Source organism: Sphingomonas sp. PL20 (genome assembly GCF_017875905.1).
GTDB lineage: Bacteria > Pseudomonadota > Alphaproteobacteria > Sphingomonadales > Sphingomonadaceae > Sphingomonas > Sphingomonas echinoides.
Map to the genome: position 1 here is coordinate 1,090,480 of NZ_JAGINH010000002.1, position 54,845 is coordinate 1,145,324.

General features: G+C 64.8%; 61 protein-coding genes (2 of these 61 only partly in view). 19 read left to right on the forward strand and 42 right to left on the reverse strand.

Annotated features, from left to right (window positions below; translation table 11 throughout):
• Both H4W01_RS05160 and H4W01_RS05165 read left to right on the forward strand, forming a co-directional pair.
• A protein-coding gene (locus tag H4W01_RS05160) for an exo-beta-N-acetylmuramidase NamZ family protein (protein ID WP_209610160.1) crosses the window boundary here: on the forward strand, positions 1–756 show its 3' portion. 441 nt of this gene lie to the left of the window's left edge; the window shows 756 of its 1,197 coding nt (coding positions 442–1,197); its start codon lies beyond the left edge, outside the window; the stop codon is at positions 754–756.
• Positions 720–1,070, forward strand: a complete 351-nt coding sequence (locus H4W01_RS05165) for a hypothetical protein (protein WP_209610161.1) — start codon at positions 720–722, stop codon at positions 1,068–1,070. The genes H4W01_RS05160 and H4W01_RS05165 overlap by 37 nt, the downstream gene beginning before the upstream one ends.
• 9 nt (positions 1,071–1,079) lie before the next feature.
• On the opposite strand, the gene H4W01_RS05170 is transcribed toward H4W01_RS05165, so the two are convergent.
• Complete coding sequence (locus H4W01_RS05170) at positions 1,080–2,258, reverse strand: vWA domain-containing protein (RefSeq protein ID WP_209610162.1); 1,179 nt, start codon at positions 2,256–2,258, stop codon at positions 1,080–1,082.
• Positions 2,259–2,368: 110 nt separating this feature from the next.
• Positions 2,369–2,923 carry a CHAP domain-containing protein gene (locus H4W01_RS05175; RefSeq protein WP_209610163.1) on the reverse strand — a complete coding sequence of 185 codons (555 nt, stop codon included), beginning with the start codon at positions 2,921–2,923 and terminating at the stop codon, positions 2,369–2,371.
• A gap of 255 nt (positions 2,924–3,178) precedes the next feature.
• Between H4W01_RS05175 and H4W01_RS05180 the strand changes: the two genes are divergently transcribed.
• Complete coding sequence (locus tag H4W01_RS05180) at positions 3,179–5,239, forward strand: sulfatase-like hydrolase/transferase (RefSeq protein WP_209610164.1); 2,061 nt, start codon at positions 3,179–3,181, stop codon at positions 5,237–5,239.
• Positions 5,240–5,284: 45 nt separating this feature from the next.
• Here the strand turns inward: H4W01_RS05180 and H4W01_RS05185 are convergent, their stop codons facing one another.
• The 7 genes from H4W01_RS05185 to H4W01_RS05215 all read right to left on the reverse strand — a co-directional run bounded on the left by H4W01_RS05185 (position 5,285) and on the right by H4W01_RS05215 (position 12,541).
• Complete coding sequence (locus tag H4W01_RS05185) at positions 5,285–6,139, reverse strand: AAA family ATPase (protein ID WP_209610165.1); 855 nt, start codon at positions 6,137–6,139, stop codon at positions 5,285–5,287.
• Between the two features lie 72 nt (positions 6,140–6,211).
• The gene (locus H4W01_RS05190; RefSeq protein ID WP_209610166.1) at positions 6,212–6,871 is read right to left on the reverse strand and encodes a DUF6975 family protein; all 660 of its coding nucleotides are present in this window, start codon (positions 6,869–6,871) and stop codon (positions 6,212–6,214) included.
• A 175-nt stretch (positions 6,872–7,046) separates the two neighbouring features.
• Complete coding sequence (locus tag H4W01_RS05195; protein ID WP_209610167.1) at positions 7,047–7,577, reverse strand: PAS domain-containing protein; 531 nt, start codon at positions 7,575–7,577, stop codon at positions 7,047–7,049.
• Positions 7,578–7,694: 117 nt separating this feature from the next.
• A complete protein-coding gene (rpoD, locus tag H4W01_RS05200) occupies positions 7,695–9,722 on the reverse strand; it encodes an RNA polymerase sigma factor RpoD (protein WP_209610168.1) in 2,028 nt (675 codons plus the stop codon).
• Complete coding sequence (gene dnaG / locus H4W01_RS05205; protein ID WP_209610169.1) at positions 9,722–11,611, reverse strand: DNA primase; 1,890 nt, start codon at positions 11,609–11,611, stop codon at positions 9,722–9,724. Before dnaG ends, rpoD begins: the two co-directional genes overlap by 1 nt.
• Positions 11,608–12,021 carry an endonuclease domain-containing protein gene (locus tag H4W01_RS05210; RefSeq protein WP_209610170.1) on the reverse strand — a complete coding sequence of 138 codons (414 nt, stop codon included), beginning with the start codon at positions 12,019–12,021 and terminating at the stop codon, positions 11,608–11,610. The genes dnaG and H4W01_RS05210 overlap by 4 nt, the downstream gene beginning before the upstream one ends.
• Before the next feature lie 67 nt (positions 12,022–12,088).
• On the reverse strand, positions 12,089–12,541 hold the full coding sequence (locus H4W01_RS05215; RefSeq protein ID WP_209610171.1) for a GatB/YqeY domain-containing protein: 453 nt from the start codon (positions 12,539–12,541) through the stop codon (positions 12,089–12,091).
• 122 nt (positions 12,542–12,663) lie between these two features.
• Between H4W01_RS05215 and carA the strand changes: the two genes are divergently transcribed.
• Both carA and H4W01_RS05225 read left to right on the forward strand, forming a co-directional pair.
• Positions 12,664–13,941, forward strand: coding sequence for a glutamine-hydrolyzing carbamoyl-phosphate synthase small subunit (gene carA / locus H4W01_RS05220; protein ID WP_209610172.1), 1,278 nt, complete (start codon positions 12,664–12,666; stop codon positions 13,939–13,941).
• 301 nt (positions 13,942–14,242) lie between these two features.
• Positions 14,243–14,602 (forward strand): ribonuclease E inhibitor RraB, encoded by a 360-nt coding sequence (locus H4W01_RS05225; RefSeq protein WP_010408179.1) that lies wholly within the window; start codon positions 14,243–14,245, stop codon positions 14,600–14,602.
• Positions 14,603–14,608: 6 nt separating this feature from the next.
• Here H4W01_RS05225 and H4W01_RS05230 read toward each other — a convergent pair whose 3' ends face one another.
• A complete protein-coding gene (locus H4W01_RS05230; RefSeq protein WP_209610173.1) occupies positions 14,609–15,022 on the reverse strand; it encodes a type II toxin-antitoxin system VapC family toxin in 414 nt (137 codons plus the stop codon).
• Positions 15,019–15,414, reverse strand: a complete 396-nt coding sequence (locus H4W01_RS05235; protein WP_209610174.1) for a FitA-like ribbon-helix-helix domain-containing protein — start codon at positions 15,412–15,414, stop codon at positions 15,019–15,021. The genes H4W01_RS05230 and H4W01_RS05235 overlap by 4 nt, the downstream gene beginning before the upstream one ends.
• A gap of 49 nt (positions 15,415–15,463) precedes the next feature.
• On the opposite strand from H4W01_RS05235, the gene carB reads away from it, so the two are divergent.
• Together carB and greA are read left to right on the forward strand one after the other, a co-directional pair.
• Positions 15,464–18,799, forward strand: coding sequence for a carbamoyl-phosphate synthase large subunit (gene carB / locus H4W01_RS05240; protein WP_209610175.1), 3,336 nt, complete (start codon positions 15,464–15,466; stop codon positions 18,797–18,799).
• An 81-nt stretch (positions 18,800–18,880) separates the two neighbouring features.
• Positions 18,881–19,357: a transcription elongation factor GreA gene (gene greA / locus H4W01_RS05245; protein WP_010408190.1), complete on the forward strand. Its 477-nt coding sequence runs from the start codon at positions 18,881–18,883 to the stop codon at positions 19,355–19,357.
• Between the two features lie 48 nt (positions 19,358–19,405).
• Here greA and H4W01_RS05250 read toward each other — a convergent pair whose 3' ends face one another.
• The 5 genes from H4W01_RS05250 to H4W01_RS05270 form a co-directional block, all read right to left on the reverse strand.
• Positions 19,406–19,633: a DUF4170 domain-containing protein gene (locus H4W01_RS05250; protein ID WP_010408192.1), complete on the reverse strand. Its 228-nt coding sequence runs from the start codon at positions 19,631–19,633 to the stop codon at positions 19,406–19,408.
• Positions 19,634–19,713: 80 nt separating this feature from the next.
• Positions 19,714–20,211 (reverse strand): hypothetical protein, encoded by a 498-nt coding sequence (locus tag H4W01_RS05255; RefSeq protein ID WP_209610176.1) that lies wholly within the window; start codon positions 20,209–20,211, stop codon positions 19,714–19,716.
• Positions 20,204–20,527 carry a DUF3618 domain-containing protein gene (locus tag H4W01_RS05260; protein WP_209610177.1) on the reverse strand — a complete coding sequence of 108 codons (324 nt, stop codon included), beginning with the start codon at positions 20,525–20,527 and terminating at the stop codon, positions 20,204–20,206. Before H4W01_RS05260 ends, H4W01_RS05255 begins: the two co-directional genes overlap by 8 nt.
• A complete protein-coding gene (locus H4W01_RS05265) occupies positions 20,524–20,880 on the reverse strand; it encodes a phage holin family protein (protein ID WP_209610178.1) in 357 nt (118 codons plus the stop codon). The genes H4W01_RS05260 and H4W01_RS05265 overlap by 4 nt, the downstream gene beginning before the upstream one ends.
• A 23-nt stretch (positions 20,881–20,903) precedes the next feature.
• Positions 20,904–21,377 (reverse strand): hypothetical protein, encoded by a 474-nt coding sequence (locus tag H4W01_RS05270; RefSeq protein WP_209610179.1) that lies wholly within the window; start codon positions 21,375–21,377, stop codon positions 20,904–20,906.
• Between the two features lie 169 nt (positions 21,378–21,546).
• Between H4W01_RS05270 and eno the strand changes: the two genes are divergently transcribed.
• The 4 genes from eno (at position 21,547) to H4W01_RS05285 (ending at position 25,424) form a co-directional block, all read left to right on the forward strand.
• Positions 21,547–22,824 carry a phosphopyruvate hydratase gene (gene eno / locus H4W01_RS05275; protein ID WP_010408204.1) on the forward strand — a complete coding sequence of 426 codons (1,278 nt, stop codon included), beginning with the start codon at positions 21,547–21,549 and terminating at the stop codon, positions 22,822–22,824.
• Positions 22,825–22,909: 85 nt separating this feature from the next.
• On the forward strand, positions 22,910–23,197 hold the full coding sequence (locus H4W01_RS05280; protein ID WP_010408205.1) for an FtsB family cell division protein: 288 nt from the start codon (positions 22,910–22,912) through the stop codon (positions 23,195–23,197).
• A 173-nt stretch (positions 23,198–23,370) separates the two neighbouring features.
• On the forward strand, positions 23,371–23,499 hold the full coding sequence (locus H4W01_RS22800) for a hypothetical protein (protein WP_281047999.1): 129 nt from the start codon (positions 23,371–23,373) through the stop codon (positions 23,497–23,499).
• A gap of 176 nt (positions 23,500–23,675) precedes the next feature.
• Positions 23,676–25,424, forward strand: a complete 1,749-nt coding sequence (locus tag H4W01_RS05285; protein ID WP_209610180.1) for a DUF885 domain-containing protein — start codon at positions 23,676–23,678, stop codon at positions 25,422–25,424.
• 15 nt (positions 25,425–25,439) lie between these two features.
• Here H4W01_RS05285 and H4W01_RS05290 read toward each other — a convergent pair whose 3' ends face one another.
• Genes H4W01_RS05290 through H4W01_RS05300 form a run of 3 tightly spaced genes read right to left on the reverse strand, consistent with a single transcriptional unit; the run spans position 25,440 to position 27,832 of the window.
• On the reverse strand, positions 25,440–26,834 hold the full coding sequence (locus tag H4W01_RS05290; RefSeq protein ID WP_209610181.1) for an MFS transporter: 1,395 nt from the start codon (positions 26,832–26,834) through the stop codon (positions 25,440–25,442).
• Between the two features lie 54 nt (positions 26,835–26,888).
• A complete protein-coding gene (locus tag H4W01_RS05295; protein WP_209610182.1) occupies positions 26,889–27,395 on the reverse strand; it encodes a pyridoxamine 5'-phosphate oxidase family protein in 507 nt (168 codons plus the stop codon).
• Positions 27,396–27,445: 50 nt separating this feature from the next.
• Entirely contained in the window at positions 27,446–27,832 is a 387-nt protein-coding gene (locus H4W01_RS05300) for a cupin domain-containing protein (protein WP_209610183.1), read from the reverse strand.
• Positions 27,833–27,996: 164 nt separating this feature from the next.
• Here H4W01_RS05300 and H4W01_RS05305 point away from each other — a divergent pair, with 164 nt between their 5' ends.
• On the forward strand, positions 27,997–28,320 hold the full coding sequence (locus tag H4W01_RS05305; RefSeq protein WP_086010574.1) for a hypothetical protein: 324 nt from the start codon (positions 27,997–27,999) through the stop codon (positions 28,318–28,320).
• Here H4W01_RS05305 and H4W01_RS05310 read toward each other — a convergent pair.
• The 4 genes from H4W01_RS05310 to H4W01_RS05325 form a co-directional block, all read right to left on the reverse strand.
• The gene (locus H4W01_RS05310) at positions 28,317–29,288 is read right to left on the reverse strand and encodes a phosphatase PAP2 family protein (protein WP_209610184.1); all 972 of its coding nucleotides are present in this window, start codon (positions 29,286–29,288) and stop codon (positions 28,317–28,319) included. The genes H4W01_RS05305 and H4W01_RS05310 overlap by 4 nt on opposite strands.
• A 151-nt stretch (positions 29,289–29,439) precedes the next feature.
• Positions 29,440–29,676 carry a hypothetical protein gene (locus H4W01_RS05315; protein WP_209610185.1) on the reverse strand — a complete coding sequence of 79 codons (237 nt, stop codon included), beginning with the start codon at positions 29,674–29,676 and terminating at the stop codon, positions 29,440–29,442.
• Positions 29,677–29,779: 103 nt separating this feature from the next.
• A complete protein-coding gene (locus tag H4W01_RS05320; protein WP_209610186.1) occupies positions 29,780–30,130 on the reverse strand; it encodes a DUF3147 family protein in 351 nt (116 codons plus the stop codon).
• Positions 30,131–30,268: 138 nt separating this feature from the next.
• Positions 30,269–30,790, reverse strand: a complete 522-nt coding sequence (locus tag H4W01_RS05325) for a hypothetical protein (protein ID WP_209610187.1) — start codon at positions 30,788–30,790, stop codon at positions 30,269–30,271.
• Between the two features lie 95 nt (positions 30,791–30,885).
• Here H4W01_RS05325 and H4W01_RS05330 point away from each other — a divergent pair, with 95 nt between their 5' ends.
• The 3 genes from H4W01_RS05330 (at position 30,886) to H4W01_RS05340 (ending at position 32,895) form a co-directional block, all read left to right on the forward strand.
• Positions 30,886–31,395 (forward strand): DUF2867 domain-containing protein, encoded by a 510-nt coding sequence (locus H4W01_RS05330; RefSeq protein WP_209610188.1) that lies wholly within the window; start codon positions 30,886–30,888, stop codon positions 31,393–31,395.
• Between the two features lie 18 nt (positions 31,396–31,413).
• Complete coding sequence (locus H4W01_RS05335) at positions 31,414–31,710, forward strand: HigA family addiction module antitoxin (RefSeq protein ID WP_209610189.1); 297 nt, start codon at positions 31,414–31,416, stop codon at positions 31,708–31,710.
• Positions 31,711–31,812: 102 nt separating this feature from the next.
• On the forward strand, positions 31,813–32,895 hold the full coding sequence (locus H4W01_RS05340) for a type I restriction endonuclease (RefSeq protein WP_209610190.1): 1,083 nt from the start codon (positions 31,813–31,815) through the stop codon (positions 32,893–32,895).
• Here H4W01_RS05340 and H4W01_RS05345 read toward each other — a convergent pair.
• The 4 genes from H4W01_RS05345 to H4W01_RS05360 all read right to left on the reverse strand — a co-directional run bounded on the left by H4W01_RS05345 (position 32,892) and on the right by H4W01_RS05360 (position 37,345).
• Positions 32,892–33,278, reverse strand: coding sequence for a type II toxin-antitoxin system VapC family toxin (locus H4W01_RS05345; protein WP_209610191.1), 387 nt, complete (start codon positions 33,276–33,278; stop codon positions 32,892–32,894). The genes H4W01_RS05340 and H4W01_RS05345 overlap by 4 nt on opposite strands.
• Positions 33,275–33,547, reverse strand: coding sequence for a type II toxin-antitoxin system Phd/YefM family antitoxin (locus H4W01_RS05350; protein ID WP_102690386.1), 273 nt, complete (start codon positions 33,545–33,547; stop codon positions 33,275–33,277). Before H4W01_RS05350 ends, H4W01_RS05345 begins: the two co-directional genes overlap by 4 nt.
• Positions 33,548–33,721: 174 nt before the next feature.
• Positions 33,722–36,031: an ATP-dependent helicase gene (locus H4W01_RS05355; RefSeq protein WP_209610192.1), complete on the reverse strand. Its 2,310-nt coding sequence runs from the start codon at positions 36,029–36,031 to the stop codon at positions 33,722–33,724.
• Between the two features lie 54 nt (positions 36,032–36,085).
• Positions 36,086–37,345, reverse strand: coding sequence for a glycosyltransferase (locus H4W01_RS05360; protein ID WP_209610193.1), 1,260 nt, complete (start codon positions 37,343–37,345; stop codon positions 36,086–36,088).
• A 255-nt stretch (positions 37,346–37,600) separates the two neighbouring features.
• Here H4W01_RS05360 and H4W01_RS05365 point away from each other — a divergent pair, with 255 nt between their 5' ends.
• A complete protein-coding gene (locus tag H4W01_RS05365; protein WP_209610194.1) occupies positions 37,601–39,238 on the forward strand; it encodes an inorganic phosphate transporter in 1,638 nt (545 codons plus the stop codon).
• Positions 39,239–39,388: 150 nt separating this feature from the next.
• On the opposite strand, the gene rsmD is transcribed toward H4W01_RS05365, so the two are convergent.
• Both rsmD and H4W01_RS05375 read right to left on the reverse strand, forming a co-directional pair.
• Positions 39,389–39,937: a 16S rRNA (guanine(966)-N(2))-methyltransferase RsmD gene (gene rsmD / locus H4W01_RS05370; protein ID WP_137902616.1), complete on the reverse strand. Its 549-nt coding sequence runs from the start codon at positions 39,935–39,937 to the stop codon at positions 39,389–39,391.
• Positions 39,937–41,190, reverse strand: coding sequence for a pseudouridine synthase (locus tag H4W01_RS05375; protein WP_209610195.1), 1,254 nt, complete (start codon positions 41,188–41,190; stop codon positions 39,937–39,939). The genes rsmD and H4W01_RS05375 overlap by 1 nt, the downstream gene beginning before the upstream one ends.
• Before the next feature lie 145 nt (positions 41,191–41,335).
• Between H4W01_RS05375 and H4W01_RS05380 the strand changes: the two genes are divergently transcribed.
• The 3 genes from H4W01_RS05380 to H4W01_RS05390 all read left to right on the forward strand — a co-directional run bounded on the left by H4W01_RS05380 (position 41,336) and on the right by H4W01_RS05390 (position 44,436).
• Positions 41,336–41,773: a response regulator gene (locus tag H4W01_RS05380; protein WP_029623083.1), complete on the forward strand. Its 438-nt coding sequence runs from the start codon at positions 41,336–41,338 to the stop codon at positions 41,771–41,773.
• A 154-nt stretch (positions 41,774–41,927) separates the two neighbouring features.
• A complete protein-coding gene (locus H4W01_RS05385; protein ID WP_334685161.1) occupies positions 41,928–43,628 on the forward strand; it encodes an AmpG family muropeptide MFS transporter in 1,701 nt (566 codons plus the stop codon).
• 58 nt (positions 43,629–43,686) lie between these two features.
• The gene (locus H4W01_RS05390) at positions 43,687–44,436 is read left to right on the forward strand and encodes a tetratricopeptide repeat protein (RefSeq protein ID WP_209610196.1); all 750 of its coding nucleotides are present in this window, start codon (positions 43,687–43,689) and stop codon (positions 44,434–44,436) included.
• Here H4W01_RS05390 and H4W01_RS05395 read toward each other — a convergent pair.
• The 13 genes from H4W01_RS05395 to H4W01_RS05455 all read right to left on the reverse strand — a co-directional run.
• Complete coding sequence (locus tag H4W01_RS05395; RefSeq protein WP_010408250.1) at positions 44,426–44,884, reverse strand: DUF6628 family protein; 459 nt, start codon at positions 44,882–44,884, stop codon at positions 44,426–44,428. The two genes, H4W01_RS05390 and H4W01_RS05395, sit on opposite strands and share 11 nt — an antisense overlap.
• Before the next feature lie 69 nt (positions 44,885–44,953).
• Positions 44,954–46,288: a bifunctional folylpolyglutamate synthase/dihydrofolate synthase gene (locus H4W01_RS05400; RefSeq protein WP_209610197.1), complete on the reverse strand. Its 1,335-nt coding sequence runs from the start codon at positions 46,286–46,288 to the stop codon at positions 44,954–44,956.
• Entirely contained in the window at positions 46,288–46,674 is a 387-nt protein-coding gene (locus tag H4W01_RS05405; RefSeq protein WP_209610198.1) for an endonuclease domain-containing protein, read from the reverse strand. Before H4W01_RS05405 ends, H4W01_RS05400 begins: the two co-directional genes overlap by 1 nt.
• Positions 46,675–46,789: 115 nt before the next feature.
• Complete coding sequence (accD, locus tag H4W01_RS05410; protein ID WP_209610199.1) at positions 46,790–47,650, reverse strand: acetyl-CoA carboxylase, carboxyltransferase subunit beta; 861 nt, start codon at positions 47,648–47,650, stop codon at positions 46,790–46,792.
• Positions 47,647–48,447, reverse strand: a complete 801-nt coding sequence (gene trpA / locus H4W01_RS05415; protein WP_209610200.1) for a tryptophan synthase subunit alpha — start codon at positions 48,445–48,447, stop codon at positions 47,647–47,649. The genes accD and trpA overlap by 4 nt, the downstream gene beginning before the upstream one ends.
• Positions 48,444–48,755 (reverse strand): cupin domain-containing protein, encoded by a 312-nt coding sequence (locus H4W01_RS05420; protein ID WP_209610201.1) that lies wholly within the window; start codon positions 48,753–48,755, stop codon positions 48,444–48,446. Before H4W01_RS05420 ends, trpA begins: the two co-directional genes overlap by 4 nt.
• Positions 48,752–49,198, reverse strand: coding sequence for an endonuclease domain-containing protein (locus H4W01_RS05425; RefSeq protein ID WP_334685162.1), 447 nt, complete (start codon positions 49,196–49,198; stop codon positions 48,752–48,754). The genes H4W01_RS05420 and H4W01_RS05425 overlap by 4 nt, the downstream gene beginning before the upstream one ends.
• Positions 49,199–49,250: 52 nt before the next feature.
• A complete protein-coding gene (trpB, locus tag H4W01_RS05430) occupies positions 49,251–50,480 on the reverse strand; it encodes a tryptophan synthase subunit beta (RefSeq protein ID WP_209610202.1) in 1,230 nt (409 codons plus the stop codon).
• A gap of 127 nt (positions 50,481–50,607) precedes the next feature.
• Positions 50,608–51,243 (reverse strand): phosphoribosylanthranilate isomerase, encoded by a 636-nt coding sequence (locus tag H4W01_RS05435; RefSeq protein WP_209610203.1) that lies wholly within the window; start codon positions 51,241–51,243, stop codon positions 50,608–50,610.
• Between the two features lie 43 nt (positions 51,244–51,286).
• Positions 51,287–51,961: an orotidine-5'-phosphate decarboxylase gene (gene pyrF / locus H4W01_RS05440; RefSeq protein WP_010408275.1), complete on the reverse strand. Its 675-nt coding sequence runs from the start codon at positions 51,959–51,961 to the stop codon at positions 51,287–51,289.
• Positions 51,958–52,281: a hypothetical protein gene (locus H4W01_RS05445; protein ID WP_209610204.1), complete on the reverse strand. Its 324-nt coding sequence runs from the start codon at positions 52,279–52,281 to the stop codon at positions 51,958–51,960. The genes pyrF and H4W01_RS05445 overlap by 4 nt, the downstream gene beginning before the upstream one ends.
• Before the next feature lie 232 nt (positions 52,282–52,513).
• On the reverse strand, positions 52,514–54,808 hold the full coding sequence (locus H4W01_RS05450; protein WP_209610205.1) for a patatin-like protein: 2,295 nt from the start codon (positions 54,806–54,808) through the stop codon (positions 52,514–52,516).
• A protein-coding gene (locus H4W01_RS05455) for an endonuclease/exonuclease/phosphatase family protein (protein WP_209610206.1) crosses the window boundary here: on the reverse strand, positions 54,808–54,845 show its 3' end. It continues 655 nt past the right edge of the window; the window shows 38 of its 693 coding nt (coding positions 656–693); its start codon lies off the right edge, out of view; it ends in the stop codon at positions 54,808–54,810. Before H4W01_RS05455 ends, H4W01_RS05450 begins: the two co-directional genes overlap by 1 nt.

The window sequence follows — 54,845 nt, forward strand, 5'->3', positions numbered from 1 at the left end:
CCGGTCGAGGGCCTCACGCTGCTGCCGGGCTGGGAGAGTTTCGTCGGGGCGGGACCGATGCCGATGCGTCACGGGCTGACCATGGGCGAACTCGGCCATTGGTTCATCGATCTGCTGAAACTCGATGTCGAGTATCGCGTAATCGAAATGGAAGGCTGGCAGCCCGACGCTGCCCCCGGCTTCGGCTGGCCGACCGACCGCGTGTGGATCAACCCCAGTCCCAATGCCCCCAATGTCATGATGGCGCGCGCCTATCCCGGCACCGTCATGCTGGAGGGCACCACTTTGTCCGAAGGGCGCGGCACCACGCGCCCGCTCGAACTGTTCGGCGCGCCCGATATCGGTGCGCGCGCGGTGGTGGCGGACATGCGCCGCCTCGCGCCCGACTGGCTGACCGGCTGCACGCTACGGGACATCTGGTTCGAGCCGACCTTCCACAAGCATGTGAAGACGTTGTGCAACGGCGTGCAGATCCACGCCGAAAGCGCCTTCTACAACCATGCCGCCTTCCGCCCGTGGCGGGTGCAGGCGCTCGCCTTCAAGGCGATCCGCTGTTTGTACCCCGACTATGATCTGTGGCGCGATTTCCCGTACGAATATGCCTTCGGCAAATTGCCGATCGACGTCATCAATGGCGGGCCGGGATTGCGGTTGTGGGTGGACGATACGGCGGCGACTCCGGCGGACCTCGATTCGCTGACGGTGCCCGATGAAGCTGCGTGGACGCACCTTCGGCAACCTCATTTGCTTTACTGACACTTAGCTCGCTTGGCCGCACTCGGTTCGTCGCGCTTGCGCAACGACTCAGGGATTCGGCCGTCATCGAGTCATGGTGCGGTGCGGAAACCATCGTCATGACGTTTTTATACGATTCGCGGCAGGCGGGGGCCTTGTCGGATCGCTTATATCCGGAAGGATGGGACGTCGTGGAATCCGATCGCCACTTCTATATGCGTCGCGTTACGGCGGAGCGGCTTGCGGCCGCCCGCGCGGTTACCGAGGAAGCGCGCAAACGTCGCCTCGTTCTGATCGAAACTTATCTGCAGAAGCTGCAGGCGATGCCGGCCTAAAACCCCGGCCTACCGCTTCCGCGTCAATTCCCGCATCGCCTCGTCAAGGCCCGCCAGCGTCAGCGGGTACATGCGCTCGTTCATCAATTCGCGGAGGATGCGCAGGCTCTGCGAATAGCCCCATTGCTGTTCCGGGATCGGGTTGAGCCACACCGCCGCCGGATAGGTGTTGGTCAGCCGCTGCATCCACACCGCGCCCGATTCCTCGTTGAAATGCTCGACTGATCCGCCCGGATGGGTGATCTCATACGGGCTCATCGACGCATCGCCGACAAACACCAATTTGTAATCATGGCCGAATTTGTGAAGCACGTCCCACATCGGGGTGCGTTCGGAAAAGCGGCGCTTATTGTCCTTCCACACGCCCTCATACGGGCAATTGTGGAAGTAGAAGAATTCGAGATTTTTGAACTCGCTCGTCGCCGCCGAGAACAATTCCTCGCACAGCTTCACCCACGGATCCATCGATCCGCCCACATCCAGGAACAGCAGCAGCTTCACCGCATTGCGGCGTTCGGCGCGCATCACCACGTCGAGCCAGCCCTGCCGCGCCGTTCCAGCGATAGTGGCATCGATGTCGAGTTCGTCGGCGGCCCCCTCGCGCGCGAATTTGCGCAGGCGGCGCAGCGCGATCTTGATGTTGCGCGTGCCCAGTTCGCGCGTGTTGTCGAGATTCTTGAAGTCGCGCTGATCCCACACTTTCAGTGCGCGCTTGTGCGTCGATTCCCCGCCGATGCGGACGCCTTCGGGGTTGTAGCCCGAATTGCCATAAGGCGAGGTGCCGCCAGTGCCGATCCACTTACTGCCGCCCTGGTGGCGCTCGTGCTGCTCGTCGAGCCGCTTTTTCAGCGTCTCCATGATCTCCTCCCACGATCCGAGCGACTCGATCTTGGCCATTTCCTCGGGCGTGAGATACTTCTCGGCGACCGCTTTCAGCCAGTCAGCCGGGATTTCCGCCGGGCTTTGGCCGAAGGTGGAGGCAACGCCCCGGAACACCTTGGCAAAAACCTGGTCGAAGCGGTCGAGCAGGCCTTCATCCTTCACGTACACCGCGCGCGACAGGTAATAGAAATCCTCGGGCGTGCGATCGATCACGTCGGCGTCAAGCGCCTCCAGCAGCAGCAAATGCTCCTTGAGGCTGGCCGGGATGCCGGCGGCGCGCAGGGCGTCGAGGAAATCGAGAAACATGGCACATCTCTTCCCCCTCCCGCGTCCGGGGAGAGGCCAGGGCAGGGGGGCAGATGCCCCGTTATTCGCAACATGCCCGGTGCGGTGCGCTCCTGCAAGCAGGCGCGGCGTTACCGATAGGCGTCGATCAGCGCGCCGACATAATCCGGGCTGCGCCCGGTCAATTCCGCCGCCGTCCGCGCGCGCGGGCCGTGCGCTTCCGGCGTCCCGTAAATAAAGCCGTAGGTCGGGTAGATCGTGCTGCCGAGCCCGTCGCGGTCGCGATACCAGACCTTCACCGCGCTCCAGTCATTGTAAGGCGAGGCGTCGGTCAGCGTCACATCCTGCTCGGCATGGCCGCGTTCGCCATTTTGGCGTGACCAATTGGCGTGGGTAATCATGACGACGCGGTGGTCAACGACTTGGCTGATCACCGCTACATGGCCAAGCGGCAGCCGTGCGCTGCGCGCGAAAACAAGGACCGCGCCGGGGCGGGGCGTATCGCCGCGCCGATAGCGTCCTGCGGCCTGATCCCACCAGGTCCAGGCGTCGCCATAAATCTGGATGCCGGAAGCGACACGCGCAAACGGAACGCATTCCCCGACATAGTCCAGCAGCGACGGTGCCGCCGCCGCCATTCCCGGCATGGCCAGCGCCGCCGCGAAAGCAAGAAAAACGCTACGCATACTTGGCACCCTGAAACGGCTGCCCCCACCATGCCGTTGATTTACAAGGTTTAGAACGCAATTACCATGTTGAATGCGGCGGTCCGTCGCGCCGCTATCGCGGCATGTGGAGATGCGGTCGTGCTGGCGATCCAGTCCGCGGTGGCAGCGCTCTTTGTTTAACAAGAATGACTCGCTGGCCTTTTTATACTCAAAGTGTCATGCTGCCATCGTAATGATATAGACTTCATAAGCGAAGCGGTGAGGAGCAGTGTGATGAAAAGCACAGACGGGACTTCAACGACGCGCCCCAATATTTTGCTGATTACCTGTGATCAGTACCGCTTCCCGCGATTTTGCTATGGTCCTGATGGCGGGTTCGTCGAGCCGCTCAAACAAATCCTCGGTTTCCAGGGTGAAATCGACGACACCAACCCCTATGCCAAGTTCTTTCCGGGCCTGTTGCGGTTGCGGCGCAACGCGGTGGTGCTGCGCAACCACACGATCGCGGCGAGTGCGTGCACGCCGAGTCGCACGGTCCTCTATACCGGGCAATATGGCACCAAGACCGGCGTCACCCAAACCGATGGCCTGTTCAAAAATGGCGATTCGCCCAATTTCCCGTGGCTGGAGGTGGGCGGCATTCCGACGCTCGGCACCTGGATGCGCGAGGCCGGCTATTCGACGCATTATTTCGGCAAATGGCACATCTCCAACCCGCCCGATCATTCGCTCGATCGTTATGGCTTTGACGATTGGGAGGAATCCTATCCGGAGCCGCACGGCGCGCAGCCCAACAATCTTGGCGTGTATCGCGATGTCGGCTTTACCGACAGCGCCTGCACCTTCCTTCGCCGCAAGGGGCTGGGTGCCAATTACAATTACGCCTACGCCCAGATGGAAGCAGTCGACCCGAGCACCACCGGCCCCGACACCAGCAAGATCCCGCCCTGGTTCGCGGTCGCCTCTTTTGCCAATCCGCATGATATCGCCACCTATCCCGGCGTGATCGCCCAGGCACTGCCCAATGACGATCCCAACGCGAAGGGCGCGACGCAATCGATCTTCGGCCCGCTGACTGTGCCCAAAGCGGGCGATCTCAGCCTGCCGCCGACACCGGGGACGATGACCATCCCGCTCAACCCGGAGGACTTCGCGCAGCTTTGCGCGCACGCATCGCCGACGCAGGACGAGTCGCTGCTCGACAAGCCGACCTGCCAGCATGAAATGGCGTATAAGGTCGGGCTGGCGCTGGCTGCCAAGGGCGGGTTCAACCTCGTCAACGGGCTGGTGAGCGCCGCCGCCAGTGCGGGGCTCTCGGGCGACAACGACCTCGCCGACCCGGAACAGGAGCTCGATCGCCGCATGACCGCCGCAGTCGCCGCCTCGCTCAAAAGCTGCATTCCGTTCCAATTGTCGGATGATCCCGCGCGCAACAGCGTGCAGTTCCTGCAACTCTATGCATGGCTGCACGCCGTGGTCGATGTCCATGTCAACGCGGTGCTCGATGCGCTGGAACAATCGGGCCAGGCCGAGAATACGATCGTGGTGTTCCTGTCCGACCATGGCGAATATGGCGCGGCGCACGGCATGATGATCGAGAAATGGCACGCCGCCTATCAGGAGGCGGTGCACGTACCGGTGGTGGTCCGCTTCCCCGAGGCGTCGGCAAGCGGCAATACCCCGGCAGCGCCCGACCCGGCGCAGATCGACGCGCTGACCAGCCATATCGACATTCTGCCGACCATATTGGGCCTGGCGGGTGTCACCGCCGAAGAGCGCCGCACGATCGCGCAGCGCCTGGCGCTCAACCGCCCCGTGCCGCCACTTCCCGGTGTCGACCTGTCGACGATGATCCAGGAGGCGGCCGACGGCAAGACCGAGTTCGCGCCGATCACCGACCCAGACGGCCTGCCGCGCGAAGGCGTGCTGTTCATCACCGATGACGAGATTACTGAGCCTCTGCCGCCCGCGCGCACCGCGACCGAGCGACATTCCTATGAAGAATTCGCCGTGTTCAAGAAGGTGGTCGACGCGGTCACCAATCCCCCTGGCGGCAAGCCCGGCGTGCTGCTGCTGCCGGGCGCGATCAAGCAACCCAACCATGTCCGCTGCGTTCGCACCCCGGATTATAAATTGGCGCGCTATTTCGATCCGTCGGGCGTCGTCCCGCAGGAATGGGAAATGTACGATCTGGCGAACGACCCGATCGAGGCGATCAACCTCGTCGAAGTCGGCACGAGCCCGCCGCGCGCGCGGAGTGGCTCATCCGAGGTGCAGCGCGTGGTCGATCACCTGGCGGCGCTGCTGGCGCGGCTGGAAAAACGCGACCTTTAACCCTCCGCGCGGATACCCCTCCGCGCCAGGCGGGGCGAAGCGGCTTCAGCTCTTATTCTGTTGCCGCTTCGCCATGAAGGCCAGACGCTCGAACAGCATCACGTCCTGCTCATTCTTGAGCAGCGCGCCGTGCAGCGGCGGGATCGCCTTGGTCGGGTCGCGATTCTGCAGCACGTCGAGCGGCATGTCCTCGTGCAGCAGCAATTTCAGCCAGTCGAGCAATTCGCTGGTGCTCGGCTTCTTCTTGAGGCCGGGCACGTCGCGCACGTCGTAGAAAATGTCCATCGCGCGGTTGACCAGGATCTTCTGGATGCCCGGGAAATGCACGTCGATGATCGCCTGCATCGTCTCGCGATCGGGAAATTTGATGTAGTGAAAGAAGCAACGGCGCAGGAAGGCGTCGGGCAGTTCCTTCTCGTTATTGCTGGTGATGATGACGATCGGGCGCTCGACTGCGCGGATGGTTTCCCGCGTTTCGTAAACATGGAATTCCATGCGATCGAGTTCCTGCAACAGATCGTTGGGGAATTCGATGTCGGCTTTGTCGATCTCGTCGATCAGCAGCACCGGCGGCTTGGGGCGCGTGAACGCCTCCCACAATTTGCCGCGACGGATGTAATTGGCGATGTCGTGGACGCGCTCGTCGCCCAATTGCCCGTCGCGCAGGCGCGCCACCGCGTCATATTCGTACAGGCCCTGCTGCGCCTTGGTGGTGGACTTGATGTTCCACTCGATCAATTCGGCATCAAGCGCCTTGGCGATTTCATAAGCGAGCACGGTCTTGCCGGTGCCGGGCTCGCCCTTGACCAGCAAGGGGCGGCGCAGCGTAACGGCGGCGTTGACCGCGACTTTCAGGTCATCGGTGGCGACATAGCCTTGCGTACCGTTGAAGCGCTTCATCGCCTGCATCCCGTTTCATTTGAATACCGGGTACGGCGATAGAGGGAAACGCCCCCCGCGCGCAAGCGGTGGCTATAGCTTGTCGCGCGCGATCGCGCGTGCCTCGATCACATCGCACAGCCCGCGATGCTGCGCGAAGCTTTGCTGCGCGCCGAAGGCGATTGCGCGGCGGACGGGAGCCGGCAGAGCATCGGTTGCGAGCGTGGTGATGTCGGAAAGACTGGGCAGGGCCGAGGGCACGGTGTTGAGGCCGGCGCGGAGCGCCGCTGCGTTCAGAATTCTGCGAAAGGCATGCCAATCGATCACCAGCGCCATCGCCGCCCCGACCGCGCAACCCGTGCGATCGGAACGGGCCAGCATATCGAAGGCGTGGCGTTGCGCGGCAAAGGCGGCATCGCTTTCCGCCTGGCCCGGCGTGGAGGGCAGCGGGCCGACGGCGGCGGTGAGTCGCGCAAGATTGGCGCGCTCCACGCCAAAGGCTTCGGTCGCTTCTGCAAGCCAGCGATTGTCGAGATCGGGAACCGGGCGGCGACTCGCCTCCTCGAACAGGTTGGTCGGGCGTCCGTGAATGGCGCACAGGGTGTGCACAGCATCGGCAAGATCGCGGCCCGCGACGACGGCGTGGGTCAGACGTCGGACGATCGCATGGTCAGCACAGCCGTCGCTCGCGGCCAGAGCCGCGATGCTGCCGGCAACCCCGCCTGTCTTAACCTGTATCGATGCGATCACCATGATCTTCGAGTCGTCCCTATATCTCCCGGCCACGCCGCCGGATTGCGCCCGTTGGGCAAGCAGTGCGGCAAGGGTTATACCGAAGGGCGTAAAGACCTGGTGTAGTTGCGATTAAGGGTGTCTCAACCACGTCTTTGGAGCACGGGCACGATGCGGCCCGACTGCGCCAACGATGCTAGGGTGTGACATCCTCTGCGAAGATGCCCGTGCCATCGCCAATGGGTTCGATCCTGAGCGCCAGCATGCGGCCGATGCGGGCCGCCGAAGCGACCGTCAGGCATTCGCCAACGCCCGAACTGCCCACGCGCTGCATCGCGCGGCCGAGAAGCGCGCGGGATGGCGGTGGCGTGATGGTGTCGACCGGTGTGCCCGGCGTCGAAATGTCTCCGAAATGCGCGCGCGCACTTCGGCTGGACGCCAAAATCGTCGCCTCGCGGTCTGCCAGCAAGACGATGTCACGGATATTGTCGAGCAACTGCGTTGCCGTAATCGCCTCGGCGGGCAGAGGTTTACGGCGCGCCCCATTTGCAGGGTTCGCGCACAGCGCGTTCATGGTTTCCACGGAAACCAGCACGAGCCGCGGCCGACCGCGATGCAGAATATAGACCGGAGCGCGGGCCGCGCGGTCTTGCCATACCCCGAAATGCCGCACCAAATCAGATGCCGTAACCATCTGTTCGGCAGCGGGGGCGGAGGGGGACGACATACCCGCACTGTACGCAACGCCGGTCGCGAAACCACACACCGCCTCCAAAATGGAGCAATTTCGCGCGGGTGAAATAACAGGCCCGGCGACGCTGCAGGCGTTGCCGGGCCAGGTCGCTTATTGGTCGAGGAACGACCGCATTTTGCGGCTGCGGCTCGGGTGCTTCAGCTTGCGGAGCGCCTTGGCCTCGATCTGGCGGATACGCTCGCGCGTCACCGAGAATTGCTGGCCGACTTCTTCCAGCGTGTGATCGGTGTTCATGCCGATGCCGAAGCGCATGCGCAGCACGCGCTCTTCGCGCGGGGTGAGGCTGGCGAGGACGCGGGTGACCGTTTCCTTGAGGTTCGCCTGGATCGCCGCGTCGACCGGAATGATCGCGTTCTTGTCCTCGATGAAGTCGCCCAGATGGCTGTCTTCCTCGTCGCCGATTGGCGTTTCGAGGGAGATCGGCTCCTTGGCGATCTTCATCACCTTGCGCACCTTCTCCAAGGGCATGGAGAGTCGTTCTGCCATTTCCTCGGGCGTAGGCTCGCGGCCCTGCTCGTGGAGGAACTGGCGGCTGGTGCGCACCAGTTTGTTGATCGTCTCGATCATGTGCACCGGGATGCGGATGGTGCGCGCCTGATCGGCGATCGAGCGCGTGATCGCCTGGCGAATCCACCAGGTCGCATAGGTGCTGAACTTATAGCCGCGGCGATATTCGAACTTATCCACCGCCTTCATCAGGCCGATATTGCCCTCCTGGATGAGATCCAGGAACTGCAGGCCGCGATTGGTGTACTTCTTGGCGATCGAGATCACGAGGCGGAGATTGGCCTCGACCATCTCCTTCTTCGCGATACGTGCCTCGCGCTCGCCCTTCTGCACCATGTTGACGATGCGGCGGAACTCGGTCAGCGCCATGCCGGTTGCCTGGCTGATGTCCGAAATTTCCATGCGGATGCGGTCGGCGGCTTCGCTTTCGTTGGTGACGAAGGCGGTCCATTTCTTGTCGAGCTTGGCGACCGAGGGCAGGAACTGTTCGTCCAGCTCATGGCCGATATAGCGATCGAGAAAGTCCTTGCGCGACACCTTGTGGCGTTCGGCGAGGCGCAGCATTTGCCCGCCCAGCGCGGTCAGCCGCCGGTTGAAGGCATACAGCTGGTCGACCAGATATTCGATCTTGGCATTGTGGAACTGGACGCTCTCGACCTCGGCGGTCAGCTCTTCGCGCAGCTTGTGATATTTCTTCTCGTCGCTGCTCGACAATTCGCCGCCGCCCGCCATCGCGTCGAGCCGCGCTTGCTGGATCTTGGAGAATTTCTTGTAGAGCGCGGTGATGTTGGCGAAGCGTTCGAGCGCAATGGGTTTCAGCTGCTCTTCCATCTGCGCCAGGCTGAGGGTGTTGTCCTCTTCCTCATCGTCGGAGGCGCGCGGCGTGCGGCGCTCGCCATCCTCATCCTCGTCGACCGACGGCTCTTCGGGCTCGGCCTCTTCCTTGAACGAGGGGCCGGCATTCTTTTCGGAAATCTCGCCATCGCCCTCTTCGGCTTCGGCCAGCGCTTCCGGGGCGGGGTCCTTGGACAGCATCGCGTCGAGATCCATGATCTCGCGCAGCTGCATCGTGCCTTCGTTCAGCGCGGTCGACCAGGCGATGATCGCGTTGAAGGTGATCGGCGATTCGCACAGGCCCAGGATCATCGTGTCGCGACCGGCCTCGATCCGCTTGGCGATGGCGATTTCGCCCTCGCGGCTCAGCAGCTCGACCGCGCCCATCTCGCGCAGGTACATGCGCACCGGATCATCGGTGCGATCGATGACTTCCTTTTTCTTGACGTCGAGCGCAGGCCCAAGGTCTTCGGACGCGTCGACGGGCTCGGCGTCGTCATCGTCCTCGGCCTTGGTGGCGTCGTCGCCTTCCTCGCCCTGCTCGTCATTCTCGACGATGTTGATGCCCATTTCGCTGAGCGCGGCGCTGATGTCTTCGATCTGGTCGGACGACATCTCGCCCTGGGGCAGGGCTTCGTTGAGCTGTTCGTAGGTGATGTAGCCGCGCTTTTTCGCGCGGGCGATCACCTTCTTGATCGACGCGTCGTTCAAATCGATCAGCGGTGCGTCGCTACCCTCGGTGGTTTCGCCCACGTCCGCCATATCCGTCTTCGCCATCAATTGCCCTCAGTACTAAAAGCTCTGGCGTCTTCGTTCGACTGCACCAGATTGGCAAGTCGCGCGTTCAAAGCCTGTTGTTCATTCACAAGCGACACTTGCCGCTCATATGCGTCATCCGAATAATTCGCCTGCATCGTCGCCGTCGCCTCGGCCAAAGCCGCATCTACCTCCGGCCGAGTCACCAGTATCGCGATCGCCTCGTCGAGGTCCTCGCGTGCCCTGGCGGGGTCGGCGTCCTTTTGCGTAAACGAACACGAGAGTTGGTCGGCCCGCAGCAAATCTTGCGCGATTATATCAAATCCAGATGCCGCCAATATGGTAAGAAGGTGCTCACTATCAAGCGCCGGATGTTCAACGGCCGAATCAATCATCGCATCGAGTAGATGGGCGAGGGCGGGATCGGTCAAATGCAGTCGACCCAACTCCCCCATATGGCGACAGATTTCGGTCGGATGCAGCAACAGCCCCGCCAGCACGGGTTTGGTCAACACACCGTCAATGCCATGCTGTTGCAGGCGCTTGGCCCCGGCACCGACCGGGCCGGGCGGGGCCTTCCATGGCTGGCCGGGCTTGCGTGCGCCACCGCCCCGCGGCGTAAACGGCGCGCGCGGCACGAACGCGGCGCGTTGCTGCGCATAAAGCGCGTCGAAGCGGCGGCGAAATTCCGCGAGATATTCGGTGCGGACGCCGGGATCGGCGATGCTCTCGGCACGCTCCTTCAGGCGCTGCTTCAATCCGGCCTTTTGTTCTGGCGTGGCGAGCGGTTCGGCAGCGAGTTCGCTCGACCATAAACGGTCGACCAGCGGCTCTGCGGTCTTGAGCAGCGCCTCGAACGCGCCCGGCCCCTTCTGGCGGACCATATCGTCTGGGTCCTGACCCTGCGGCAGCGTGACGAAGGCGAGGCTGCGGCCCGGGGCGAGCAGCGGCAGCGCGCGGTGCGCGGCGCGCAGGGCGGCCTTTTGCCCTGCGCCATCGCCGTCGAAGCACAGGATCGGCACTTCGGCCAGCCGCCACAGCCGTTCGAGCTGCGCCTCGGTCAGCGCGGTGCCGAGCGGCGCGACTGCCTCGCCAAAGCCCGCCTGCGCCAGCGCGATCACGTCCATATAACCCTCGACCACCAGCACCCGCCCGGTCTTGCGCGTGGCAGGCGCGGCCTTGTCGAGATTGTAGAGCGTGCGGCCTTTGTCGAATAACGGCGTCTCGGGCGAGTTCAGATATTTCGGCTCGCCATCGCCGACGATGCGCCCGCCAAACGCCACGGTGCGCCCGCGCGGATCGCGAATCGGGATCATCAGCCGCCCGCGAAAGCGGTCATAGGGGGCCTTGTCCTCGACCTGGATCAGCAAGCCCGCCTCGACCAGCAACGGGTCGCCATAGCCCTTCAGCGCGGCCTTCAGCCCGCCGCGCGAATCGGGCGCAAAGCCCAGGCCAAAGGCGCGCGCGGTCTCCGCCTTGATCCCGCGCTTGGCCAGCACATCGCGCGCGGTCGCGCCGGGCAGGCCGTTCAGTTGCTCGCTGAACCAGGCGGCGGCATCGGCGCAGGCTTCGTGCAGGCCCTTGGCGGCCTCGGCCTTCTCCGCCGCGCGCGGGTCCATTGCGGGCATCTCCATCCCCGCCGCCTGCGCCAGCTCCTTCACCGCATCCATGAAGGGCAGGCCGCGCTGGTCGGTCATCCAGCGAATCGCATCGCCATGCGCCGAGCAGCCGAAGCAATGGTAGAAGCCCTTATCGTCATTGACGTAAAAGCTCGGCGTCTTCTCGTTATGGAACGGGCAGCACGCCCGCCATTCCCGCCCGGCCTTTTGCAGCTTGGTGGTCTTGCCGATCAGCCCGGACAGCAGCGTGCGCGCGCGCAGTTCATCTAGGAATTGCGGGGAGAGGGTCATGCGTTCTTTTCTTCCCCTCCCGCATGCGGGAGGGGGCAGGGGGTGGGCGCGCGCTCACCGCCAAGTGCAGCGGCAGCGATCGTCTCCAACACCCCAGCCATGTTCGACGTCAGATCATTATTCCAGAAACGGATCACGCGGTAGCCCGCCCTCTCGAGTGCACGGGTGCGCACTTCGTCATATTCCGTCGCTTCAGCGTGCTGGCTGCCGTCGAGTTCAACGACCAACTTCTCTGCGCGACACACAAAATCCACCCGATATCCGACGATAGGCATTTGTCGGCTGAATTTTAGCCCGGCTAACCGCTTTCCTTTGAGCTGCCGCCAAAGCATCTCCTCATGCGGGGTCGCGGTGTTACGAGCCTCGCGGGCTTCCGCAGTCGGTCGGCCCAGCCGATAGCGTGGGCCCACCCCCGGCCCCTCCCGCTTGCGGGAGGGGGGGAGGCCGCGCTCGCTCGGGGCTGCGCTCTCCGCCATGTTAGCTCAGCGCCGCCTTCACCGCCGCACTTGCCTTGCTCATGTCGAGCGTGGTCGCGTGGCGCGCTTTCAGCTCGGCCATCACGCGGCCCATGTCCTTCATGCCCGTGGCACCCAGCTCGGCCTTGATCGCTTCGATAACGGCAGCGGTCGCCGCTTCGTCCATCTGCGTCGGCAGGAAGGTCTCGATCACCGCCACTTCGGCGGCTTCGCCATCGGCCAGCTCCTGGCGGCCGCCCTTCACGAACATCTCGATCGATTCGCGGCGCTGCTTGACCATTTTCTGCAGCACTTCCACCACCAGCGCATCGTCATCCTCGGGCGCTTTGCCGGTGCGCGCTTCGATGTCGCGGTTCTTGATCGCGGATTGCACGAGGCGCAGCGTGGCGGTGCCCGCTTTGTCGCCGCCCTTCATCGCGGTGATGAGCGCGGCCTTGATGTCGTCACGAATCATTGAACGTCCTTTTCGGTGGTCGGCGGGTATAGCGGCTTTATCGGATTGACGCATCGCCCCCGCGCTCCTAGTCCCCGCCGCTTAGCGACATCGACAATTTTTTAAACGGAGTGCCCGCCGCAATGGCCGACGCCAAACCTCTGCCTGCGTCCAACAGCATCGCTCCCCAAGGCGCCACCGGCGTTCTGGTGCTGGCAACCGGGGAGGTGGTGTGGGGCCGCGGCTTCGGCGCGGAAGGCGTCGCGGTCGGCGAAGTCTGCTTCCACACCGCGATGACCGGTTACCAGGAAATCATGACCGACCCGAGCTTTGCCGGGCAAATGATCACCTTTACCTTCCCGCATATCGGCAATGTCGGCGCCAATGCCGATGACGTCGAGGCGGACGATCCCCACGCGCTCGGCATGATCGTGCGCGAGGATGTGACCGGCCCCAGCAACTTCCGCAGCGTCGAGCGACTCGATGCGTGGATGGCCAAGCACAAGCGAATCGGCCTGTCGGGCGTCGACACGCGCGCGCTCACTCGCCGCATCCGTAGCGGCGGCGCGCCCAATGCAGTGATCGCCCATGCCGCCGACGGCGTGTTCGATATTCCCGCGTTGCTGGCCATGGCGCAGGCGTGGCCGGGCCTGGAAGGCATGGACCTGGCGATCGCGGTGACGACGCAAACGCATTATGGCTGGGCGGGCGGCGTGTGGCGACTGGGCGAAGGGTATGACACATCTTTCCCCTCCCGCTCGCGGGAGGGGCTAAGGGAGGGCCTGACCGCAGATGATGCGCTTGCCGCCGATGGTGTTCCCTCCCCCAACCCCTCCCGCGAGCGGGAGGGGAGTGCCAAGCGCCCCCACGTCGTCGCGATCGATTACGGCTCCAAGCGCAACATCTTCCGCAACCTGGTCGCCGCCGGGGCCGATGTCTCGGTCGTGCCCGCCACAGCGAGCTTCGATGAGGTGATGGCGCTCGCCCCCGATGGCATCTTCCTGTCGAACGGTCCGGGCGATCCCGCCGCGACCGGCGTCTATGCCGTGCCGGTGATTCAGCAATTGCTCGACACCGGGCTGCCGCTGTTCGGCATTTGCCTGGGCCACCAATTGCTTGCGCTCGCGGTCGGCGCCAGCACCACCAAGATGTTCCAGGGCCATCGCGGCGCCAACCATCCGGTGCAGCGCCTCAGCGACGGCGCGGTCGAGATCACCTCGATGAACCACGGCTTCGCGGTCGAACGCACCAGCCTGCCCGCCACCGCGCGCGAAACCCACGTCTCGCTGTTCGACGGCTCCAACGCTGGCATCGAACTCACCGACCGTCCCGCCTTCAGCGTGCAATATCACCCTGAAGCGAGCCCCGGCCCGCAGGACAGCCTGTATTTGTTCGCGAAGTTCGTGGGGATGTTGGTGTGAAGCCTTGGATCTTGCCGATCCTGCTGCTTGGGCTTTGCGCTAATTCCGCGCCTACTTGGGATTCTCTGTCGACGTCTCAAAAACAAGCGAGACTCGATAGGATCGCGGCATCTTGCCACTTGCCACGAAACGCCTTCAACCTCTTGCCAGATGACGACCTGCGTTTTCAGCCTTCGCGGGACACCCGTTATGCTCGGGTCGAATGTGCGTTGAGCAGCCTGAAGCGGATACGCGGCCTTCCCAAGATGGGCTTTATCGGTCGCGAGCAGTCCGAGCCCGAAACTATTACGAAAGCTCAGCCATGACCCTCCCAGAAGTCTCCCCTGCGCGCCTCGAAGAGGAATGGGCCGCCGACAAGGACGTGCTCGCCAGCCTGCGAGAAAATGGAGATCGGCCTGAGATCGTCCGCATGGTCGATGTCAGCTTTCGCGGCACCGAGCCTGCGCTCGACCGGCTGGAAGAGGATGCCGAGGAACTGGGCTTTGAAGTGATCGAGCGTGAAGAGGATGAGGAAGGCGAGATCAGCCTGTTCCTCGGCCGCGAACAGACGTCGGATGACGACGCGATCCGCGCGCTGACGCTCAAATGCTTGCAGATCGAGCTGATCTACGACGTGGAATATGATGGCTGGGGCTGCACCGCGGAGGACGGCGCGGAATGACAGGCGTCACGCCCGCCACGGATCGATCAGCGCGACTCCGGTCCATGCGAAATCCTTGGTGTTTCGCGTGGCAACCGGAATCGCGCGGGATCGGGCCTGCGCGGCGATCAGCATGTCGAACACTTGCGGTTCGCGCGCCTTCACCTCTGGAAGCGCCGCGATCCGACCATAATGATCCGCATCTGCGTCTTCAAAGCGCAGCGTGTGGTGGTAATAGCGCGCCCGCAGCCCTTCCAGCCACGGCTGGAGGAACGGGCGCTTGTGCGCCGCGCCCGGCAGCGCAATGCCATATTGGATTTCCGCCACCACCATCACCGACAGCGCAAGATCCTCGTCATGCGCCTCCAGCCAAGCCAGCACGGCGGGGTCGCCATGCGGCTTGGTCAGTTCGCTCCACACATTGGTGTCGACCAGAATCAAAGCTCGGGAGCCTCGATTTTGGGATTGAGCGGCGGCGGCAGGTCAAGGCCCACGCCATTGGCCAGTCGCCGCAATTCGGCCATCGCGTCCTTGGCGGTCATGAAGCGAATGTCGGCATAGCGAGCGCTGTCGGGTGCGGCATTGGCCGTCCCGTCGGCCCGCTGGAGCAAGCTGCGGACGCGATGTTCCTGCGACGTGGCCTCTTGCGACGGGGCTGGGCGAAAGCTGGCCCGCGCATCGGCGACATGGCTTACCGACGCCGCATCACCGAAATCCGCCTCGATCACCAACTGGCGCAGATGTTCCTCCATCGACCGCCCATGGGCCGCGGCAATTTGGCGAAACCTGTGTTTGGCCTCTTCGGGCACGTTGCGAACGGTCAAAGTAGCCACGACGTATCTCCTTCGCTATCAATGTATGCAATGAAAGCAATGCTGTCAAATGCCTAAACGCACCGATATCTCGTCCATCCTCGTCATCGGCGCGGGGCCGATCGTCATCGGCCAGGCGTGCGAGTTCGATTATTCGGGCACGCAGGCGATCAAGGCGCTGAAAGAGGATGGCTATCGCATCATCCTGGTCAATTCGAACCCGGCGACGATCATGACCGATCCCGAGCTGGCCGATGCGACCTATGTCGAGCCGATCACGCCCGAGATCGTCGCCAAGATCATCGCCAAGGAGCGCCCCGATGCGGTGCTGCCGACGATGGGCGGCCAGACCGCGCTCAACACCGCGCTGGCGCTGTTCAATGATGGCACGCTGGAGAAGTACGGCGTCGAGATGATCGGCGCCGATGCCGAGGCGATCGACAAGGCCGAGGACCGGCTGAAGTTCAAGGACGCGATGACCAAGATCGGGCTCGAAAGCGCCCGTTCGGCGATCGCCCACACCGTCGAGGAAGCGCTCGCCGGGCTCGAGCGCACGGGGCTTCCCGCGATCATCCGCCCGAGCTTCACCATGGGCGGCACCGGTGGCGGCATCGCCTATAATCGCGAGGAATTTCTGGAGATCGTGCGGCGCGGGCTTGATCTGTCGCCGACCACAGAGGTGCTGATCGAGGAATCGCTGATCGGCTGGAAGGAATATGAGATGGAAGTCGTGCGCGACCGCGCCGACAATGCCATCATCATCTGCTCGATCGAGAATATCGATCCGATGGGCGTCCACACCGGAGACTCGATCACCGTCGCGCCGGCGCTGACGCTGACCGACAAGGAATATCAGATCATGCGCAACGCGAGCATCGCGTGCCTGCGTGAGATCGGCGTCGAAACGGGCGGCTCGAACGTGCAGTTCGCGGTCAACCCCAAGGATGGCCGCTTGATCGTGATCGAGATGAACCCGCGCGTGTCGCGCTCCTCGGCGCTGGCGTCCAAGGCGACTGGCTTCCCGATCGCCAAGGTCGCCGCCAAGCTGGCGGTCGGCTATACACTCGATGAGATCATGAACGACATTACCGGCGCCACCCCGGCGTCGTTTGAGCCGACGATCGATTATGTCGTCACCAAGATCCCGCGTTTCGCCTTTGAAAAGTTCAAGGGGGCAGAGGCCGTGCTGTCGACCGCAATGAAGTCGGTTGGCGAAGTGATGGCGATCGGCCGCAACATCCATGAATCGATGCAGAAGGCGCTGCGCGGGCTGGAGACGGGCCTGTCCGGCTTCAACATGGTCGACCGCCTGGTCGGTGCGCCGCGCGCCGAGATTGAGGCGGCCTTGGCCGTCGCCACCCCCGACCGGCTGCTGGTCGCGGCGCAAGCCCTGCGCGAAGGCTTCACCGTCGCCGAAATCCACGCACTCGCCAAGTTCGATCCGTGGTTCCTCGAACGCATCGCCGAAATCGTCGCGGCGGAGGAAGAGGTGTGCCGCAATGGCCTGCCGATCGACGCGGCGGGCATGCGCCGGTTGAAGTCGATGGGCTTCAGCGACAAGCGTCTGGCCTATCTCGCGCTCAAATCCGCCAATCTGCGCGACGGCATGGATCGTGGCGTGGCGCGCGGTTCGGGGCTGATCCATGAGGCTGTCGTCGCGATGACGGGCGGCGTGACCGAGAAGGAAGTGCGGGCTTTGCGCCACCGGCTCGGCGTGCGTCCGGTGTTCAAGCGGATCGACACCTGCGCCGCCGAATTCAACGCCAAGACGCCGTATATGTATTCGACCTATGAAGCGCCCAGCTTCGGCGAACCCGAATGCGAGAGCCAGCCGACCTCCGCCAAGAAGGTCGTCATCCTCGGCGGCGGTCCCAACCGGATCGGGCAGGGGATCGAGTTCGACTATTGCTGCTGCCATGCGTGTTTCGCCTTGGCCGATGCCGGGTTCGAGACGATCATGGTCAATTGCAACCCGGAGACGGTGTCGACCGACTACGACACCAGCGACCGCCTGTACTTCGAACCGCTGACCGCCGAGGACGTGCTGGAGATCCTGCATGTCGAGCAGCAGAACGGCACGCTGGCGGGCGTTATCGTGCAGTTTGGTGGCCAGACCCCGCTCAACCTCGCGCAGGCGCTGCAGGATGCCGGGATTCCGATCCTTGGCACCAGCCCCGACGCGATTGACCTGGCCGAGGACCGCGAGCGGTTCGCTGCCCTCGTCAACAAGCTTGGCCTGTTGCAACCGGCCAATGGCCTGGCACGCAGCCGCGAAGAGGCGATCGTTGCCGCCGAGCGTATCGGCTATCCTGTGCTGATGCGCCCGAGCTATGTGCTGGGCGGTCGCGCGATGGAGATCGTCGACGGACGCGCGCAGCTTGAGGAATATATTCAGACAGCCGTGCAAGTGTCTGGCGAATCACCGGTTCTGATCGACCAATATCTGCGCGACGCGATCGAGGTCGATGTCGATGCGATCTCGGACGGCACCGATGTGACGGTGGCGGGCGTGCTCCAGCATATCGAGGAAGCCGGCGTCCATTCGGGCGACAGCGCCTGCTCGATCCCACCTTATTCGCTCTCGGACGCGATCATTGCCGAGATCGAGCGTCAGACGGTGGCACTGGCCAAGGCCTTGTCGGTCGTCGGGCTGATGAACATCCAGTTCGCGGTCAAGGACGGGCGGGTTTATCTCATCGAGGTCAATCCGCGCGCCAGCCGCACCGTGCCGTTCGTCGCCAAGGCGATCGGCGCGCCAATCGCCAAGATCGCCGCGCGCGTAATGGCGGGCGAGAAGCTGGCGGACCTCCCCAAGGTCGATCGCCACATCGACTATTTTGCGGTCAAGGAAGCGGTGTTCCCGTTCAATCGCTTCCCCGGCGTCGATCCGGTTTTGTCGCCGGAAATGAAGAGCACGGGCGAAGTGATGGGAATCGATCCCGATTTCACGCTCGCCTTCGCCAAGTCGCAATTGGGCGCGGGCACCGTCCTGCCCAAGAGCGGTGCCTTGTTCGTCAGCGTGAAGGATGGCGACAAGCCGGTGATCCTGCCGGGCGTGCGTGCGCTCGCCGCGCATGGCTTCACCATCGTCGCGACGGGCGGGACTGCGGAGTATCTGGCCGCGCACGGCGTCGCGGTCGAACGCGTCAACAAGGTCGCGCAGGGCCGTCCGCATATCGTCGACCGGATCAAGGATGGCGGGATCGATCTGATCTTCAACACCACTGAGGGCTGGCAGAGCCTGAAGGACAGTTCGCCCATTCGCGGATCGGCCTTGTCGTTGAAGATCCCATACTTCACGACAGCCCCTGCCAGTGTCGAGGCGGCACTGGCGATTGTCGCCCTTTCGACACGCAGCCTTGAAGTACGGCCCTTGCAATCCTATTATTCGCACTCGCACACCTAATTCCCCACATGAGAACAACGTGCGGGCGGGCCCAGCAGGGTCGGCCAACCGGGGAATTTTGAAGACGAAGGACGAAGAGGGATGGCTACCGTCGAAAAGATGCCGATGCTGCAAGAGGGCTATGAGCGGCTCACTGCGGACCTGAAACGGCTTAAGGCGGAGCGTCCGACGATCGTCGACGCGATCGAGGAAGCGCGCGCGCATGGCGATTTGTCGGAAAACGCCGAATATCATGCGGCCAAGGAGCGTCAGGGCCAGATCGAAGCCTCGATCAGCGACATTGAGGATAAGCTTTCGCGCGCGCAGGTCATCGATCCGCGCGACCTGTCGGGTGACAAAGTCGTGTTCGGGGCAACCGTTACGCTGCTCGACGAAGACGATAAGCCGATCAAATATCAGATCGTTGGCCAGACCGAGGCGGACGCCAAGGGCGGCCGCATCTCGTACAACTCGCCGCTCGGCCGCGCGCTCATCGGGCGCAAGCTTGAGGACGAAGTGGAAGTGACCGTCCCGTCGGGCGATCGCTACTATGTCGTCTCGAAAATCGAGTTCATCTAAAAACGCTGCGTGACGCCCCTCTCCCATTGCGGGAGAGGGGCGTAGCCTTCACGCGCCCGGCGCGAGCAAATCGGGCTGCAGCAGGCGGTGCAGATGCACCACCACATATTTCATCTCGGCATCGTCGACTGTGCGCTGTGCCGCCGCACGCCAGGCCTTTTCGGCGCTCGCATAATCCGGGAACACGCCCACGATATCGATCGAGCCAAGATCGTCGAAATCGAGCCCGCGAGGATCGCTGACGCGACCGCCGAAAACGAGGTGGAGTTTGCTCATAAAATCACTTTCCCGAAATGCGTGGGTTTCCCGCTCGTCTTAGGAGCGCCCGGCGCATTCGGGAACTGGTTGTGGCAGCTTTATTCGGCTGACGTAGCGTTTTTTGGCGTATCCGCAGGCTGGGCCGCCGGTTGTCCCTCGACTGGTTGCGGCTGCTCGACAACCGCCTTGGCGGCCAGCGCCGCGGTGCCGGCTGTTGTCAGCGCCTTGATCACCCCACCCAGCAGCTTGCTCACTTGATCGCGCGCCGCGTCACGCGACAGGCCGAGCACGTCAAGCTCGGCCTTTGCCGTGTCGCGAGCCGCGTCGACTGCACCGCGTGCGGTTTCGTTCAGACGCTTGCCGACCGGCCGGAGGATTTTGCGTTCGGCGTCGGTCCGGGGAACGAATGCGCCGACGAGCAGACCGATTGCAATTCCGCCGCCGAGGACCGCGAGGGGATTGGCTTCAATCCCGGCGACAGCCTTATCGGTTGCGGCGCGCGTTGTCGTCGCGGTGGTAGCAACAGCCTTGGATGCGGCTTCGCGAACGCTGGCAACCGCCTTGGACGTTCGTTTCACGGGTTTGGCATCAGTCATGGGCGTGGTCCTGTGTTTTAAGAGAGCGAGCCGAGGAGGGGCGACGAAGCGCGCGCACGATCGGGCCGCGCGCCAACCAAAGGCCGAGCACCGCAGCGGCGACCCCAAAGCGCGCCGGGCGACGGCGGGCGCTTTCGACAACGCCAAGCACCGCATCGACGCCGCGTGCCTTGAGCGACTCGGCCACGTCCTGGGCAAGCACTTGCGGGCTGGCACGATGCTGCAACGTCCCGATTGTTTCCGACAAGCGCGCGCGCGCTTGCTCGGCGCTGGCCTGGGCCAACGCCAGCCGAGTCCCGATTGCGCGCCCGGTCATGCCTGGTCCTCGGTTGCGCCGAACAGGCGCTTGAATTGCCGCATCGAAAACCATCCCAAGAGCGCCGATAGCGCAACAAGCGAGCCAACCATCGCCGCAGTTGCCGCCAACGGCCCGATAAGCTGCGCCAGCACCAGCAAAACGCCAAGCACCAACGCCGTCAGCGCGACTGATGCAATCGCGATCGCCGCGACCAGCAGCAGGATAGCATTGCGGGCGTCGTCGATCTTGGCGACGACTTTCGCTTTTTGCAGCTCGATTTCGGCGCGCGCCACTTGCTCTGCGTCGCTGACGACACGCGACAGGAGAGCGGCAAGGCTCTCCTGTTCGGTCGGGTCTTCACCCCTGTCCATCATTGCCCCCCGGTATGGCCGGATCAGGCCTTGTCGTCATGATCGGTGGCAAGGCCCGCCTGGATCAATCGCACCAACACGAAGCCAAGCGCAGCTGCGGTGCCGATTGCGATAGCCGGGCTCTTCTGGACGAAGCCGCGTGCATCTTCGATCAAGTCGTCAAGTTCCTTGGCCTTCAGGCCTTCCGAGAAACCCGCAACCTTGTCCGCAGCGGTGCGGGCATATTGGCCATATTGCTCGCCCAGCTTGTCATCGACAGTGCCTGCGGCATCGTTGATCATTTTCACGATTTCATCCAGCGCACCGCCCGCGCGCGCCTTGCCGTCTTCGGCATAGGTCTTGGCGCGATCGACGGCTTCCTTGCCGAGCTTGGCGGCGCTGTCCTTGAACAATTGCGTCGCGCTGAGCGTGGCCTTGGCCGTCTCGTGCGCGGCTTCGGTTACGGCCGCTTCTGCCTCGTGGATCGCGGTGGACGTATCGTTCGGAGTGGTAGCCATGACAAGCGCCCTTCGTTGAAGTGTCTACGACAGGTAACCGGCAAGCCCGTATCGGGGTTCCATCGGCGGCCGCAAATGCACGAGAGGCACCCCATGCGAATTGCGGGCTTTCGACTTAGCCGATAGAGGCACGCGCGAACCCTCTCAGACCCGTTAGAAGGATCGTTCCATGACCGCAATCATCGACATTCACGCCCGCACGATCCTGGACAGTCGCGGCAACCCCACGGTTGAGGTCGACGTGATGCTCGAAGACGGCAGTTTCGGCCGCGCGGCGGTGCCCTCGGGCGCGTCGACCGGCGCGCATGAGGCGGTCGAAAAGCGCGATGGCGACAAGAGCCGCTGGGGCGGCAAGGGCGTCGAGGCGGCGGTGGCCGCAGTGAATGGCGAGATTGCCGACGCGGTGCTCGGCTTCGAAGCCGAGGACCAGCGCGAGATCGATCATACGATGATCGAACTCGACGGCACCGAGAATAAGGGCCGCCTGGGTGCCAACGCGATCTTGGGCGTCAGCCTCGCGGTGGCCAAGGCAGCGGCCGATGCGCGCACGCTGCCGCTGTATCGTTATGTCGGTGGCGTCTCGGCGCATGTCCTGCCGGTGCCGATGATGAACATCATCAATGGCGGCGAACATGCCGATAATCCGATCGACTTTCAGGAATTCATGATCGTGCCGGTTGGTGCCAGCTCGATGATCGAGGCGGTGCGCTGCGGGTCGGAGATTTTCCACACGCTGAAGAAGGCGTTGCACGAAAAGGGCCTGGCGACCTCGGTCGGCGACGAGGGTGGCTTCGCGCCCAACATTGCGTCCACCAACGAAGCGATCGAATTCATCCTGCGCTCGATCGAGACGGCGGGCTACACCCCCGGTGACGACGTGATGCTCGCGCTCGATTGCGCCGCGACCGAATTCTACAAGAGCGGCAAGTATGAGATTTCGGGTGAGGGCAAGAGCCTGTCGAGCCATGAAATGGCCGAATATCTCGCCGATCTGACGCGCCGCTATCCGATCTTCTCGATTGAAGACGGCATGGCCGAGGATGATTGGGAAGGCTGGAAGGCGCTGACCGACCTCGTTGGCGATAAGGTTCAGCTCGTTGGCGACGATCTCTTCGTCACCAATCCCAAGCGCCTGAAGCGCGGCATAGAGGGTGGCTATGCCAATTCGCTGCTGGTCAAGGTGAACCAGATCGGTACGCTCACTGAAACGCTCGAAGCCGTTTCGATGGCGAACCGAGCGGGCTATACTGCGGTGATGTCGCACCGCTCGGGCGAGACTGAGGACTCGACGATCGCCGATCTGGCTGTCGCGACCAATTGCGGACAGATCAAGACCGGCAGCCTCGCCCGCTCTGACCGGCTCGCCAAATACAACCAGCTGATCCGCATCGAGGAGGAATTGGAGGGGGCTGGCGTATATGCCGGGCGCTCCGTCATCCGCGCGTAAAAATGTAGTAAATACGGGCTTGATCCACGAGTCGCGATGCGCGAGAATCGCGACCGTGATCAAGAAGCCATCTCTCCTCCGCACCATGCTCCGCCGCGCCATCGCGCCGGCGGCGTTGATGATCGTCGGCGTGTTCTTCGGGGGCTATGCGATCTTCGGGCCGAACGGTGCCCTGGCCTATGGCGACATCGAGCGGCAGCTTGCGGTGAAGCAGCAGCAGCTTGCGATGCTCGACAAGGCCCGGTCCGAGTTGAAGAATCGGGTCGACCTGCTCGACCCGAAGCACGCTGATCCCGATTTGGTCGATGAATTGGCGCGCAAGGATCTGGGTGTCGCGCATCAGGACGAAATGATCGTCCCGCTCGGAAAGTGACCAGGCCCGGGAGCATTTTATCGCGTACCATTTGCGCGCGGCTTCGGCCGCTATTCATCCTTTCGTCGGGGTGAGCGCACCGACGACGCATTTCGCTTGACCGTCTCGATCATCAGGATCAGCTTCTCTGTTGATACGAGCGACGCCTAACGTCGCCGGTCAGGAGAGTGATGATGGCTATTCGCGTGGCAATCAAAGCACCTGCAGGTTTTTGCAGTTCGGATGCCTGGGGAATCTTTCAGGCAACGATAGCGATCGTGACGCTTGTCGGGTCGTTCTGGTCGATCGGCCTGCTGCTGTAAGCTGCAAATGGGCTGGCAATGTCGGTAGACGGCTTCGCCACAGCGGTGCCGTGCACGCGCCGCTCTTGTTGTTCCACTCATACCTGCGAAAACGCTGGGTGGCGTCCGCTTCAAGGGCTGGCGCGCGCTGCGGCAAGCTGTCAGCTTCTGCGCGCACACGAATCAAAAGGATCAACATGCGCAAGGTGTTACTGGCGGGCATTGCGGGGCTCGCGCTGATGTCCTGCTCCGCGCGATCGGCCGAGATGAAGGGCACGATGGCCCCACTTGCCGCGCTGCCCACGACCGATTGGAAGAGCTTCCGCGACACCTTCATCGAGGATTGGTTCAAGATCTCGCCGGCTGACGCGGTATATCAGGGACGGCATGATTTCGACGGCGGGTTGGGCGACTGGACTCCCGGCGGGCTCAAGCGGCAAGGCGACTTCTTCCGCGAGGCGATCACCAAGGCCAAGGCGTTCAACACCGCCAAGCTGAGCCAGGACGAAGCGTTCGAGCGCGATTATCTGGTGACGGTGGCCGAGGGCAAACTGTTCTGGCTGGAAGACGCCGATTTCCCGCACAAGAACCCGGCCTGGTATGTAAACGCCGGGCTCGACCCCAATGTCTATATCGCGCGCCATTATGCCGATGCGCCGACGCGGATGCGCGCGATGATCACCTTCCTGCGCAAAATCCCCGACGCGACCGCGCAGATCAAAGCCAACCTCAAGGCCCCGATGCCGCTCAGCTACGTAAATTTCGGCGTGGCGGCGTTCAACGGCTTTGGCGATTATTACACCGGGGACGCGAAGAAGGCGTTTGCCGATGTGAAGAGCCCGGCGCTGCAGGAGGAATTCGACAAGGCGGCGGCGGCGGCATCCAAGGCGATGCACGATCTCGGCAAATGGGTGGAGAGCCAGCGCGGATCGGCAACGCAGGACTTTGCGCTGGGGGCCGACCGCTTCTCGCGCATGATCAAGATGACCGAAGGCGTCGATGTGCCGCTGGCGACGCTGGAGGCGGCGGGCAAGGCCGATCTGCTGCGCAACCAGCAGGCGCTGGCCGAGGCATGTGCCCAGTTCGCGCCCGGCGCGACGATCCCGGCCTGCATGGCCAAGATGAACGACAACAAGCCCGCCAATAACGATCCCGTCGCCGAAGCGCGCAAGCAGATCCCCGAATTGCGCGCGTTCGTGCTGGCCAATGATATCGTCACGATCCCCGACAACGAACAGGCGCTGGTTGAGGAGAGCCCGCCCTATAACCGGCAGAACAGCGCCTATATCGATCCGCCCGGGCCGTTCGAGAAGGGCATCCCCTCGGTCTATTACATCTCCCCGCCCGATCCGGCGTGGAGCAAGGCCGAGCAGGAGGGGTTCATTCCCGGCAAGATGGATTTGCTGTTCACCTCGGTCCACGAAGTGATGCCGGGGCATTTCCTGCAATTCCGCCATGCCAATGCCTCGCCGTCGATCTTCGGGCGGCTGTTCGTCGGCTACGCCTTTGCCGAGGGCTGGGCGCATTATGCCGAGGAGATGATGTGGGAAGCGGGGCTCCATAAGGGCGATGCCGAAACGCATATCGGGCAATTGTCGAACGCGCTGCTGCGCGATTGCCGCTATCTGTCGGCGATCGGGATGCACACGCAGGGCATGACGCAGGAGCAATCCCGCAAGATGTTCGTCGAGCAATGCTATCAGGACGAGGGCAATGCCAAGCAGCAGTCGGCGCGCGGCACCTATGACCCGGCCTATCTCAATTACACGATGGGCAAATTGATGATCCGCAAGCTGCGCGCCGACTGGACCGCGACGCACAAATATCCCTCGGGCGGCCGCGCGGGATGGAAGGCGTTCCACGACCAGTTCCTGCGCTATGGCGGGCCGCCGATCCCGCTGGTGCGCAAGGCGATGCTGGGTGGTGACGGCAAGGCGGTGTTCTGAACGCGGCGCGGGCGTTCAGCGCACTTGGCTCGCCGGCTGAACGTCTGCGGCTTCCTCGGTCTGCGGCATGCGGATCGAGGGGCGTAGCCGCGCCAGGCTGCACAGCCCGGCGACGAAGGCGAGGCCCGCCGCGACCAGCGGCGGGGTGGCTCCCCCACCGATCCCCAGCGCGAGCAGGGCCGCGACCAGCGTCGCGCCGGTGGTCTGGCCGAGCAAACGGGTGGTCGAGACCAGGCCACCGGCGGCGGCCGCCCGTTCGCGCGGGGCGCTGCCGATGATGAGACGGGCATTGGGCGGCAGAAAGGTGCCGAACCCGCCGCCGCACAGCGCCATCCGCCAGATCACGTCGAAATGCGTCGGGTGGGCTGGCATGTCGGCGATCAGCAGCAACGCGACGATCGAGATCGCCATGCCGATCCCGCCGAGCGCGCCCGCCGGAATGCGGCTCGACAGCCAGCCCGACAGCGGGGCGACGATGATGTTGGTGAGCGGCCACGGGGCCATCAACAACCCCATTTCGGGCGCGGTGAAGCCGAACTCGCTGGTCAGGCGGAAGGGCATCGAGATGATCAACGTCATCGAGGCGATGAAGGCGGTGTAAGCCCCGATCACCGACAGCCGCAGCACCGGCCGCTCCAGCAAGTCGATCGGCAGGATCGGATCGGTTTCCTTGGCCTCGCGCCGGACAAAATACACGCCGACCAATATGCCGCTGAGCACGATCGCTGCGGAGACGACCGGGCTATCGCCATGGACCGCAGTTTCAAGACCACCGATGATCAGCCCAAACATCGCCGCGCACATCACGCCGCCGAAAACGTCGAATGGGGTGTTGCCGGGCGGCGTATCGGGCAGCGCGCGGCCAAGGATCAGGGATCCGATCGCGAAGGGCACGGCGCTCGCAAACACCCATGGCCATGGTGCCACGCCGAGGATGAAACCGCCGAGCGACGGTGCGAGCGCGGCCCCCGCCGAGACGATCGCGGAATTGATGCCAAGCCCGCTGCCGAGCTGCTTGGCGGGGTAGGTGGAGCGGATCAGCGCGGAGGACACGCTGAGCGCCGCGGCCGCGCCCATTGCCTGCGCCGCGCGGACGATGAGCAGGAAGGGCAGGCTCTTGGCGAAGAAGCACAGCAGCGTGGCGACGGTGAACACCATCTGCCCGATCTGGTACATACGCTTCAGGCCAATGCGCTCCCCCAGCCCGGCAAAGGGCAGCAGCAGCATGACCAGCATCAACTGATAGACGGTCACCACTGTTACGGCCGACGACTGGTCGATCCTCAGATCGCGCGCGATCGTCGGCAGCGCGATGTTGGCGACGCCACCGTCGATGATGATCAGCGCGGTGCCGAGGCAAAGCGCGGCGATGGCCGCGTAGCGGCGGGGTAGGGGAAGGCCATCCATCATGCGAGCGTGCTAATCCTCGGCCCACACAGTGCAAGCGGCCTTCCCCATTTATAGTCAGCCGAGCGAAACTTCGGCGACCTTGTCCTTGTAATCCTGCTTGGGGTCGATCCCGAGCAGGACCTTCACCCCGGCGAGCATGCTCGACGCATCGACCCAGATCTGCGCGCGCTCAGCATCCAGTCGCAGCAATTGCAGCTTGGGGTCGTCCTTGCCGCCTTCATACCAGGCCGCGACGAAGCTGTTCCACAGCCGGTCGATGACCGCGCGATCATTCTCGGCGACCAAGGTGCCGTGGATCGTCGCGAACACATCATTGCCCTTGGAAGCGAAGGTGGCGACGGCGCGGCTGTCGTACTTCAGGTCGGCGACCAGTTCGGTGTCCTTCGCGGTGAAGAAATAGATCGGGCCGCGATCTTCATCGCCGTCCAGCTGCCCCGTCATCGGGCGCGTATGGCCTTCGTCGACGCCGGCGAGGCCGAGCATCATCGTCCGGTCGGAGCGCAACGCCTTCCAGAATTTCGCTTCGATTTCCGCTTCGTTCGCGGTGTTGTCAGTCAACATGGCATCGTCTCCTTGCTCGCTTCGAACGGGCGGAGGCCGATGCGGTTCCCTCAATGCGGGGACCAGCCGGGCGGTGCCAGCTCGAACCCGTCAAAATCAAAGGCAGGCGTAACGACGCAACTGACCAGCGCCCACCCAAGGCGCGCTTCGGCCGATTGCCACGCCTGGGCAGGGACGATGGTTTGCGGGCTTTCCCCGGAGAGCAGATGCTCGCTTTGGTCGATCAGCAAGGTGAGCGGCGCGCCCGCATGCCACAACCACAATTCGGTCGCGTCGACACGATGCCAGTGCGAGCGCTGCCCGGCCTCCAGCAGGAACAGAATGGCCGTTGCCAGCCCGCGACCGCCATCTGGCGAAGGCTGGCGCATCGTTTCGCGATACCAGCCGCCTTCGGGGTGGGGGGACAGATCCAGCGAGGTGATCAAGCGATGCGACATCGCGCCCGCTGTTAGGGCAGACGCCCTCCGGAGGCGATAGGAATTGGACATGAGGCGCTCGCTCTCCACTCTCTGCCATGGGCGGGGCGGAGTTGGTTCTTGCTGCATCGCACCATTTTCGGTACAGCGGTGTCATCAAGACTCCCGAGTATCAGGGCCACGCCGTGCAAAATCCATCCGGGCCGACCGGCCCCGTTCCGACTGTCTTCGAAGCTATTGTCCGCAAGCGGTGCTTGCGCGCGACCTATAATCGCACCGATATCACGCTCGCACCGCACATCATCTATACCCGCCACGATGATCTGTTCGTGGACGGCGTCGTGCTCGAGCGCGATGGCAAGCCGCCGCGCGAATTGAAGCTTGGGACGTTCAAGCTGGCTGGGCTCAACGGCGTCGGGCTGACCGAGCGCGACTTCGATGCCAACCCATTGTTCGCCGCCAACGATCCGAAATATGCCGAAGCTGCCTTGATGGCGGTGGAGGCTTAACGCCCGCGCGCCGCCAGACGGCGGCGCACCCTCGCGACACAGACGACCGCCACGCCGGCGACGGCGGCACCGATCAGCATATCCGCCAGATAGTGCGTGCCCTCGACCGGCGTTGCCAGCAGCATTGCCCCGCTCAGCACCACCACCGGCCAGCGCAGCCGCAGCAGCGGCCAGCCGGCCGCGATGTACAGCACCGCACTTGCCGTGTGGAAGCTGGGTGCGGAGACAAGGCCCCGCAGCGCCCCCAGATCGACCTCCAGCAATGTATGCGCGCGCAGTTGCGGGATCAGTTCGGCCTCGTACAGCGCGCTTTCGGGCAAATAGGGCACGGGGCCATGCCACAGCGTGGCGAGCGGCCCGACTGCGGGAAGATAGCGGAACAGCAGCAGGCACAGCACGGCCGCAACCCAGAAGCTGGCGATGAAGGCGCGCGTCTCGGCGCGTTTGTCGGCCCAGGCGCAATAGCCGAGGATCAGCGCGGGCGTGACGAAGATGCTTTGATAGGCGGCGGTCCCCAGCAGTTGCAGCGTGCGGTGCGCGGCGACCGCGCGATACCAGGCGAGCCAGTCGAAATGGAGCACGGCGTCGATCTGCTGGAGCAGCGGATCGATGCTGCCGCGCGTATCGGCGGCAAGCGGATAGGTGGCGACCGCACCGAGCAAGGCGATCCCGGTGAACAGGCCGACCGATTCCGACAGATCGCGCGCGACGCGCTGCGCCGGGCTGGCGGGCGCGCGCATCGAATAGCGCAAGCCGAGCGCCAGCGCGGCAAAGGCGGCGAAGATCAGCGCGCTGGGCGTGCGCGGGTTGATCGTCATCCCGGCATCCCACAGCAGCGCCCCGACGCACACAGCACTGACCGCGAACCCGAGCACGAGCCAGCGTCCGGGGATGAGGCCAGGCTGCGCCGTGCTGCCGGGATAGAGCGGCGCGGGGAGCGTGAAGAAGGTGGTGGTGGGACGGGTCACGGGGCGCCTGATGAGCAGACGATGTTCGCAATCGCCGACTGGGAAGGGATATGCGATGCCGCGAACGGCTACCCTTCATGCCGTGAACTTTTTATGACGTCCAGATGACATTTTGGTGGAGGAGGGGGCGAACCCCCTCCTCCTGCCCAAATCAGCGATAGCAGACCGTCACGCGGCGATGGTGACGCCATTCGGTGTGGCAGCGCGGGCGGTGGCGATCCCCGCTATAATAACGGCCATGGTCGCGCCAGTCGCGGCGGTCGCCACGGTGATCGTAGCGATGGTCATAACGGGGGCGATCGCCGCGATAATCCTGCGCGGAGGCGGCGGTGGAAACACCAAGCCCGGCAACCATGAGCCCGGCGGCGATAAGGTGGGTCAGCTTCATGTCCTGTCCTTTCGGCCCGTCGATCGGGCGTGAGGAAACACTTACGCTTTACTGTCGCGATGGTTGCTGAACGGGTCTGTAGTGTGGCGTACAGGTTGGCGCGTTACAGCGCGATGCCGAGGCGCGGCGCGAGCGCGACCATGCCGAGATACAGCAGCACCGTCAGCGCGCAGCCGAGCCCGAGCGCGGGCCAGAAGCCGATCCCGACGCGCAGCAAGGCGGGGATGACGAGGAACATCGGCAGCGAGGGGAGCACATACCAGAAGGTCGCCTGGACGTGCGCCGCCATATTGGCGGGGTCGGGTTTCTCGCCCCACAGCCAGATCATGCCGAGCACCGACACCAAGGGCAGCGACGCCACCAGCGCGCCAAACCCCGGATAGCGCTTGGCCAGCGTCGAGGCGATCGCAATCAGGATGCCCGAGATCAGGGCTTTGAGCGCGAGGAACAGCATGGCGCCTGTATGGGGCGGGGCGCGGGTGGAGGCCAGCGGCATTGCGCATTGGGCGAAGGTAACGAAGGTAAGCCGACGGCTCCGCGCGAGCCCGTCGAAGCGTTGGCGACGGGCGACGAACGGCGCGCCGGGGCGCGGTCATCGGGCGTGCTCCTCATCGCCGGGCGTGCCGTACAGCGCTGCCAGCGCGGCGTGCAAGCTCATGGCCTCTGGCTCGACCGGCGGCATCGCGCGCAGCACGGCGAGCACCAGCCGATTGTCGAACACGCGCCGCTCCCCGATTTGCCGCCCGCGATAGAAGATCGGCGTCGCGGTACCGGTGAGCGCGCGTTCGATCGCCAGATCGCGCGCGCGGTCTCGCCCTTCGCCGAGCGCCGCCTCCCACGCTGCCACGAAGCTCTCCGCACCGGCGCGCTTGCGCAACGCGTAAGCCGATTTCGCCGACATCCCGACCGCGCCCGCCGCCGCCGACACCAAGCCGATGCGCGCGAGCTGCTGGAGGAAGACGCGCTGGCGCTCGGGCGTCCAGCCGTCATGCCGGGTCGAGCCGCTTGGCACGGGGGTGAAGGCGATGTCTGGCGCAACGGGGTCCGCCGCAGCGGGTGCTGCGGGGTCGGGCTGGGCTGGCGGAGCCGACGGTGGGGCAGGACGGGAGCGCATCGCCGAGTCTATGCCATAGCGGCGGGTTTGTAGGACAGCGGGGGTTCTGGGCGGGATTTTGCGGGTGGCGGGGTTGGATCGTGATATGAGGCGGCATGACTCGTGCCTGCTCCATCCTCCCGCCGCGCGAGAGCGCGCTTGCTCCGCTCTATAAGGGGGCTGATCTGGTCGATGCCTATGCGGTCGCGCTGCCGCCGGGCGCGCCCGAGGATGTCGGCGTCCTTGCGCGCGCGGTGCTGGGCGGCCTGTCGCGGTGGTGGGTGCGCTCGCTAATGGCGACGCGCGATGCGGCGGTGGCGCTGGTCGGCGTCAAGACCTCCCGCCAGATCGCCGCGGCGGCAGCGGGGCGGGGGCCGGTGATCGGATTCTTCCCGGTCCTCTCCCAGACCGAACACGAGCTGATCATGGGCGAGGACGACCGCCACCTCGATTTCCGCGGGGCGATTCTGGTGCAGGGGACCGCCGATGGCGGGCGAACGCTGGCGTTGGTGAGCGTGGTGCATTGCCACAATGCGCTGGGCCGGATGTACCTGCGCGCCATCGGGCCGTTTCACCGCGCGATCGTGCAGACGAGCTTGGAGCGCGCGGTTGTGGGGATGGGGTGAGTTGGGCAGGCGGGGGGAATGGCGATCAAGCTGCCTTCCCGTTTCGCGGTCCATCCGGGCGCGTGGCTGCGCGCGGAGGTGATCGAGCCGCATGGCCTGTCGGTGACCGACGCGGCGGCCAAGCTGCGCGTGACGCGGCGGGCGATGAGCAACTTGCTGGGCGCGCGTGCGGGGATGTCGGCGGAAATGGCGATCCGCTTTGAAAAGGCGTTTGGGCTTAGCGCGGATACGTTGATGCGGATGCAGGCGGTGCATGATCTGGCGGTGGCGCGGGCGCGGGCGGGGGAGATTGATGTGGAGCGGGTGGGGGCTTGATTAGCGCTTTTGAAAATACGGCCTAATTGACGCCAAATGTCGCATTGCGCATCTTTCACTTCGTAAAATTCTCGCGCATGTTGCCGTAAGGGGGAGACTTTCATGGACTTAGCAACGAAGCTAGTAGAACTTGAGAAGCGCACGATGCAGCACCGGGAGCTTTTGCTCACTGAGGAGGCGGCGAAAACTGCGCTTGTGATGCCGTTCCTGCAAGCCTTGGGTTACGATGTGTTCAACCCTAGCGAGGTGGTTCCCGAATTTACGGCGGACGTTGGCATCAAAAAAGGCGAAAAAGTCGATTACGCACTTTGCATTGACGGTCGTCTGTCAATTTTGGTCGAGTGTAAACCATCTTCGGTCGATCTCGACCTCAAGCACGCGAGCCAGCTTTATCGCTATTTCTCGACAACGGATGCGCGCGTTGCCATCCTTACGAACGGAGTGGAGTATAAATTCTACTCCGATATCGAGCAGCCGAATAAGATGGACGACAAGCCATTTTACATATTTTCGATGGATTCGATCCGACGGAATGACCCGCAAACGCTAGAGCGCTTCACCCGTCATCAGTTTAACATCGATGCCATTGTTGCTGAGGCGGGCCGGCTAAAGCTGGAATCGCAAATGCGGATCGAGATCGAGAAAGAATTTGCCAGTCCGTCGGACGAGTTTGTCAAGATGATGGCTGCCCGGGTGCTGCCCGGTGGCAGAATGACTGCTGCGGTTCGCGAGCAGTTTCAACCAATCCTTATCGCTTCTATTTCGGGATTGATTCGTGATCGAGTGAATGATCGGCTAACAAACGCGTTGAATGTCGCCAATCCATATGATGACCCCGTAGCGGAAGGGGCGTCCGATGATATGTCACAGATTGAAGACGGCATTAGCACCACAGATGACGAAATTTCCGGCTTCCGGATCGTTCAAGCCATCGCTGCTCGCCATGTCGATCCGAAGCGTGTCGTTATTCGTGACTCTAAAAGCTATTGCGCAATATTGTTGGACGATAATAATCGAAAAACATTGGCGCGTTTGCATTTTAACAGCTTGAATACTCGATACTTGGGCACGTTCTTGGGAAAAACCGAAACACGCCATCCTGTTTCGATGCTTACGGACCTTTATAAGTTTGAAGATGCAATCGTCGCTCGCTTGAAGGAATTAGTCACCGGCCCGGAAGGTTAAAATAGCGCCGCCGCCACATCGGTCCGGGCAAAGTCATCGCCGACAAACAGCATCGGGCAGTTATGCGCCGTCGCCAGCGCATAAGCGAAGACGTCGCAGATGTTGAGGGCGGCGGGATGGTGACGTTTACCCCAGCGGAGATAGGCGCGCACGGCGGTGTAGCTGAGCTCTACCGTCAGCGGCTCTACGGTCAGCGCGAGGTCGTCGATCAAGCGCGTCATTTCGCCGTGCAAGTCGCGACCGGCCGCGACGATCAGGGCTTCGGTCAGGGTCGGTGCCGCGATGCGGATGTCCAGCGCGCGGGCGACGACGGCGCGGCACGCGGCGGCTTCGGGTTCGCCCAGCAGGATCGCCATCAGCGCCGACGTATCGACGACGATCATGCAGGCAGGCCGTTGTCATCGTACAGATAATCCGCGCTGCGGGCGGCGCCGGGCTTGCCATCGGGGCCGCGTTCGCGCGCCGCCGCTATGGCGCGATCGATGGCATCGAGACGCCGTTGGCGCACCGCCGCCATGTCGACTTCGTCGGTGACGCGCGTCAGCCGGACGGTCGGGTGGCCGCGGCGGGTGAGCGTGATCTCCTCGCCTGCTTCCGCGCGGCGGACGAGGTCGGTGAGTTGGGCTTTGGCGTCGGATACGGAGATGCGCATAAGGAGGGTCCTTCTTGGACCAAGTAGATAGACCATTTCGCGTGTTTGGCCAAGGGCGCGCTTGATACTGCCCCTCTCCCCGACCAGTTTCGGGTCAACCGTGCCCCGCACGGTTGAGGATCGTCCGGGGGACGATCCGACCCGAAACTCCCCCAAGGGGGAGAGGGAGAAGAATTAACCCACCGTCACGAAGCTATCCATCACCCGCTTGCGCCCGGCGGTTTCGAAGTCGATCTCCAGCTTATTACCTTCGATCTCGGCGATCAGGCCGTAGCCGAATTTCTGGTGGAACACGCGCATGCCGACCGCCACGTCCGAGCGGCCTTTATTGCCGAGGCTGATCGCCGAGGCGCGCGATTCCTGCACGCGCGACGGTTCGCGCGAGAAGGTGCGGCTGGTGAAATCGCCGCCGGGCTTGGTGCCGCCAATCCCCGCCGCGCGTTGCCAGCCGGGGCCGCGGCCGGTGCTGCGGGCGACATTGGCGAAGGGGTCGGCGCGTTCGGACCAATTGGCGCGCCACAGGCTTTCGCCGCCCGCGAGACTCGATTCCGCCTCGATATGTTCGGGTGGCAATTCGCCGACGAAGCGGCTGGGGATGCTGCTGGTCCATTGGCCGTAAATGCGGCGGTTGGCGGCGTGGAGGATGATCGCGCGGCGGCGCGCGCGGGTGATGGCGACGTAGGCGAGGCGGCGTTCCTCCTCCAGGCTCTTGGTGCCGCCTTCGTCGAGCGCGCGCTGCGACGGGAACAGCCCTTCCTCCCAGCCGACCAGGAACACCGTGTCATATTCCAGCCCCTTGGCGGCGTGGATCGTCATGATCGTGACCTTGGGGTCCTCGGCCGACGCCTCATTGTCCATGACGAGGCTGACATGTTCGAGGAACGCGCCCAGCGTCTCATATTCCTCCATCGCGCGGACGAGTTCGGTGAGGTTTTCGAGCCGCCCCGCCGCCTCGACCGATTTCTCGGCCTGGAGCGCGGCGGTATAGCCGCTTTCATCGAGGATGATGCGCGCGAGGTCGCCATGCGGCAGCTCGGTCATTTGCGCGCGCCACCGCGCCATGTCGATGACGAGGTTGCCGAGCGATTTGCGCGCGGCGCCCGTCAGTTCATCGGTGTCGAGCAGCCGCGCGGCGGCGGTGACCAGCGGCACGTGCTGCGCGCGGGCGAGCTGGTGGACCTTGGCGACGGCTTTGTCGCCCAGGCCGCGCTTGGGGACGTTGACGATGCGATCGAAGGCGAGGTCGTCGGCGGGCTGCGCCACCACGCGCAAATAGGCGAGCGCGTCGCGGATTTCGGCGCGTTCGTAGAAGCGAAAACCCCCGATGATGCGATAGGGGATGCCGGTGGCGATGAAGCGGTCTTCAAACTCGCGCGTCTGGTGCTGCGCGCGCACCAGGATGGCGATGTCGTCGAGGCTCTTGCCCGCCCTTTGCGCGCTTTCGATTTCCTCGCCGACGCGGCGGGCTTCCTCGGGGCCGTCCCATACGCCCAAGACCTTGACCTTCTCGCCCGCGTCGAGCTCGGTCCAGAGCTGCTTGCCGAGGCGACCGCTATTGTTGGCGATCACGCCCGAGGCGGCGCCGAGGATATGCGGGGTGGAGCGGTAGTTTTGTTCGAGCCGGATGATCTTGGCGCCGGGGAAATCCTTCTCGAACTTCAGGATATTCTCGACCTGCGCGCCGCGCCACGAATAGATCGACTGGTCGTCATCGCCGACACAGGCGATGTTCTTGCGCTCCTGTGCGAGCAGGCGCAGCCACAGATATTGGACGCTGTTGGTGTCCTGATATTCGTCGACCATGATATATTTGAAGCGGCGCTGATAGTCGGCCAGCACCTCGCGGTCGCGCTGCAGGATGACGAGCATGTGCAGCAGCAAATCGCCGAAATCGCAGGCGTTGAGCGCGATCAGGCGGGTTTGATAGGCGGCGTAGAGTTCCTGCCCGCGGCCATTGGCGTAGAGTTCGCTCTCGCCGGCATCGATTTGCGCAGGCGTGAGGCCTTTGTTCTTCCAGCCGTCGATCAGCCCGGCAAGTTGGCGCGCGGGCCAGCGTTTCTCGTCGAGATCGGCGGCCTGGATGAGTTGCTTCAACAGGCGCAACTGGTCGTCGGTGTCGAGGATGGTGAAGTTGCTGTGCAGGCCGACGAGTTCGGCATGGCGGCGCAGCATCTTGGCGCCGATCGCGTGGAAGGTGCCGAGCCACGGCATCCCCTCGACCACATCGCCGACCAGCCGCCCGACGCGGTGGCGCATCTCGCGCGCGGCCTTGTTGGTGAAGGTGACGCTGAGGATCTCGCTCGGCCAGGCTTTGCGGGTGGCGAGCAGATGCGCGAGCCGCGCGGTGAGCGCGGCGGTCTTGCCGGTGCCGGCCCCGGCCAGCACCAGCACCGGGCCTTCGGTGGTCAGCACGGCTTCGCGCTGCTGCGGGTTGAGGCCCGTCAGATAGGGGGGATCCTGGGGCGAGGGCGCGGGGAGAGTCATTGGTGAACAGGTAGGGAACGCGGCGGCGTCGGGCAAGCGCGTCGTGCAGAGGGGCTAGGCCGCCGGGCTTGGGATTGGGTCGTTGCGCGGCGTGTCGGGCGCGGTCTCGGCGGCGCGGGTGGCGGCGAGCGTGCGCATCAGCCCCAGATATTTGTCGGTGGCGCTTTCGATCGTGAAGGTCGCGGCGGCGGTGCGGCGTGCGGCAATGGTCGTGCCCGAATCGGGGGCGAGCGTCATCATTGCCTGTGCCAGCGCGGCGGCATCGCAGGTTGGGACCAGCTGGCCGAGCGTGCCGTGGCCAAGCAGATCGGCCATGCTGCAGCAGCAATCGGTCGCGATGATCGGCAGCCCCGCCGCCAGCGCCTCGATCACCACGGCAGGCACGCCCTCATAATCCGAAGACAGCACAAAGGCGTCGGCCTCGGCCAGCCAGGCGTCGAGCGGATCGACATGGCCGGGCATATAGACCGACCCGGCAATGCCGAGCCGCGCCGCCTGCGCCTCGAGCGCGCGGCGTTCGGGGCCTTCGCCAAGGATGCGCAAGGTGTCGTCGGGCTTGGCGATCCGCGCAAAGGCCTCGAGCAGCAGCGCGAAATTCTTCTGCGGGGCAAGGCGACCGACTGCGACATAATGCCGGCCCGGCCGCGCGCGCACGACGGCATCGCGTGCTGCGGCGAGGCGGCGGAGGTCGGCATCGGCAAGCGCAGGGTCGGCGATCACGCTGATCCGGCTTTGCGGCACGCCGACCAGCCGCGCGATTTCACCGCGCATCGCCGGGGCCATGCCGACGAAATGGTCGAGGTGCCGACCCTGGATGCGCAGCCAGCGGCGATAGAAATAGCGCAGCGGCAGCGGCATGTCGGGGCGGACGAGATCGTTGCTGATCTTTACCACGATCGGCGGACAGGCAGGCCCAAGCGTCAGCTTCAGCGCCACCGCCAGCGCGGTATAGGTATTGCCCGCACAGAACAGCACATCGGGGCGCTGCCGCGCGATGATCGCGGGGATGCCGCGCAGCAACGCCGCGAAGCGCGTGACCCCGCGCCCGCGCGGCTTGTGATGGACTTGCGACAAGGCCTGCAAAGCGATCGGCGGCGCGATGCTGGCATCGGCCACAACCATCTGCGCATCGACCCCGGCCATCGTCCAGGCGGCATGCAGCCGCGCGGCGATGCGTTCGACCCCACCGGGGGCAAAGCTGTTGAGGAAGGTCAGCACGCGCAATGGAGCGCGCTGCGTGCGGTTGGAGCCGCGGGCAAGATGCTGTTGCGCGCGCTGGCCGATGTCCCCCGGTGTCGAGGCGACGTCAAACATGATGATAGCCCCTCCAGCTCGCCTTCCGCCCACGCCGCTTGCATAAGCGAGCGGGCCGCACTGTGCAAATCGTTCACCGATGACGGCATCCGACACCAGCCGTTTTTCACAATCGGCAGCCCTGCGTTCCTTGGCGACCTGCCCCACGGACCTGCCTTTGAGGGCTGGCTTTTGATACTTTAGGCGGGTATCGGGCGACCAACCGCACCGCGCGTCATCAACCCGTAACACAACCGAGCGAAGGCCTTCAACGGCATGGCTACCACCTTCATAGCGTCCCCCGAATCGGCGACGGACGCTCCGCACGGGCCGCGGCTCGATCATCGACTGCACCCTGCTGGGCGCTGGATTTTCCTGGCGCTGCTGGCGGTCGGGCTCGGTTATGCCGCCTACAGCATTTTCGTGGACACGGCCGAAGTGGGTGAGGGCCTCGCGCTCGGCACCTTCGTGTTCCTGGGCCTCGCGCTGGTGATCGCGCTCGGCTTCGAATTCGTCAACGGCTTCCACGATACCGCGAACGCCGTTGCCACCGTCATCTATACGCACTCCATGCCGGCACCGCTGGCGGTGGTGTGGTCGGGCTGCTGCAATTTCCTCGGCGTCATGCTGTCGAGCGGGGCCGTGGCCTATTCGATCATAACGCTGTTGCCGGTCGAATTGATCCTCCATGTCGGCAGCAATGCCGGTTTTGCGATGATCTTCGCGCTGTTGCTGGCGGCGGTGATCTGGAACCTCGCCACCTGGTATTTCGGTATCCCCAATTCCTCCAGCCACGCGCTGATCGGGTCGATCATCGGCGTCGGCTTTGCCAACCAATTGCTGTCGGCGGGCCGGGGCGGCACCTCGGGCGTCGACTGGAGCCAGGCGGTCAAGGTCTTTTCGGGCCTGCTGTTCAGCCCGCTAATGGGCTTCATCGGCGCGCTGGTGCTGTTGTGGATAATGAAGCGGACGATCCGCAACCCGAAGCTCTATAGCGAACCCGAAGGCAACGCGCCGCCGCCGCGCGGCATCCGCGCGCTGCTGATCGGCACCTGCACCGCGGTGAGCTTCTTCCACGGCAGCAATGACGGGCAGAAAGGCATGGGGCTGATCATGCTGATCCTGATCGGCTGCGCGCCGACCGCTTATGCGCTCAACCGCACCATGCCGCAGAGCGAGACGCCGGCTTTCGTCGCCAGCGTGACGGCGGCCGGCCAGGCCTTCGCGGCCCATGCCAGCGGTACGGCCCCCGTCGCGTTGGGCGATGCGCGGGCGACGCTGACGCAAGCGTTGCAGAGCCATCGCAGCGACCGCACCGTCTTCTCCGCGATCAGCGTGCTGTCGGGCAATATCGCGCAGCGCATCGGCGGCTATGGCTCGCTCGACAAGGTCCCGGCGGCTGCCACCCCCAATTTGCGCAACGACATGTATCTGCTGCTTGACAGCGCCCGGCTGGCCATGGCCGATAAGGGCATCAAGGCGAGCTTCTCCGAACCGGAACAAGCAGCGGTCGCCAAATTCCAGAGCAATCTGGAAAAGGGCACGCGCTACATTCCGGTGTGGGTCAAGGTGATCGTCGCGCTGGCGCTGGGGCTGGGCACGATGGTCGGCTGGCGGCGGATCGTCATCACCGTGGGGGAGAAGATCGGCAAGACGCATCTGACCTATGGCATGGGCGCTGCGGCGGAAATCGTCGCTGCGGTGACGATCGCCTTTGCCGACCGTATCGCAGTGCCGGTATCGACGACGCACATCCTGACCAGCGGTGTTGCGGGGGCTTCGGTCGCAAGCGGCGCGGGCCTGCAGATCCGCACCATCTTCAACATGGTGCTGGCCTGGGTGATGACCTTGCCCGCTGCCATGCTGCTGTCGGGCAGCCTGTACTGGATCTTCCTGGAACTGACCAAGATCTGAGGATCTTCCCTCTCCCAGCGGGAGAGGGTGGCCGAGCGTAGCTCGGACGGGTGAGGGTGATCGGGCCTGGGTCGCCTTCGCGCGCGTCACCCTCACCCTTCTGGCGCTTTGCGCCTCCCTCCCTCTCCTGGTGGGAGAGGGATTGGGGCTTTAACCCCGGCGTAGCAGCGTGATGCGCGCCTTGCCGTGGACGCGGCTGACGTCTTCGACGAAGCCCGCCACTTCGACCAGTTCGGGCTTGGCGGTTTCGATGCTGATCCAGGTCGCATCCCCGATCCAGCCGAGCCGGGCGAGCTTGTCGAGCGCGACCGCACCCGCGCCGCTATCATAAGGCGGGTCCATCACGATCAGGTCGAGCGGGGCGACCGCATGGCCCAGCGCCAGCACCGATTGCGCGCGGACATCGGCACCGATTTCCTTGGCACCGCCGAGCTTGGTGATGTTGGTGCGCAGCGCGTCGAGCGCCGCCTTGTCCTGTTCGACGAAGATGCACGAGGCGGCACCGCGTGACAGCGCCTCCAGCCCCAGCGCGCCCGATCCGGCAAACAGATCGGCCACGGCCAGATCCTCGAAACTGCCGAGGCGGCTGGCGAGCATCGAGAACAACGCCTCGCGCACACGGTCTGCGGTGGGACGGGTGGCATCCCCCTTCGGCGCGACGATCGGACGACCGCGCCACTTTCCAGCGATGATTCGCATTACTTCCTGGTCCGGCTCTTATGGGTCTTGACGGTACGCGGCTTGGACGGGCGGGCCATGGCCTTGCCCGGCGTGCGCGGGGTGGATTTGTTCGGCGCGCGTTCGGCACGTTCCGGGCGCTCGGTCCGTTCGGCGCGGTCGACCGGCTTGGCGTCGCGCGGCGGCTTGGCGCGCACGTTGCGGCCGAGTTCGGGGTTGAACACGCGCTTGGGGCGCGTGTCGGCGACGGGCGCGGTGGTGCCGGCCTTGGGCTTGGCGTCGTAGAAGCGCTTCACCTTGGTCGCCTTGGTCAGCACCACCGGATCGCGACCGGGCTGCGCCTGGCGCGCGGGCTCGGCAAAGGCTTCTTTGTCGGCGCGGTTGGCGGTCGCCTTGGTGATGCGCCGCACCGGGCGCGGCTTGGGCAGCGAAGTGGGGGCGGTGGATTCGTTGGGATTAATGCGACCGCGCCCGGCGGGGCGGGCCTTTTCCACCAGCTTGGGCGCTTCGCCGCCGCCCTTGCGCGTCGGGTCCTTGCGGAAGGCGACGACGTCATGCTGCTTCACTTCGCCGATTTCGCCGACGGGCAGATCGCCCAGCACGAACGGGCCGTAGCGCGTGCGGATCAGGCGCGAGACCTTGAGCCCGAGATATTCGAGCACGCGGCGCACTTCGCGATTCTTGCCCTCGGTCAGGATCAGTTCGATCCAGACATTGGCACCGGTGCGGCGTTCGAGATTGGCGTCGATCGCGCCATAGCGAACGCCCTCGATTTCGACGCCGTGGATCAGCTCTTCGAGCTGTTCCTGCGTGATCGGGCCGTAAGCGCGGGCGCGGTAGGCGCGTTCGACGCCGGTGGCGGGCAATTCGAGCTGGCGTTTCAGTTCGCCATCGGTGGTGAGCAGCAACAGCCCCTCGGTCGCGAGATCGAGGCGGCCGACGGGAACGAGGCGCGGCAGCCCCTCGGGCAGGCGATCATAGATGGTCGGGCGGCCGGCCGGATCACGCTCGGTGACGAGCAGGCCGGGCGGCTTGTGATAAAGGAACAGCCGCGCGGCGGCGGGCGCCTCGACGGGTTCGCCATCTACGGTGACCCCGGCGAGCGAGGTGAGGATGGTCGCTGGGGTATCGAGCACGACACCGTTCAGGGCGACGCGGCCTTCGGCGATCATGCGTTCGACTTCCCGGCGCGAGGCGACGCCCGCGCGGGCGAGGAGCTTGGCGATCCGCTGTTGCTCTTTGGGGCGATCTTTGGGGGTTGCTGGTCTTGACACAGCGCCCTGATAGACAATTTGTGGGAAAGTGCCCGTATAAAATAAATTGCGTCCTATCTCGTAGCCGAGCGTTCAGGCACGGGTGCGTAACGAGGGCGGGACGCGCAGCCTGTTGAGCGCGGGCACGAAGTGGGTGGTGGAAACGATGCTGTTCGCCAGAAAGAAGCGGCGGATCTCCAGATTGCTGCTCGTCGAGGACGAGCCGCTGGTCGCGTTTGATACAGAGCATTTCCTGCGCGAGGCCGAATTCGAAATGGTCGCGACCGTCGACCGCGTCAGCGATGCGCTCGCCGTGATCGCCGATGCGCGCGAGATCGATCTGGTGCTGGTCGATATCAGCCTGGCCGATGGCAGCGGCATAGACGTCGCCCGCGCAGCACATCAGGCCGGGGTGCCGGTGCTTTTCGTCACCGGGTCGTGCCCCGAGGGCGGGCGTGCGGTGGCGGCGGGGTGCCTGTCCAAACCTTATGCGCAACGCGATCTGCTCGCGGCGATCGCCGCGATCGAGGCGGTGCTCGACGGCAAGAAACCGCGGCGCGTGCCGGGCGGGCTGAGCTTGTTTGCGGGTGTGGCGGAGGCGTAGGTCGCCATCGGTCTTACCCGGCTTTGTCCGGGGCTGGTCCGGGTAAGGACGATCGCCCGGCCCATCCCTGCGCATCACCCTTTCACTGGTGATTTTTGACGCTAGTCTCCGGCGCGCGGGCCGATCTGTTGGCTTGAGGCTCGAAGGGGACACTGTGACTGTTACGGAAATGCGCGAGGATCCTGCACCGCCGATCAAGCCCAAGGGCTGGCGGCTGCTCAAGGCGGCGCTGCAGACGCGCAAGGCGGCGTCGATGCTCGCTTTCAGTTTCTCCTCGGGTCTGCCATTCGCATTGCTGATCGGGACGCTGACGGCGTGGCTCGGCGAAGTGAAGGTCAACCTCGCGACGATCGGCGTGCTGTCATGGGTTGGGCTGACCTATGCGTTCAAATTCCTGTGGTCGCCGCTGGTCGATCGCACGCGTCCGCCGCTGCTCGGGCGGATCGGACGGCGCAAAAGCTGGATCGTGCTTTGCCAGGGGCTCATCATCCTGGGCTTGATCGGGCTGGTGGTGACCGACCCCACCGTCCACATTGCGCGTTTTGCCTTGTTCGCCTTCGTCGCGTCGATCGGTTCGGCGACGCAGGACGTGGCGATCGATGCGTGGCGGATCGATGTGGCCGACGAACGCACGCCGGTCGAACTGCTGTCCGCAATCTACCAGCTCGGCTATCGCACCGCGAGCATCGTCGGCGGGGCGTTTGCGCTGTTTCTGGCGGCGCGCATGTCATGGCCGACGGTCTATCTGCTGATGGCGTGTCTGATCGGGGTGATGCTGCTGATCGCCTTGGCCGCGCCCGATACCGAACGCAGCCCCGATGTCGCAGCCGATTTGCTCGACCAGCCCGGCGAGATCGCGCCGCGCGCGCGCGCCATCGCGCTCCTCATTGTCGGGTCGAGCTGGGTGTGGGCGATCGTCCGCATCATTGTGTTCATGACGAGCATGCTCGCCGAGGTGCCGCCGGGCGGCAAACGGCCGTCGGCGGGCGATTTCCTGAAATATAACGGGCCGCTGATCGTGCTGGCGACGGTGATCGTTCCGCTGATCGTGGCAGCCGTGCTCAACTGGCTGAAGCTGCGCGGGCATCAAGTGCAGGCCGTCGTCGATACGCGCGTGTCGCCGGCACGCACCATCGCCAACCACCTTTACCGCGCGCTGATCGCGCCGCTTGCCGATTTGACCGAGCGGATGCGCTGGGGGGTGCTGGTGGTGATCGGGCTGATCCTGACGTACGCCTTGTGTTACAATGTCTGGGCCTCGTTCGCTTACCCGTTCTACCTCGATTACATGCACTATACGAAGGACGAGGTGGCCTTCGCGTCCAAGATCTTCGGCATCGTCATGTCGATTATCGGGGTCAGCGTCGGCGGCTATCTGTTCGTGCGGATCGGGCGGTTTCCAACGGTGCTCATCGGGGCGGCGCTGCCGATCTTCGGCAATTTCCTCTATGCCGATCTCGCCGACGGTGCGCCCTATATCGACATCGTATTGCAGACGCTGCGGTTGGATGTGCTGGCGCAGGCGCTTGGCGGAGATCTGCGCATCGCACGGCTGCTGCTGACGATCGCCTATGAGAACGTCTCGACTGGCATCGCAGGCGCGGCGTTTGTCGCTTATGTTTCGGGCATCGTCAGCAAGAAATATTCGGCGGTGCAATATGCCTTGCTGTCCTCCTTGACGTTTCTTATCGGGTCGCTGGGCAAGGGCTTTGCGGGCGAGTTGATCGACAGGATCGGCTATGCGGCGGTGTTCCGCGAGGTTGCGGTGCTGGGGTTGCTGGCGATCTTCTTTGTGTTGCTCGAATGGTGGCGTTCGACCCGCAGCAGCGCGGCGGCGGTGCGTGGGGAAGGCTGATGCCGGGTGTCTCGATGACCCCGCGCGCGCGGGACTAACTGGGCGGAGCGTGATACCGATGTTCTACCTCCTCACCATCGCCATTCAGGTGCTGTGCGTGATCGACGTGATCCGCAACGGGCGCAATCAATTGTGGATCATGGCGCTGGTGTTCCTGCCGCTCGCCAGCACGATCGCTTATGTCGTGCTGGAAGTGTATCCGCGCTTCCAGGGCAACCGCCATGTCCGCACCGCGCGGGCGACGGTGGCGGCGAAGCTCGATCCCGACAAGGATGTGCGCGCGGCGCGTGGCGCGCTGGCGCTCGCCGATACCGTCGCCAACCGGATGCGGCTGGCCGATGCGCTGGCGGCACAGGGCAATTATGGCGAGGCGTTGCCGCTCTACCGCGAGGCGGCCGAGCGCGGCCCGGTCGATACGCGCAGCGCCGAGAAGCGCGCCCGCGCCGAGTTCGAGACGCACGATCCGGCCGCCGCGCTGGCGACGCTCGACGCCGCGCCGCCCGCCTCGGCACAAAGCGACCGCGACCGGATCGGCCTGCTGCGCGCGCGCATTCTCGATGCGCTGGGGCGCAAGGACGAGGCGCTGGCGCTGTATGCCGATCTGGTGACGCGCTTGCCGGGGGAGGAGGGGCGCTGCCGCTATGCCGCGCTGCTGCTCGAACAGGGCTGGGACAAGAAGGCGCGCGAGGTGCTGGAAGAGGTCGAGGCGCGGATGAAGCTGCTCGACCGCCAGCAGCGCGCCGCGGAAGCCGAAATGTACCGCTGGGCGATGGCGCGGCTGGGCGAACTGCGCGCGGTCAAGGCGTAAGCGGCCGCCCGGCATCGGCAAAGGCACTCGCGACGGCGGTGATGCTGGCGAGCACGCCATCGGGGCGGCGCAGGCCGATCAGATCCCCCAGCAACAGCCGCGCGCTGTCGGGCGCGGTTTCCGCCCGGTCGACGATCGTGAGGATGGTCGCTTCCGACGCGGTCATCCGCATGCAGCAGCAGGGCGCGATCGTGATCGGGCAGGTCGCATTGTGCGCAAGATCGGCCATCATCGTGCGCATCAGCAGCAAGGGGCGACGGAAATCCTGACCGAACGCCTGGAACAGCGCGCTCGCGGCATGCGCGTCCTTCAGGCCATGCGCGCCCATCCGGCGGAAGGCGAACAGCAGCAGCCGCCGATTGGGATCGTCGGGCATCGGATTGGGCAGGCTTGCCGAATAACGCGACGGTGAGGTCGGCGCGGATGACGAATTGGGGGCAGTGGTCATGGCGATGCTCCGTTGCAGGGGAGCATCTTCCGAGATTCGCTATTGCAAGTCAATCGCAATAAAGAAGCGTCAGTCGGGCGCTTCGTCGTTCGCCGAGAGCACTTCACCGGCGAGGTAGAGCGAGCCCAGAATCAGCACGATCGGCGGCTCGGCCGGGTCGGCAATCTCGGTAATGTCGCGCAACGCGGTCGCGACATCGGGGGCGGTATGCGCGGCGAGCCCAAGGTCGTGCGCGATGGCGGCGAGTGCTGCGGGCGCGTGATGCTCGTGGCTGGGCACCGGCACCGCGTGGAGCGTGGTGGCGACGCGCGCGAAGGGGGCGAGCAGACCTGCGGGATCCTTATTGGCGAGCATCCCCAGCACCAGATGCACTTCGCTGCGGCCGATGCCGGGATGCGCGATCGCATCGAGCGTGGCGGAGATGGCGGCGGCGGCGGCGGTGTTGTGCCCGCCATCGAGCCAAAGCTGGCTGCCGGGCGGGAGCAGCGCGGTCAGTGGCCCGGCGTGCAGCCGCTGCATCCGCGCGGGCCAGCGTGTGTTCCGCGCGGCGGCGGCATAGGCTTCGGCTGGGATGGTCAGCGCGGTCTGGTGACGCAGCAAGGCGATGGCGAGTGCGAGGTTTTCGGGCTGGTGCGGCCCGGCGAGCGTCGGCAGCGGGGTTTCGATCTGGCCCGCCGTATCGGTATAGAGCAGGCGATCGGCCTCCACGGTGAAGCGCCAGTCGGTGCCGGTCGGCAGCACGGTCGCGCCGGCCGCCTGTGCGACCTCGGCGACGCGCTGTGTGACCGATGCGGAATAGCGCATCGTGACCAGCGGAACCCCGGCCTTGGCGATCCCGGCCTTTTCGCCCGCAATCGCTTCGGCGGTATCCCCAAGGAAGCTCTGATGATCGATGCCGAGTTGCGCGATGCCGGTGGCGACCGGGCGCGTCAGCACGTTGGTGGCATCGAGCCGCCCGCCGAGCCCGACCTCGATGATGCACGCATCCGCGGGCGTGCGGCTGAAGGCCAGGAACGCGGCGGCGGTGGTCACTTCGAAGAAGCTCGCGCCGATGCCCTCGGCATGATCGAGCACGTCTTCGAGCAGTTTCGCCAGAGCGGCGTCGTCGATCAACCGGCCCGCCACGCGGATGCGCTCGTTGAAGCGCACGAGATGCGGGCTGGTGTACACGTGCGCGGTCAGCCCGGCGGCCTCGATCGCGCTGCGCAGGAAGGCGCAGGTCGAGCCCTTGCCGTTGGTGCCCGCGACATGGATGGTCGGCGGCAGGCGGTGCTGCGGGTTGCCGAGCCGGTCGAGCAGCGCGGTGATCCGCTCCAGTCCGAGAATGTCGGCACCGGGCGAGAGCGACCATAAACGGTCGAGCTGCGTCTGCACGGCGGCGTTAGTGGAGGTGGCGGTGTCCATTATAAACTCCCCTCCCGCTCGCGGGAGGGGCTGGGGGAGGGGGTGGGAATACTCAGCAAGCTCACCACCCGCGCGATCTCGGCCACCACCCCATCAAGGTTCCCCAGCACGTCGTTGTTCCAGAAGCGAATGACCTGATACCCTTCGGATTGGAGATAGCGCGTACGCTCTTCGTCCTGCTCGCGCGTTTCCCCATGCGTGTCGCCATCCACTTCGATGATCAGCTTGAGGCTGCGCGCGACGAAGTCGCAGATGAACGGTCCGATCGGGACTTGGCGGTTGAAACGGACACCTTCCAGCTTGCGCGCACTGATCGCGCGCCACAAGCGGACCTCGGCTGCGGTGGCGTTGCCGCGTAGCGCTCGGGCTTTGGTCCGTTGCTCCATTCCCTCCCCCAGCCCCTCCCGCAAGCGGGAGGGGAGTTTTACGTCTGCGCCCCTCCCGCAAGCGGGAGGGGAGTTTGATGGTGCCCCTCCCGCAAGCGGGAGGGGAGTATTGCGCCTACGCCGCCTGCTTCGCGCCGCAGAGGTAATCGATCAGGCTTGCCAGCGTCGCGCGCAGGTCGCGGCGGTGCTTCACCATGTCGATCATGCCGTGTTCCAGCAGATATTCGGCGCGCTGGAAGCCGTCGGGCAGCTTTTCGCGGATCGTCTGTTCGATCACGCGCTGCCCGGCGAAGCCGATCAACGCGCCCGGCTCGGCAATCTGCACGTCGCCGAGCATCGCATAGCTCGCGGTCACGCCGCCCGTGGTGGGGTCGGTCAGCACCACGATATAGGGCAGGCCGGCATCGTGCAGCATGGCGATCGCCACGGTCGCGCGCGGCATTTGCATCAGGCTGAGAATGCCCTCCTGCATGCGCGCGCCGCCGGCGGCGGTGAAGATGATGTACGGGCAGTTGTCGGCAATTGCGGTCTCGACCCCGCGCACGAACGCCTCGCCGACCGCGAGGCCCATCGAGCCGCCCATGAAGGCGAAGTCCTGCACGCCGATCACGGCCTTATGCCCCTCGATCGTGCCGCGCGCCGTAATCAGCGCATCGCCTTCATTGGTCGCGGCACGCGCCGCCTTGATGCGATCGACATAGCGCTTGGTATCGCGGAACTTCAGCGGATCGTCGGGCACCTTGGCCAGCGGCACGATGCTGTAGCTGCCCGCGTCGAACACATATTGGAAGCGCAGCAGCGGCCCGATGCGATCATGATGGTCGCAATGCGGGCAGACATGGAGATTGTCCTCCAGTTCCTTGACGAAGGTCATCGTCCCGCAGCCCTTGCACTTGTGCCACAGGTTGTCGGGCGTCTCCTTCTTGACGGGGACGACGTAAGCGAGCGCGTTGCGCACGCTGGTAAGCCAGCTCATGCGAGTTCCTTCCGGGCGGCGTGAATCGCCTGCGACAGGGATTGAATATAGGTTTTTACGGCGGCCGGTGCAGCGGCACCATGCTGGCCGACCAGATCGACGATCGCCGAGCCAACCACCACGCCATCCGCCACGCGCGCGATTGCGGCGGCTTGTTCGGGGGTGCGCACGCCAAAGCCGACCGCAACCGGCAGATCGGTATGCGCCTTCAGCCGCGTGACCGCCGCATCGATCGAGGTTTGTGCTGCCTGTTGCAGCCCGGTGATGCCGGCGACCGACACGTAATAGAGGAAGCCGCTCGCCCCCTCCAGCACGGTCGGCAGGCGCGTGGAATCGGTGGTCGGCGTGGCGAGGCGGATCTGGTCGATACCGACCGCGCGCAGTGCGGGGCCGAGTTCGGGGTCTTCCTCGGGCGGGATGTCGACGCAGATCACGCCATCGACCCCGGCATCGCACGCGGCCTCGGCGAACCATGTGCCGCCACGGATCGTCATCGGGTTGGCATAGCCCATCAGCACCAGCGGCACCTGCGGATGGCGCGCGCGGAAGCTCTTGGCGATAGCCAGGATGTCGGCGGTGCGCGTGCCCGCTGCCAGGCTGCGGATATTGGCGGCCTGGATTGCGGGGCCATCGGCCATCGGATCGGTGAACGGCATGCCCAGTTCGATCACGTCCGCACCGCCTTCGACAAGGGCGTCGAGGATGGCGGGGGTGGCGTCCGGCGTAGGATCGCCCGCGGTGACGAAGGCGACGAGCGCGGGATGGCCTTTGGTAAAGGCGTCGGCGAGGCGGGTCATTCGGAGTCCTTGCGCTCTACTACCAGAATTCGCGCGGGCCCGACCGGGTGCGCGACATGTTCGTCCCCATCCTCGACCGAGACGCCGTCCCCGGCATGAAGCCGAACGACCTGCTCCACGCCATTTTCGCGATAATGCATGTCGATCACGCCTTCGAGTACGGCGAACACCTCACGGCCCGTATTGCGATGCCAGCGATAGGGCTGGTCGGTCCAGTGCAGGCGGACTGCCACGTCGCCGAAATCGCCCAACAGGCTGCTGCCCCAGGCGCGGTCGGCGGTGAAGGCCTTTGCGGAAAAGGGTTTCATCGCTTAGCCCTCTCCCCTTCAGGGGAGCGACGGGTAAACAGCGCCCCGCGCTGTTTAGGCCATGCTGGGAGCATGGCCGACCCGTCGCTGGTTGGGAGAGGGGAAGTAGCGATCACGCTCGCAATCGTGAGCAACACACCCTCAAGGTTGGTCATGACGTCGATGTTCGAGAATCGGATCACGCGATAGCCTTGTTCTTGGAGAAAATGCGTTCGGGCTTCATCATAGCCTTCTTGTCCGGCGTGGGTGTCGCCGTCCAGTTCTATCACCAGCATCGGGTCGCGTGCCGCGAAGTCGGCGATGTAGCGGCCAATGACCTTTTGACGACGGAATTTGACGTTCTCGAAGCGCTTGGCCCGTAGCGCGAGCCAGAGGCGCTGCTCTGGTTCGGAGGGCTCTTTACGCATCGTTTTGGCGTAGGCGGTCAGTCGGGCGTCGCGCACCTGACTTCCCCTCTCCCAACCCTCTCCCCTGAAGGGGAGAGGGCTTTTGCGCTCATATCTTCACCCCCAGCGCTTCCGCCACGGTGAAGATGTCCTTGTCGCCACGCCCGCACAAATTCGCGAGGATGATCTGGTCGCTGTCCATTTCGCGCGCGCGCTTGGCGACGGCGGCGATGGCGTGGGATGGCTCCAAAGCGGGGATGATGCCCTCGGTCCGGCACAGCAACTGGAACGCATCCAGCGCCTCGCTATCGGTGATCGAGGTATATTCCACCCGGCCGATCGAGTGCAGCCACGAATGCTCGGGGCCGATGCCCGGATAATCGAGCCCGGCCGAGATCGAATGCGCCTCGGTGATCTGGCCGTCTTCGTCCTGCAGCAAATAGGTCTTGTTGCCGTGGAGGATGCCCGGCGCGCCGCCGGCGAGGCTGGCGGCATGTTCCTTGTCGAGCCCGCGCCCGGCGGCTTCGACGCCGAGCATCATCACGTCGCCATCGTCGAGGAACGGGTGGAACAGCCCGATCGCATTCGACCCGCCACCGATCGCCGCGACCAGCAGATCGGGCAGGCGGTTGATGCGGCTGAGCATTTGCGCGCGCGCTTCGATGCCGATCACGCTTTGGAAATCGCGGACCATTTCGGGGTAGGGATGCGGGCCTGCCGCGGTGCCGATGATGTAGAAGGTATCGTGGACGTTGGCGACCCAGTCGCGCATGCCCTCGTTCATCGCATCCTTCAGCGAATGCGATCCGCTGGTCACGGGCCGCACTTCGGCGCCCAGCAGCTTCATGCGGAACACGTTGGGGGCCTGCCGCTCGATATCCTTGGCACCCATATAGATGACGCAGGGCAGCCCGAAGCGCGCGCAGACGGTGGCGGTGGCAACGCCGTGCTGGCCAGCGCCGGTCTCGGCGATGATGCGCGTCTTGCCCATGCGCATCGCCAGCAGGATCTGCCCGATGCAATTGTTGATCTTGTGCGCGCCGGTATGGTTGAGTTCGTCGCGCTTGAACCACACTTGCGCGCCTTTGCCCGCGGGCGCGCCTTCGCGCAAAGCGTCGGTCAGCCGCTCGGCATAATAAAGCGGGCTGGGGCGGCCGACATAATGTTCGAGCAGATCGTCGAACTGCGCCTTGAAAGCCGGGTCGGCCTTGGCGGCGCGATAGGCGGTGTCGAGTTCCAGCACGAGCGGCATCAGCGTCTCGGCGACATAGCGGCCGCCGAATGCGCCGAAATGCCCGCGCTCGTCGGGCTGGGTGCGGAAGGAGTTGGGGGCGTTCATAGCGGTGCCGTTTAGCAGGTGTAGAGCGCCAGCCAACCCCGTTCGCCCTGAGCTTGTCGAAGCGCCGCACGAAATCTGGCGGGCTGGGCGGCGACGCAGTGCTTCGACAGGCTCAGCACGAACGGAATCAGAGGTCGCGCACGACCTCCAGAAACGCGCGGATCTTGGTCGCATCCTTGATTCCGGGCGCGCTTTCCACGCCGGAGGAGACATCGACCAGCGTCGCCCTGGTCACCGCCACCGCCTCTGCGACATTGAGCGGATCGAGCCCGCCCGACAGCGCCCAGGGCAGCGGATGGCGGAAACCATCGAGCAAATGCCAGTCGAAGCGCACGCCCATGCCGCCGGGCAGCGCCGCGCCGGGCGGGGTCTTGGCGTCGTACAGGATGCGATCGGCGACGCCGCCAAAGGTCTCGGCCAGCGCCAGATCCGCGCGGGTGCGCACGGCGACCGCCGCCCAGATCGGCAGGCCGCTGCGCACCTTGATCGCGGCGGCGCGGGCTGGGGGCGTGTCGTGCAATTGCAGCACCTCGAGCTGACCGGCGGCAATCGCTTGCTCGACCAGCGCATCGTCGGGGTTCACCATCACGCCGACGCGCGCGACATGGCCGGGCACGCGCGCCGCCAGTTGCGCCGCACGATCGCGCGAAAGATTGCGCGGGGAGGGGGCGAAGAACACGAAGCCGACATGGCTCGCCCCACCGGCAATCGCGGCGTCGAGCGTTTCGGGCGTCGATAGCCCGCAAATCTTGGCAGTGGTCATTGGGTGTCCTTGGTGCCCCGGCGGTGTCGCGAGGCGGGCGTGCTCAGAGCGTCCCGGCTATCTCGCGCGCGGCCAGATCGGGGTCTTCGGCCTGGGTGATCGGGCGGCCGATGACGAGGATCGACGCGCCGGCATTCACCGCGGCGCGCGGGGTGACGACGCGCTTCTGGTCGCCGACGACACCGCCTGCCGGGCGCACGCCGGGGACGACGAAGAAGCCCTTGGGCCACAGCTTATGCGCAGCGGCGACTTCCTCGCCCGAGCAGACCACGCCATCGACGCCGGCATCGCGTGCCAACTCGGTCAGCCGCAGCACTTGCTCATGCGGGTCGCCCGAACAGCCGATCGATTTGAGGTCGGCCCCGTCGAGGCTGGTCAGCGTCGTCACCGCGACCACCTTGGTGCCGAGCGGGGCGGCGGCCTTGGCGTCTTCCAGCATCGCGCGGCCCCCGGCGGCGTGGACGGTCAGGATCGCCGGATCGAGCCCGCGGAGTGCCATGATCGCCTTGGCGACGGTGTTGGGAATGTCGTGCAGCTTGAGGTCGAGGAAGATCGGCAGGCCGAGCTCGGCCATGTCGCGCACGCCGCTGCGGCCATTGGCCATGAAGAATTCGAGGCCGAGTTTGATGCCGCCGACATGGTGGCGGACCTTGCTGGCGAGCGCGCGCGCCTTGTCCAGCTCGGGCGTGTCGAGCGCGACGAACAGACGGTTGCTCATGCGGCGTGCTCCGAGGCGGGGGCCTCGATCGGGTCGGGCGATTGCGCTGCGGCAGGCGGCGGGGCCATCGCCGCGCGCAGGTCAGCGAGCGTGCGCTCGGCGGTGGCGAGCCGGTTGCGCAAGCGCCAGCGCAGCGTCGAATGCCAGGCAAGCGTCGGCAGCAGCCCGGCAAGGAAGGTCAGCAACAGCAGCAGCGGCAAATTGATCAGCGCCTCCACCCCGCCCCACAATTTGAGGGTCACGCTGGTCCAGTTTTCCAGCGTGAAGATCGCCGCGATGAAGGCGATGAGGCACCAGAAGAGGATTTTCAGAAATTGCATGGGCCTGAGGTTAGTGCGAACGCGTCACGATTGCCAGCCTGCTTGGTGCGTCCTTTCCTCCCCTCCCTGGAAGAGCGTTGGGTGAACAGCGCGCCGCGCTGTTCAGGTCATGCTGGGGGCATGACCGACCCAACGCTGGGCAGGGGGTGGGTCGGCTGCTGGTGAGGGGTGCGCTCGAATTACGGGCCAACCCACCCCCAACCCCTCCCTTCCAGGGAGGGGAGACGTGCCCTTACCCGATTTCGCGGCGGAGCGTTTCAAACAGGCCAGGCACGGCGGTCAGCTTGGGCTCTTCCTCGTCGAGGATGGCGAGGAACAGCGCGCGCTTGATCGCGGCGGTGCGGCCGGGCTTGAGCGTGCGCGCCGGGTCGAGCGCCGACAGCACAATGTCGATCAGGCGTTCCGCCCCGTGGAGGCGCCCCCACAGATAATCATTCTCGCGGTACGCACGGCTGAAGAACGCACCGAAACTGTTGAGCTGAATGCCCTTCAGCGTCGCCTCGGCACCACCGCTGCGGATGCCGGTGGCGTCGTCGGGGCAAATCCGGTCGACCTTGATCGGGTCGAACTCGTCGAGCCCTTCGCCTTGTAGCAGCGGCAGCGTGGCGACGTCGAAATAGGGAAAGCCCAGATAGCTCAGCAGGATCGGCCGCTTGATCTCGCGCGCCAGCCCCGCAAAAGCGGTGGCGAGGCGTTCCTCTGTGCGCAGGTCGAGCGCGGTCAAGTCCATCGCCGCACCCAGTTTGTCGAGCAACGGCCCGGCATCGCCGCGCAGCAGCCGCACCTCCTTGCGCAACCCGACGTAGCGATCGGTGCGCTTGCATTCGAGATAGTCGGCAAGGCTCATATAGATCGCCTCGCGGATCGGATCGAGTTCGGCGTCGGGCTGATCGCCTTCGAGATCGGTGATACGCCGCGCGAGCAGGCGAAGGCGACGCAGGCGGAAGCCGAGATCGAAGGTGCGCAGAAAGGCGATCGTGGTCGCGCTCGCCCCGCCCGAAAAGCTCGGCTGCATGTCGTCGAATCCGCGGGCGCTGACCGCATCGGCGATGTGGCGACGGATGCCGCGCCACCGCTGCGGGCCGGGCTCGCCGCCCGCGTGATGCAGCAGATCGGTAATCGTCTCGACCACGCCGTTGATCTTGAGGTGGCCATAAGCGGCATAGCCATAGCCCGCGCTTTTGGCCGCCGCAGTTTGCGCGCGCTGCCGCCATGCCGCGAGCCGCGCGGGCGTCGGCGAATCGAGGAACAGCGTGTAGCCGAACAGCGCTTCGACCTGCTTTTCCACCTCGGGCCGGATCGCGGAGATGATTGCGCGCATCCGCTCGATCCTCCCTGAGCGTTCGGCGATTTCCTCGAGATTGTCGCGAATCGGCTGTTGGCGCGGCAGCTCCGAAATCGCGCCGATGATCGTCTGGAAAAAGCCCGGTGCCCCCGCCTTGGTCGATCCAAAACCGAAGCCGCCGCGCGGGTGCGGGTCGATATAGACGAAGCGCCGGTCGACCTGTCGCCGCGCCGGGCGTTCGCGCAGCGCCTCGATCGCGGGACGGAACGGCGCATTGTTGAGCACCGAGCCATCGATCAGCACCGCATTATCGGCGGCATTGGCGGCGGCCTGGCGCGGCAGGATGCGTTGCAGGAAAGCGGCGCGGTTGATCCACGGCACCTTGCGCGCCTCCAGCACGCGATCGAGTTCGCCGACCATGAAGGGCGGGAACGCCCCCGGAAAGCTGGAGGTTGCGCGCGCCGCGAAGGCGAGTTCGGCGGGATGCGCCAGCGTTTCCGAAGCGAGCCCATGATCGGTGAAAGGCACAATCACGCGGTGCTCGGTCTCGACCACTTCGGGCGGAGAGTTGAGCCGCAGCCGTTCGGGATGACCGCGAAAATCGGTAACGGTGACGAACAGGTCGAGCGGCTGGCCATCGGGTAGCAGCCGCGGTTCGCGGGGTGCGGCGGCCATCGCGTCGAGCGCATCGAGGATCAGCCCGGTAAAGCGCTCCCCGCCAAAGGGCGGCTCGAACCAGCGCGAGCGCACGAAATGCGACAGCTTGGCGCGGACTTCGTCGCGGGCGGCGGGCTCGACCGTGGCGTCGATGCCATCGACGCTGCGCCGCGCCGCCATCCAGGCCAGCGGCAGCGCCCAAATCTTGGTCATCGGGTGGGCAGGGGCCTGCTTTTCATCGACCAAAGCCTCGATATCGGCGGAATCGAGCCACAAATCGGTCAGCGGTTCCAGGCTCTGCCCGGCGCTGATCGCTTGCGCCAGGAATACCCCGTTGATGCCGCCCGCGCTCGCCCCGGCAATGATGTCGATCAGCACGCGCAGCCGCAGCCCGGTCTCGGCCTCGATTTCCTCCAGCAGCGTGCGATACACACCCTCGCTGCCGCCGACGGGCGCAGTTGCCGCGTGGAAGCCGTGACTGGCGCGCGCCAGCCGCCAGATTTCCTTGGTGATGCCGTGCATGTACACCGCCAGGCTGATCCCGCCATAGCAGACGAGCGCGAGGCGGAGTTCCTTTTCGCGCATTACAGCGGCTCCAGCATCGCCCAGATCGGTAGGTGGT

Coding starts and splice junctions, on each gene's coding strand:
- H4W01_RS05170 (WP_209610162.1), bottom strand. CDS start 2,258: ATGTTTCTCGATTTCCTCGACGCCCTGCGCGCCGCCGGCATCCCGGCC.
- H4W01_RS05175 (WP_209610163.1), bottom strand. CDS start 2,923: ATGCGTAGCGTTTTTCTTGCTTTCGCGGCGGCGCTGGCCATGCCGGGA.
- H4W01_RS05180 (WP_209610164.1), top strand. CDS start 3,179: ATGAAAAGCACAGACGGGACTTCAACGACGCGCCCCAATATTTTGCTG.
- H4W01_RS05185 (WP_209610165.1), bottom strand. CDS start 6,139: ATGAAGCGCTTCAACGGTACGCAAGGCTATGTCGCCACCGATGACCTG.
- H4W01_RS05190 (WP_209610166.1), bottom strand. CDS start 6,871: ATGGTGATCGCATCGATACAGGTTAAGACAGGCGGGGTTGCCGGCAGC.
- H4W01_RS05195 (WP_209610167.1), bottom strand. CDS start 7,577: ATGTCGTCCCCCTCCGCCCCCGCTGCCGAACAGATGGTTACGGCATCT.
- rpoD (WP_209610168.1), bottom strand. CDS start 9,722: ATGGCGAAGACGGATATGGCGGACGTGGGCGAAACCACCGAGGGTAGC.
- dnaG (WP_209610169.1), bottom strand. CDS start 11,611: ATGACCCTCTCCCCGCAATTCCTAGATGAACTGCGCGCGCGCACGCTG.
- H4W01_RS05215 (WP_209610171.1), bottom strand. CDS start 12,541: ATGATTCGTGACGACATCAAGGCCGCGCTCATCACCGCGATGAAGGGC.
- carA (WP_209610172.1), top strand. CDS start 12,664: ATGGCCGACGCCAAACCTCTGCCTGCGTCCAACAGCATCGCTCCCCAA.
- H4W01_RS05225 (WP_010408179.1), top strand. CDS start 14,243: ATGACCCTCCCAGAAGTCTCCCCTGCGCGCCTCGAAGAGGAATGGGCC.
- carB (WP_209610175.1), top strand. CDS start 15,464: ATGCCTAAACGCACCGATATCTCGTCCATCCTCGTCATCGGCGCGGGG.
- greA (WP_010408190.1), top strand. CDS start 18,881: ATGGCTACCGTCGAAAAGATGCCGATGCTGCAAGAGGGCTATGAGCGG.
- H4W01_RS05250 (WP_010408192.1), bottom strand. CDS start 19,633: ATGAGCAAACTCCACCTCGTTTTCGGCGGTCGCGTCAGCGATCCTCGC.
- H4W01_RS05255 (WP_209610176.1), bottom strand. CDS start 20,211: ATGACTGATGCCAAACCCGTGAAACGAACGTCCAAGGCGGTTGCCAGC.
- H4W01_RS05260 (WP_209610177.1), bottom strand. CDS start 20,527: ATGACCGGGCGCGCAATCGGGACTCGGCTGGCGTTGGCCCAGGCCAGC.
- H4W01_RS05265 (WP_209610178.1), bottom strand. CDS start 20,880: ATGGACAGGGGTGAAGACCCGACCGAACAGGAGAGCCTTGCCGCTCTC.
- H4W01_RS05270 (WP_209610179.1), bottom strand. CDS start 21,377: ATGGCTACCACTCCGAACGATACGTCCACCGCGATCCACGAGGCAGAA.
- eno (WP_010408204.1), top strand. CDS start 21,547: ATGACCGCAATCATCGACATTCACGCCCGCACGATCCTGGACAGTCGC.
- H4W01_RS05280 (WP_010408205.1), top strand. CDS start 22,910: ATGCTCCGCCGCGCCATCGCGCCGGCGGCGTTGATGATCGTCGGCGTG.
- H4W01_RS22800 (WP_281047999.1), top strand. CDS start 23,371: ATGGCTATTCGCGTGGCAATCAAAGCACCTGCAGGTTTTTGCAGTTCG.
- H4W01_RS05285 (WP_209610180.1), top strand. CDS start 23,676: ATGCGCAAGGTGTTACTGGCGGGCATTGCGGGGCTCGCGCTGATGTCC.
- H4W01_RS05290 (WP_209610181.1), bottom strand. CDS start 26,834: ATGATGGATGGCCTTCCCCTACCCCGCCGCTACGCGGCCATCGCCGCG.
- H4W01_RS05295 (WP_209610182.1), bottom strand. CDS start 27,395: ATGTTGACTGACAACACCGCGAACGAAGCGGAAATCGAAGCGAAATTC.
- H4W01_RS05300 (WP_209610183.1), bottom strand. CDS start 27,832: ATGTCGCATCGCTTGATCACCTCGCTGGATCTGTCCCCCCACCCCGAA.
- H4W01_RS05315 (WP_209610185.1), bottom strand. CDS start 29,676: ATGAAGCTGACCCACCTTATCGCCGCCGGGCTCATGGTTGCCGGGCTT.
- H4W01_RS05320 (WP_209610186.1), bottom strand. CDS start 30,130: ATGCTGTTCCTCGCGCTCAAAGCCCTGATCTCGGGCATCCTGATTGCG.
- H4W01_RS05325 (WP_209610187.1), bottom strand. CDS start 30,790: ATGCGCTCCCGTCCTGCCCCACCGTCGGCTCCGCCAGCCCAGCCCGAC.
- H4W01_RS05330 (WP_209610188.1), top strand. CDS start 30,886: ATGACTCGTGCCTGCTCCATCCTCCCGCCGCGCGAGAGCGCGCTTGCT.
- H4W01_RS05335 (WP_209610189.1), top strand. CDS start 31,414: ATGGCGATCAAGCTGCCTTCCCGTTTCGCGGTCCATCCGGGCGCGTGG.
- H4W01_RS05340 (WP_209610190.1), top strand. CDS start 31,813: ATGGACTTAGCAACGAAGCTAGTAGAACTTGAGAAGCGCACGATGCAG.
- H4W01_RS05345 (WP_209610191.1), bottom strand. CDS start 33,278: ATGATCGTCGTCGATACGTCGGCGCTGATGGCGATCCTGCTGGGCGAA.
- H4W01_RS05350 (WP_102690386.1), bottom strand. CDS start 33,547: ATGCGCATCTCCGTATCCGACGCCAAAGCCCAACTCACCGACCTCGTC.
- H4W01_RS05355 (WP_209610192.1), bottom strand. CDS start 36,031: ATGACTCTCCCCGCGCCCTCGCCCCAGGATCCCCCCTATCTGACGGGC.
- H4W01_RS05360 (WP_209610193.1), bottom strand. CDS start 37,345: ATGTTTGACGTCGCCTCGACACCGGGGGACATCGGCCAGCGCGCGCAA.
- H4W01_RS05365 (WP_209610194.1), top strand. CDS start 37,601: ATGGCTACCACCTTCATAGCGTCCCCCGAATCGGCGACGGACGCTCCG.
- rsmD (WP_137902616.1), bottom strand. CDS start 39,937: ATGCGAATCATCGCTGGAAAGTGGCGCGGTCGTCCGATCGTCGCGCCG.
- H4W01_RS05380 (WP_029623083.1), top strand. CDS start 41,336: ATGCTGTTCGCCAGAAAGAAGCGGCGGATCTCCAGATTGCTGCTCGTC.
- H4W01_RS05390 (WP_209610196.1), top strand. CDS start 43,687: ATGTTCTACCTCCTCACCATCGCCATTCAGGTGCTGTGCGTGATCGAC.
- H4W01_RS05395 (WP_010408250.1), bottom strand. CDS start 44,884: ATGACCACTGCCCCCAATTCGTCATCCGCGCCGACCTCACCGTCGCGT.
- H4W01_RS05400 (WP_209610197.1), bottom strand. CDS start 46,288: ATGGACACCGCCACCTCCACTAACGCCGCCGTGCAGACGCAGCTCGAC.
- H4W01_RS05405 (WP_209610198.1), bottom strand. CDS start 46,674: ATGGAGCAACGGACCAAAGCCCGAGCGCTACGCGGCAACGCCACCGCA.
- accD (WP_209610199.1), bottom strand. CDS start 47,650: ATGAGCTGGCTTACCAGCGTGCGCAACGCGCTCGCTTACGTCGTCCCC.
- trpA (WP_209610200.1), bottom strand. CDS start 48,447: ATGACCCGCCTCGCCGACGCCTTTACCAAAGGCCATCCCGCGCTCGTC.
- H4W01_RS05420 (WP_209610201.1), bottom strand. CDS start 48,755: ATGAAACCCTTTTCCGCAAAGGCCTTCACCGCCGACCGCGCCTGGGGC.
- trpB (WP_209610202.1), bottom strand. CDS start 50,480: ATGAACGCCCCCAACTCCTTCCGCACCCAGCCCGACGAGCGCGGGCAT.
- H4W01_RS05435 (WP_209610203.1), bottom strand. CDS start 51,243: ATGACCACTGCCAAGATTTGCGGGCTATCGACGCCCGAAACGCTCGAC.
- pyrF (WP_010408275.1), bottom strand. CDS start 51,961: ATGAGCAACCGTCTGTTCGTCGCGCTCGACACGCCCGAGCTGGACAAG.
- H4W01_RS05445 (WP_209610204.1), bottom strand. CDS start 52,281: ATGCAATTTCTGAAAATCCTCTTCTGGTGCCTCATCGCCTTCATCGCG.
- H4W01_RS05450 (WP_209610205.1), bottom strand. CDS start 54,808: ATGCGCGAAAAGGAACTCCGCCTCGCGCTCGTCTGCTATGGCGGGATC.